Below are 56,055 nucleotides of genomic sequence, written 5' to 3' on the forward strand. Positions count from 1 at the left end.
TCGTCTATCTCGGATGGGGCGGCGGCACTGGTGCTTGCCTCGGAACGGGCCGCGCAGGCCCGGGGACTGGCGATCCGCGCCCGCATTCTGGGCCACGCCAGCCACGCCCAGGCCCCCGGCGACTTCCCTACCGCGCCGGTCCCTGCCGTGGAAAAGCTGATGGCCCGCCTGGGTTGGACCCCTGCGGATGTCGACCTGTGGGAGGTGAACGAGGCCTTCGCCGTCGTCCCCATGGCCTTCATGGTGCGGCTGGGCATCGCGCATGAGGTGGTGAATGTGAACGGCGGCGCCTGCGCGCTTGGGCACCCGATCGGCGCCTCGGGCGCGCGCATCATCGTCACGCTGCTTCACGCACTGGAGGCGCGGGGCTTGAAACGTGGCATCGCCGCGATCTGCATCGGCGGCGGCGAGGGCACGGCCATCGCCATCGAACGGGCCTGATCTTCGGATTTGTCCAAATATCCTCGGGGGGTGCGGGGGGCAGACAGCCCCCCGTTCCCGCCCCAAGCCAAAGGCGCCCCATGCGTGCAGATTACCCCAGCCTCGCCCGTCAGATCGCGGCCCTGACCCAGGGTGAAACCGACGAAATCGCCCTGATGGCCACCGTCGTGGCCGAGCTGCATCACGCCGACGACCGCTTTGACTGGACCGGCTTCTACCGCGTTACCGCACCCGGCGTGCTGAAGATTGGTCCCTATCAGGGTGGCCATGGCTGCCTGGTGATTCCCTTCACCCGCGGGGTCTGCGGCGCGGCGGCGCGCACGGGCGCGGTGCAGATCATCCCGGATGTCGAGGCTTTCCCCGGCCATATCGCCTGTTCTTCCTCGACCCGGTCGGAACTTGTCCTGCCGGTATTCGGCAGGGGCGGGCGGCTGATCGGCGTTCTGGATATCGACAGCGACCTGCCCGCGGCCTTTGATGAAACCGATGCCGCGGCCCTTGCCGCGATCCTGCACGATGTGTTCGCCCCGATCTGAGGCATGTTTCCAAAACGGCCACTTGCGGCTAAATCCGGGGGGAACGGGGCACATCAGGGGCGGCGATCATGTGGGATGTGTTGATGGCCTTTCCGGCCGAAAGCCTGATCGCCTTCACGATTGGCGGGCTGATCCTGAACGTGGCGCCGGGGCAGGACGTGTTCTTCGCCACGGCCTGCGGGGTTCAGGGCGGCCCCCGGGCGGGCGCGATGGCAGGCTTGGGCGTCGGCCTGGGGGTGGTCTGGCATGTCACGCTGGCGGCGCTGGGGCTGTCGGCGCTGATCGCCGCCCATCCCGGCGCGCTGATCGCGATCAAATGGGCCGGGGCGGGCTATCTGGTCTGGCTGGCATGGAAATCCTGGCGCGCGGGCAATGGCGGCGCGGGTGCGCGCGGCATCCATGACCCGCTGCGCGCGATTGCGCGGGGGTTCCTGTCAAACGCGCTGAACCCGAAACCGGTGCTGTTCATCCTGGCCTTTCTGCCACAGTTCACCCGGCCCGACTATGGGCCCATCTGGCAGCAGGTTCTGATACTTGGCGGCATCTTCGCCGTCACCGGAACGCTGGTCACGATGGGCTATGGCCTGGTGGCCGGCTGGCTGGGCCGGTCGCTGTCTGCGCGCATGGGGATCATGAACAAGATCGCCGCGGTCATGTTCGGCGGGCTTGCGCTGCGGCTTGTGATCGCTTGACGCGGTCGCACGGGCAGGGCAAGCCCCGCCCATGACCGAGTTTCGCTATTCCCCCCCGGCTGATCCGCCGCGCATCCTGCATGCCGATCACGAAATTCTTGTGGTGGACAAGCCTGCGGGGCTGTTGTCCGTGCCTGGCCGGGGCGAGGACCGGGCGGATTGCCTGATCGCGCGCCTGCGTGTCCTGTTCCCCGAGGTGTTGCTGGTGCATCGGCTGGATCTGGACACGTCGGGCGTGATGGTTTTTGCCCTGACGCCGCATGCGCAACGCGTTCTTGGCCGCCAGTTCGAGGAACGGCAGACGAAAAAGGTCTATCTCGCGCGGTTATGGGGGCATCTGGAACCCAGGGCGGGCCGGGTCGATCTGCCGCTGATCGTGGATTGGCCGAACCGCCCGCGCCAGCATGTGAATCACGAAATCGGCCGCCCCGCGCAGACCGACTGGCGTGTCATCCGCCACGATCTGGATGGCACCACACGGGTGCGGCTGATGCCACTGACCGGGCGCAGTCATCAGCTGCGCGTGCACATGATGGAACTGGGCCATCCGATCCTGGGCGATCCGCTTTATGCCAGCGGTCCCGCGCGGAACTTTCCGCGCCTGATGCTGCATGCCGAATCGCTGCGTTTGCGCCACCCCGACAGCGGCAAGCACATGACCTTCACCGCCCCCTGTCCGTTCTGAGGGGTCAGCGCAGGCGGTCGGTCTTGGCCAGATGATCGGCCTGTGTTTCCATGGCCTGCAGCCAGCGCCGCACCAGCCGTTCGTCATGGGGCGCGGAATGGACCCCGGCGGGGATTTCGCGCGCCAGGATCGCCTCGACCGCCAGGGCCACCGGCCCCGATACCAGCCGCGCCATCGCCGACCCGCGCGCATCGCCGCGCGCATCCAGTGTCCAGGTCTTGTGCCAGACGGGCCGGCCATCCCGGCTGACCGCCATATCGACGATCAGCACGACGCGGTCTGGCTCATCCGGGTCATAGGCGTTTTCACGGCCCAGCCGGTCGGCCAGGCGGGTCAGCCGGGCCTCGGCCTCGGGGTCTTCGCGGTCCAGCGCGTCAAAGACCGGGCGCCAGGCCTCGGCCCAGCCCAGCAGGCGCAGCGTGCTGCGGGCGAAATCCTCGATCCGCCAGGCTGGGTCAAAGCGGTAATCCGCGATGAAGGGGATCGAATCGCGATTGGGATAGGCCTCGAAGGTTTCGGGCCGGGGCAGGGGGGCGTCATAGCGGCGGATCGCATCCCAGGGCCGGGCGACCGACAGCGTGGTGAAATGGCGGATCGAGCGTGACGGCGCCCGCAGCGCCTTCAGCACGCCCAGGGGGGACCAGCTGAACTTGTAGCGAAAGGCATTGGGGCGGGCGGGAAAGCCGCCGCAGCATGACTGAAACGAAATCGTGTTGCCAGGCGCGACCATTCCGCTGGCGCGGTAGTCGGCCACAAGATCATGTGCCATCAGGTGATCGATCCCGGGATCAAGGCCAACCTCGCCCACCAGCGCCACGCCCGCGCGGCGCGCCGTGCCATCCATGCCGCGAAGGTCCGCCGTCAGGTAGGATGAGGCGACGAAATGCGCGCCCCGACGCAGCGCGATCCGGGCGATCGCGCCATGCATGTCGGCGGGCAGCATCGACACGATCACATCGCCTGGCGCTGCGGCCTGTTCCAGTGCGCTTTGCGAAAACCGGCACAGCGGCGCCTGACGCCCGGCCAGAAGGTCGCGGGCCACGGCCTCATCAATGTGCCAGACCGTTACCGGATGGCCCGCATCCAGCAGGCGGCGCAGCCCCGGCCCCGAGGACAGCCCCGTCCCGCACCAATGGATCGTCATGCCGCATCCCGTTGGCCGGCAAGTGCGCGTTCGGTCAGGTGATACCCGCGCGACCGGGCACGGCGTTGCCAGCGGTCAGCGGCGGTGACGGCTTCGCGCAGGTTGGAAAACCAGTTCACGACCTGGCGTCCGTTGCGCCCGGCGGGGCCCCATTCGCGCAAGACGGTGTATTCACCGAACAGATTGTCGGCGACCTCGACCCGATAGAAACACTCTGGCGGGTTCAATGCGCAGGGGCGCACACCGGGGCGGGCGCGGTGCAGGATCAGGGTCAGCATGGCAGTGCCTTCCGGTCTGGTTTCCCCGACAGAATCAGATCCCGGCCCGCGGCGCCAGCGGAAAATGCGGCCTGGCCGTGGCAGGGCCGGTCAGCCCCAGGTAACTTCGCCCAGAAAGATGTAGCCCGCGCCATAGATCGTCTTGATCAGTCGGGGGTTCTTCGGATCCTCGCCCAGCTTGGTGCGCAACCGCGAAATGCGCACATCCATCGCCCGGTCAAAGCTGTCGCCAGCGGTGCCGCCCAGCGATTCCTGCATCTGCGCCCGGGTGATGAGCCGGTTCGGGCTTTCCAGAAACAGCCGCAGCACCTCGCCTTCGGCATGGGAAAAGGGCACTTCGCGGCCCGTGCCTTCGATCAGGACATAGCGGTCGAAATGCACGCTCCAGCCGGCGAAGCGGGCGGTTTGCGGGGCGGGTGCCGCATCGCCCCGGCCCTTGCGCAGCCGCGCGCGGATGCGGGCGACGACCTCGGCAGGATCGAAGGGTTTGATGATATAGTCATCCGCGCCCAGTTCCAGACCCGTGACGCGGTCCTGCACCTGCGCCCGCCCCGAAATGATGATGATCGCCGCCCCTGATTCCAGCGCCAGCCTGTGCACAAGCGCCAGTCCGTCGCGATCGGGCAGGCCCAGATCGACCAGGCAGACATCGGGCGAGGACCGCTTCAGCCCCGCCTCGAATTCCGTTGCGCGGGCGTAGCAGGTGGTGCGAAACCCTGCTTCTTCCAGCGCGTCGGCCAGCATCCGGCGGATTTCGGGTTCATCATCCAGGATCGCGACATGGGGGACGGCGGTGGTCATGGGCGGGCTCCGGCTGCGGCAAGAAAGGTGGCAAGTTCGGACTCGGTGAAGGGTTTTTGCAGCACCGGGCAGGGCGCGCGGGCGCGTAACCCGTCACCGGGCGGCAAAGAGGTCATCAGCCCCATCGCAGGCACCCGCCCGGCCAGGGCCCTGGCCAGATCGACCCCGCTGGTTGTCCCCGTCAGGTTGATGTCGGACAGCACCATGCCGATACCGGGCAGGGCGGCCAGGCTTTCGGCCTCGGCGGCGCTGCTGGTTTCGATCACATTGTGGCCAAGGGCGCGCAACATCTCGCGCACCTCGGTGCGGATGTCATCATTATCCTCAACCAGAAGCACCAGCATCGGGCTGGCGGCCTGGCGCGCGGCGCGCAGCGGCAGGCGCAGGGTGACACGCGCCCCGGTCCGGGTGTTTTCCAGCCGCACCGTGCCCCCCGCCAGCTTGGCCTGATCATAGACCATCGACAGGCCCAGCCCCGATCCTTCGCCCCCCTTGGTGGTGAAGAACGGATCCAACCCGCGTTGCAGGGCCTCGGGGGAAAAGCCGGTGCCGGTGTCGCTGACCGAGATTTCGGCCCATGTGTCGCGCACCGCCCGTGCCTGCAGCGCGATGCGGCCGCCCTGCGGGGCCATCGCGTCGCGCGCATTCAGGATCAGGTTCAGAAGGCTGTCCTGCAGCGGGCCGGGGTCCAGCAGGATCGGCCCGTCCAGCCCGGCGACGGATATGTCCAGTGTCACCGCCGCGCCCAGGGTCGGGCGGGCCATTGCCGCCAGATCGTACAGAAAGGGGCGCAGATCGACGGGCTGGGGGCGCAATTCGCGCGGCCCCGAAATCGCGGCGATCCGGTCCAGCAGCGTGCCGCCGCGCCGCGCCGCAGCCAGGGTCGCGCGCACCAGATCACCCGCCTCGGGCGGCAGGCCGGCCATCCGTTCCAGCCGGCCCTGAAGGCCCAGGATGATTGTCAGAAGATTGGCAAAATCATGCGCCAGCCCCGATGACAGCTGCGCTGCCAGTTCCCGTTTAGCGGTCTGCGCCAGTGCGGCCCGGGCCTGGGTTTCGCGGGTCACATCGGTGGACAGCACATAGACCCCGTTTACCGTGCCATCGGCCCCCCGGTCGGGCGTCAGCGCGATCCGGATGCGCCGGCCCGACGGGTCATGGGTGATTTCCAGAACCCGGGGCTCGCCGTCCAGCGCACGGCGAAAGGCGGGTTCGATCTTGTCGAATGTGTCCTTGCCCAGCGCCTCATAGATATGGCGCCCGACGATATCGGTCTTGGCGCCCGGCATGACCGAAGGCAGCCGCCGGTTCGAGAAGGTATAGGTCAGGTCACGGTTCATATGGGCGATATGGGCGGGCATCATCTCGGTCACCTGCCGGGTGCGCGCCTCGATCGCCGTCAGTTCCCGCTTGGCTTCTTCCAGTGCGGCATTGGTGGCGCCCAGTGCCCGGTTCGCCGCCGCCAGTCGTTCGGCATGGTCCAGGACCTGGCCCGAAAGTTCCTCGGACCGGGCGCGCAAAAGCGTCTCCTGGCGTTTGATCTCGGTAATGTCGGTATAGACGGTAACCCACCCCCCCTGCGGCAACGGCGAGCCTTCCACCGAGATGGTCCGCCCGTTCGTGCGCGTGCGCTCCATGTAATGGGGCACAAAGGCGCGGGCCTGATCGACGCGCAACTGCACCGCCGCCTCGGGGTCGTCCTGCGGGCCGTATTCGCCGCGGCGCACCAGAAAGCGGATCGTATCCTCGAACGAGGTGCCCGGCCGGATCAGCGCATCAGGCAGGTTGAACATGATCTGATACTGCCGGTTGCACACCGCCAGCCGCAGGTCGCTGTCAAAGATCGACAGGGCCTGCTGGATCAGGTTCAGCCCCGCCTGGGTCAGCCTTTCGCGTGTATCCTCGGTCATCGGTCCCCCTCTATGAATCATCGCTAACACCGCCGGGGCGGGGGGCGAAAGGGGGAAGGTGGGGCAGAAAGAATTCGTAACATTCCCGAAAAAGTCAGGAAAAGTTTGACCGCCAACCTTTCCTTGTGACGCAATGGGCGCAGTGGAGGCACCCACGGCTGACAGACGCCGGAAAACGGCGCGGGGAGGAAAATTTGGCTGACGCACAAGCGGCAGGGGAAACTGCACAGTCGATTCCGGCGCTGCTGGCGCGCAACGTGGCGCGCTACGGTGCCTTGCCGGCCTATCGGGAAAAGGAATTCGGGATCTGGCAAAGCTGGTCCTGGGCTGAGACCGCAGAAGAAATCCGCGCGATGGCGCTGGGCTTTCTGAGCCTGGGCGTCGCGCCGGGTGATCATGTCGCCATCATCGGGCGCAACCGCCCGGCGCATTACTGGGCGATGGTGGCCGCGCAGATGTGCGGCGCGGTTCCGGTGCCGCTCTATCAGGACGCGGTCGCCGAAGAGATGGCCTATGTGCTGGAACATTGCGGCGCGCGCTTTGTCGTCTGTGGCGATCAGGAACAGGTCGACAAGGTCGTCGAAATCGGCGACCGGGTGCAGAACCTGCAGCATGTGATCTACACCGACAAGCGCGGGATGCGCAAATACGACCATGCGCGCATGAATGCGCTGGCCGATGTCCAGGCCGAGGGTCGCGCGGGTCATTACCGCTATGAGGAAGAACTGAACCAGCGCATCGCCGGGCTGACCTATGATTCCACCTGCGTGATGCTGTATACTTCGGGCACCACGGGCAAGCCCAAGGGTGTGGTGCTGTCGAACCGCAACATCATCGAAACCGCCCGGAATTCCGCCGAATTCGACCGCCTGCGCCATACCGATGAGGTGCTGGCCTATCTGCCGATGGCCTGGGTGGGGGATTTCATCTTCTCGATCGGGCAGGCCTACTGGGCCGGGTTCACCGTGAATTGCCCCGAAAGCCCGGCCACCATGATGACCGACCTGCGCGAAATCGGGCCCACCTATTTCTTTGCCCCGCCGCGCGTTTTCGAAGGACAGCTGACCAATGTGATGATCCGCATGGAAGATGCCGGGCGGTTCAAGAAATGGCTGTTCGATCATTACATGAAGGTCGCCCGCAAGGTCGGCCCCGCGATTCTGGATGGCAAGCCGGTCAGCGCCGCGGGCCGGCTTGCCTATGGCCTGGGCAACCTGTTCGTCTTTGGCCCGCTGAAAAACACGCTTGGGTTCAGCCGTATCCGCGTGGGCTATACCGCGGGCGAGGCGATCGGGCCGGAAATCTTCGATTTCTACCGCAGCCTTGGCATCAACCTGAAGCAGCTTTACGGCCAGACCGAGGCAAGCGTGTTCATCACCCAGCAGCCTGACGGGCAGGTGCGGTCCGATACGGTCGGCGTGCCCAGTCCGGGGGTCGAGCTGAAGATCGCCGAGAATGGCGAAGTCTTCTACCGCGGTCCCGGCACTTTCGTGGAATATTACAAGAACCCGGAAAGCACCGCCTCGACCAAGGATGCCGAAGGCTGGGTGGCCACGGGCGATGCGGGCTTCTTTGAACCCGGATCGGGGCATCTGCGCATCATCGACCGCGCCAAGGATGTGGGCAAGATGGCCGATGGCCGCCTGTTCGCGCCGAAATATGTGGAAAACAAGCTGAAATTCTATCCCAACATCCTGGAGGCCGTGGTCTTTGGCAATGGCCGCGACCGCTGCACCGCCTTCATCAACATTGACCTGAACGCGGTGGGCAACTGGGCGGAACGCAACAACATCGCCTATGCGTCCTATCAGGAACTGGCCGGCCATCCGAAGGTCTATGACATGATCGCCGCCCACGTCGCCGAGGTGAACGCCAGCGTCGCGCAGGATCCGATGCTGTCGGGCTGCCAGATCCACCGCTTCCTGATCCTGCACAAGGAACTGGATGCCGACGATGGTGAAATGACCCGCACCCGCAAGGTGCGCCGCAATGTCATCGAAAGCAAATATGCCGATCTGATCGCGGCGCTTTATGACGGGCGCGACAGCATCTACACCGAAACCGAGGTGACCTATGAAGACGGTCGCAAGGGCCTGATCCGGGCGACGCTGCGTATCGCCGATGCGATCGTCGCCCCCGAACACAGGATGGCCGCCGAATGAACGCCACCAGCGAAGGTTACATCACCCCCGATGGCCGCAAGATCGGCGGCGTCTTGATGGAAATGAAGAACATCACCCTGCGCTTTGGCGGCGTGGTGGCGATCAAGGACATTTCTTTTGACATCCGCGAGGGCGAGATCCGCGCGATCATCGGCCCCAACGGCGCGGGCAAATCCTCGATGCTGAACGTGATTTCGGGGTTCTACATCCCGACCGAGGGTGAGGTCTGGTTCAAGGGGCGCAAGCGCGGCCCGATGAAACCCTATGAGGTCGCCCGACTGGGCATCGCCCGCACCTTTCAGAACATCGCGCTGTTCGATGGCATGAGCGTGTTGGACAACATCCTGACCGGGCGGCTGACGCTGATGAAATCGGGGCTGTTAAGCCAGGCGTTCTGGTATGGCGCCGCCGCGAAGGAAGAGGATGAACACCGCGAGAAGGTCGAAAAGATCATCGACTTCCTGGAAATCCAGAACATCCGCAAGACGCCGGTGGGGCGCCTGCCCTATGGCCTGAAGAAGCGGGTGGAACTGGCCCGCGCGCTTGCGGCCGAACCGCGCATCCTTTTGCTGGACGAACCGATGGCCGGTATGAACGTCGAGGAAAAAGAGGACATGTGCCGCTTTATCCTGGATGTGAACGACGAATTCGGCACCACCATCGCGCTGATCGAACATGACATGGGCGTGGTGATGGACCTGTCCGACCGCGTGGTGGTGATGGATTACGGCCGCAAGATCGGTGACGGCACCCCGGATGAGGTGCGCAACAATCAGGATGTGATCGACGCCTATCTGGGCGTGGCGCACGGTTGAGGGGAAAAGGATGCCGGATCAACTGCTTTACGCCATGGAAGTCACGCTCAACGGTCTGATGGCCGGGGTGATGTATTCGTTGGTGGCCCTGGGTTTTGTGCTGATCTTCAAGGCCAGCGGCATCTTCAACTATGCGCAAGGGGTGCTGGCGCTGTTCGCGGCGCTGACGCTGGTGGGGCTGCAGAACGGGCAGATCCCCTTCGCGCATCTGATCAACGCGGCGCTGGGCACCAACCTGCACCATTTCGGCTGGAAACTGCCCGCGCTGTTGGCCATCGCACTGACCGCGCTGGTAATGGTGGGGCTGGCGATCCTGATCGAGAAACTGGTGCTGAAGCATCTGGTGAACCAGGCGCCGATCATCCTGTTCATGGCGACCATTGGCCTGGCCTATTTCCTGGAAGGCCTGGGCGACGTGATGTGGGGCGCGGATATCAAGAAGCTGGATGTCGGCCTGCCGCAGGGCATTTCGGAAACCGTCGAAAGCGTGACCGACGCCTGGTTCGGCTATGGCTTCTTCATCGACCGGCTGGATATCGTGGCGACCTTTGTGGCGATCCTGCTGGTGACCGCGCTGACGCTGTTTTCGCAGTATTCCAAGCAGGGCCGTGCACTGCGCGCGGTGGCCGACGACCATCAGGCCGCGCTGTCGGTGGGCATTTCGCTGCGCTTCATCTGGGTTCTGGTCTGGTCGATCGCGGGCTTTGTCGCGCTGGTGGCGGGCATCATGTGGGGCGCGAAATCGGGGGTTCAGTTCTCGTTGTCGCTGATCGCGCTCAAGGCGCTGCCGGTGCTGATGCTGGGCGGGTTCACATCTATCCCGGGCGCAATCGTCGGCGGCCTGATCATCGGGGTCGGCGAAAAGTTGTTCGAATTCTTCGCAGGTCCGATGATCGGCGGGGCGACGGAAAACTGGTTCGCCTATGTGCTGGCGCTTTTGTTCCTGGTGTTCAGGCCGCAGGGCCTGTTCGGCGAAAAAATCATTGAACGGGTGTAGGGCATGCGTCAATCTGCCACAGATCTGATCGCGAACGGGTTGGGAGGCCCGGGTCAGGGAAAAGGGACGCATGCGCGGCCCGCCATGGCCGCGCTGGAATCAGGGAGAGATTCTGGCCATGAAAACCTGTGCCATGATGTTCACGGTCGGCTGGGCCGCCGCGCTGGCCTTTGGCTGGCTGGCGCTGGCCGCGCCGCAGGGCGAACCCGTCAGCCTGCAGATGACCAACATTCTACTGGCCGCCACCGGCGCGGCAGCCGGGCTTTGGGCCTGGCTGCGGATCCGGCGCGGCTGCTAAGGGGGACGATCAGCCTTCCCCCGACCATCAACGGGGGGAGGGACTGATGTTCTACCGCGAAGCAGGTGATTTCAAGACGTCCTACCGCGAGGACAGTCAGACATTCCCCATCAAGTTCGACCGCTACCGCTATTACGCGGTTCTGGCGGTGGCTTTCGGGATCATCCCGTTCGTCATCAATGACTATTGGGCCAATGCGGTCTTCGTACCCTTCCTGATCTATTCGATCGCGGCGATCGGGCTGAACATCCTGACGGGCTATGCCGGCCAGGTCAGCCTGGGCACCGGCGGTTTCATGGCGGTGGGCGCCTATGCCTGCTACAAGCTGATGACCGCCTTCCCCGACATCAGCATCTTCATCCATGTGATCCTGGCGGGTGGCATCACCGCGGGCGTGGGCGTTCTGTTCGGCCTGCCCAGCCTGCGGATCAAGGGCTTCTACCTTGCGGTGGCGACGCTGGCGGCGCAGTTCTTTCTGGTCTGGCTGTTCAACAAGGTGCCGTGGTTCTACAACTATTCGGCCTCGGGGCAGATCACCGCGCCCGACCGCACGGTGCTGGGCTATTTCGTCACCGGCGCCCAGACCACGGCCACGGCGAAATACCTGTTCTGCCTGGTGATGCTGACGCTTGTGGCGGTGGTGGCGCGCAACCTGACGCGGGGCACCGTGGGGCGCAAGTGGATGGCGATCCGCGACATGGACATCGCGGCGGAAATCATCGGGGTGAACCCGCTGACCACCAAGCTGACCGCCTTCATGGTCAGTTCCTTCTTCATCGGCATCGCGGGCGCGCTGTTCTTTGCGGTCTATCTGGGCGCGGCCGAGGTGGGCGAGGCTTTCGGGATCCAGAAATCCTTTCTGATCCTGTTCATGGTCATCATCGGCGGGCTGGGATCCATCTTCGGCAGCTTTGCGGGCGCGGCCTTCCTGGTGCTGTTGCCGGTGCTTCTGAAAAACCTGCTGGTCGGTCAGCTGGGATGGCCCACGGACCTGGCCGCGCATATCGAGCTGATGATCGTGGGCGGGCTGATCGTCGTCTTCCTGATCGCCGAACCGCATGGGCTGGCGCAGCTGTGGCGCCTGGCCAAGGAAAAACTGCGCCTTTGGCCCTTCCCGCATTGATGTGGCGCGGGCATGACAATCGCAAGAACCGGAAAACCGGCAAGAAACCTGAATACGCTCTGGGAGGAGATCAACGTATGAAGAAGACATTCACCGCAATCGTGGCCGCGGCAATGACCGCCGCCGCCCCGGCGATGGCCGATCTGGTCATCCCCAACCTCAGCTATCGCACGGGTCCCTTCGCGGCGGGCGGTATCCCCTATGCCGATGGGTTCAACGATTACTTTACCCTGCTGAACGAACGTGACGGCGGCATCGGCGGGGAAAAGGTTCAGGTGCCGGAATGCGAAACCGCCTATAACACCGAAAAAGGCGTGGAATGCTATGAGGCGACCAAGGGCAATGGCGCGCTGGTCTACAACCCGCTGTCCACCGGCATCACCTATCAGCTGATCCCCAAGGTCTCGGCCGATGGTATTTCGCTGTATACGCCCGGCTATGGCCGGACCTCGGCGGCGAACGGCAAGGTGTTCGAATGGGTCTTCAACTATCCCGCGAACTACTGGGATGGCGCCAGCGTTGCGATCAAGCATCTGCTGGACCTGAACGGCGGCAGCCTTGAGGGGAAAAAGATCGCGCTGCTGTATCACAACTCGGCCTATGGCAAGGAACCAATCCGCACGCTGCAGGAGCTCTCGAAGAAGCATGGCTATGCCCTGACCGAGATCCCCGTTGACAGCCCCGGCCAGGAACAGAAATCGCAGTGGCTGCAGATCCGCCGCGACAAGCCCGATTACGTCCTGTTCTGGGGCTGGGGCGTGATGAACCAGGTTGCCGTTCAGGAAGCCGCCAACATCCGTTTCCCGATGGAAAATTTCATCGGCATCTGGTGGTCGGGGTCGGAAAACGACGTTCTTCCCGCGGGTGATGGCGCGAACGGCTACAAGTCGCTGGCGATGCATGGCACCGGGATGGACTATCCGGTCTATGAGGATCTGAAGAAATATGTGATCGACGCCGGCAAGGCCGCGGGCGCGGGCGATCAGGTCGGATCGGTGCTGTATTCGCGCGGCATGTATGCCGCGATGGTCATCGCCGAGGCCGCGCGCAAGGCGCAGGAACTGGCTGGCACCAGCGCCATCAATGCCGCCCAGATGCGCGACGGCTTTGAGGCGCTGGAGATCACCGAAGAGCGGATGGTCGAACTGGGGCTGCCGAACTTTGGCCAGCCTTTTGCGGCCAGCTGCGAAGATCACGGTGGCCCGGGCGCGGCGCTGATCCAGCAATGGGATGCCAGCGCCAGGAAGTGGAACCTGATCACCGGTTTCATCGCACCCGATGATGAGGTTCTGACCCCGCTGGTCCTGGAAGATTCGCAGGCCTATGCGAAGGAAGCCGGGATTTCCGAGCGCTGCAACTGACGCCATGGCCCCCGGCCTTGCCGGGCCGGGGGCATCCACCGAATTCAGGGGGTCCACCCATGCTTGACGCCACCCAGACAGATCAGACCCTGCTGGAGGTCAACAATATCGAGGTGATCTACAACCATGTGATCCTCGTGCTGAAAGGGGTCAGCCTTTCGGTCCCCAAGGGCGGGGTGACCGCGCTTCTGGGGGGCAACGGGGCAGGCAAGACCACCACGCTCAAGGCGATCTCGAACCTGCTGAAATCCGAACGCGGCGAGGTGACCAAGGGCACGATCCAGTATCGCGGGGAACGCGTGCAGGACATGTCGCCCGCCGATCTGGTGCGCAAGGGCGTCATCCAGGTGATGGAGGGGCGGCATTGCTTTGAACACCTGACGGTTGAGGAAAACCTGCTGACCGGCGCCTATACCCGCACGGATGGCCGCGCCGAAATCGCCCGCGATCTGGAAATGGTCTACAATTATTTCCCGCGTCTGAAGGAACGGCGCAAAAGCCAGGCGGGCTATACCTCGGGCGGGGAACAGCAGATGGTGGCGATGGGCCGCGCCCTGATGAGCCGGCCCGAAACGATCCTTCTGGATGAACCGTCCATGGGCCTTGCGCCGCAGCTGGTCGAACAGATCTTTGAAATCGTGAAGGCGGTGAACGAAGGCGAAGGCGTGACCTTCCTGCTGGCCGAGCAAAACACCAACGTGGCGCTGCGCTATGCCCATTACGGTTATATCCTGGAAAGCGGTCGCGTGGTGATGGATGGCCCCGCGCAGGCCTTGCGGGAAAACCCGGACGTCAAGGAATTCTACCTGGGCATGTCGGATGAAGGGCGCCGATCCTTCCGCGATGTGCGCAGCTATCGTCGCCGCAAACGCTGGCTGGCGTAAGGACAGGCACCGGAAACCGGATGAACATCGCCCTGCCCCCGCAGGGTGGCAGGGAGCGGGCACCCCCCGTATATTGCGATGAACCAGTATTTTGACGCATTGGAAACCCGATCCGCCGATGAACGCGCGGCGGCACTGGCGCGCGATCTGCCCGCCGCGATCGCCCGCGCGATGACTGCGCCGGGGATGGCCGCGCATCTGAAGGGCGCCGAAACGGCCGCGGTGACAGACCGTGCCGCGCTGGCCCGCCTGCCGGTGCTGCGCAAATCCGAACTGGGTGCGGCACAAAGGGCCAACGCCCCCTTTGGGGCCATGACCACCCGCCCCGCGCATGGCTTTGCCCACATCTTTCAGTCGCCAGGCCCGATCTATGAACCTGGCGGGCTGGACCATGACTGGTGGCGCATGGGACGGTTCCTGCACGCCTGCGGTGTGGGCCCGGGCGACATTGTGCAGAACTGCTTTGGCTATCACCTGACGCCCGCCGGCATGATCTTTGAATCGGGCGCGCGGGCGGTGGGTGCCGCCGTCTTGCCCGCCGGCACCGGCCAGACCGAGCTTCAGGTGCGCGCGGCGGTCGATGTGGGTACCACCGTCTACAGCGGTACCCCCGATTATCTGAAGATCATCCTCGACAAGGCCGAGGACATGGGCGAGCGGCTGCGCATTACCCGCGCGGCGGTGGGGGGCGGGGCGCTGTTCCCCAGCCTGCGCCAGGAATATGCCGACCGGGGTATCGCCACGCTGCAATGCTATGCCACTGCCGATCTGGGCAATATCGCCTATGAATCCCCCGCGATGGAGGGGATGATCGTCGACGAAGGCGTCATCGTGGAAATCGTGCGCCCCGGCACCGGCGATCCCGTCCCCGAAGGCGAGGTCGGCGAGGTCGTCGTGACCACGCTGAACCCCGATTACCCGCTGGTGCGCTTTGCCACCGGGGATCTGTCGGCGGTTCTGGCCGGGCCCTCGCCCTGCGGGCGGACCAATCTGCGTATCAAGGGCTGGATGGGCCGGGCCGATCAGACCACCAAGATCAAGGGTATGTTCGTACGCCCCGAACAGGTGGCAAGTTTTGTCGCCGCCCACCCCGAGGTGACGCGCGCCCGTGTCGTGGCCACCCGCACGGGTGAGATGGATGTGATGACCGTGCGGATCGAAACCCCGGCGGATCAGGCGGATCGCTATCAGGCGGGCGTCGTCTCGGCGTTGAAGATGAAGGGCGTGATCGAACTTGTCCCCGTCGGCAGCCTGCCCAATGACGGCAAGGTGATCGAGGACCTTCGCAAATACGATTAGGGGGAACCAGGCGGCCAGGTCTGACGTTTCGTCATCGGATGACGGAGGAGACCATGCGGAAAGTCCTGATGACAAGCGCGGCGCTGGCCGCCCTGGCCCTGCCTGCCGGTGCCGCCGATCTGGCGATGGTGCTGGCGAATGGCGACTATGAAACCCTGTCCGATCTGCGCGGCGGCACCGCGCCGGCCAGAGCGCGCGCGGCGCTGGAACGCGCGGGCTTTACCGTTCTGGCCGAAGATGACGCCGATGCAGGCGAAATCCGCGCGCGTCTGGCCCGGTTTGTAACCGACGCGCCGAAGGCGGATCGGATCGTCGTGGCGCTGGCGGGCCATTTCCGGCATTCGGACCGGGAAACCTGGTTCCTGCCCGTTGATGCCGAGACCGGCGATTTCAACGAATCTGTTACCCGTGGCTTGCCGCTTTCGGCGGTGCTGACGGTTCTTGCGGGCCATCCGGGGCAGGCGGTGCTGCTGCTGGGGGCCGAGGCGGTGCGCGATGCGCCGCGTGCGGCGGGCAGCTATCTGTTCGAAGGGGTCGGTTCGCTGGACATCCCGCAGGGGGTGACGGTTCTGTTGGGGACCCCGGTCGCCGTGGGCGAATATCTTGGCGGCGATCTGCTGCGCCCGGGCACCGCGATTGACACGGCTGCCGCCCGGGCCGATCTGCGCGCGGCGGGCTTTCTGCCCAAGGGTCATGTGCTGATCGCGGCGGCCCCCGCCCCCGGTGCCACATCCGTCCCGCCGCAGGCCCGCCCGGCGGATGCGGACCGCGCCTATTGGGATCTGGCGCAGCGTGAAAACACCGTTGCCGCCTATCAGCTGTATCTTGAGCGGTTCCCGCGTGGCGAACAGGCCCGCACCGCGCGCGAGCGAATCGCCGCGATCGAGGCCGAACCTGCCCGCGCCGCGAAGGCCGCGGAAGACGGGCTTGATCTGACCCGCGACCAGCGCCGGGAAGTGCAACAGAACCTGACCATCCTTGGCTATGATCCGAAAGGTGTGGACGGCATCTTCGGCCCCGCTTCCCGCGCGGCCATCGGTCGCTGGCAGGCGGCCGAAGGGTTTGACCCGTCGGGGTTCCTGTCGCGCGAACAGCTGATGCGTCTGGCCGCGCAGGGCGCGCGCCGCGCCGCCGAACTGGAAGCCGAGGCCGCCGAACGCCGGGCCGAACAAGAGCGTCAGGACCGGATGTATTGGGACGAAACAGGCGCCGCCGGGGATGAGGCGGGTCTGCGTGCCTATCTGAAGAAATATCCCGATGGTCTGTTCGCCGAACTGGCAACCGAACGCCTGGGCGTGTTCGAGGCCCAGCGACGGGATGCGGCCGCGGTCGAAGATCGCGCCGCCTGGGACCGCGCCGCGCGCGCGGATACGGTGGCAGCCTACCGCGACTATCTGGCCGGCCGGTCAGACCCGGCCTTCCGCGAAGAGGCCGAGGCCCGAATCGCCGTGCTGCAGGACGAAGCCGATGGCGCCGCAGATCTGGAACGCGCCCGCGCGACCGAAGATGCGCTGAACCTGCCGGGGCTGATGCGTACGCTGGTCGAAACCCGGTTGGCGCAGCTGGATCTGAAGCCGGGCCGGGCGGATGGTGTCTTTGATGACGATACGCGCCGTGCGATCCGGCGCTATCAGCAGGCGCGCAACCTGCCGGTCACAGGCTATCTGGATCAGGCAACGGTTGCGCAGCTTCTGGCCGGAAGCATTGGCCTGCGATGAGCGGCACAGGGCCAAGGGGGCAGGGGGGCTCTGCCCCCCTCGCGCGTGCCGCGCTCACCCCCCGGGATATTTTCGCAAAGCCGAAAGACAATGGAAAAGGCCGCGGCGGAAACCCGACACGGCCATTTTCCTGGTGCCTGCTGTGCGCTATCAGCCCTGACGGGCCTTGTAGCGACGCTGCGTCTTGTTGATCACATAGACGCGGCCCTTGCGGCGCACGATCTGGCAATCGCGGTGACGCTGCTTGAGCGAGCGGAGCGAGTTACGGACCTTCATCGGTCTTCTCCTATTCGCGGCGCGCGTGCGCCTTGAAACCTGAATGCCTCCGAAACGGAAGCGGTGAAAATGGTGGGCGGTACTGGGATCGAACCAGTGACCACTACGATGTCAACGTAGTGCTCTACCGCTGAGCTAACCGCCCACACCCGTCTGGCCCGCCGTATCCAAAAGAAAGGACGCGGGCGGGACCGCGTCGGTCTGGGGGTCTATAAAAGGAGTCGCGGGACCTTTCAAGGGGGTTTTGGCGGGAAATCAATCCAGTGTAGATTGGACCCGAGCCGAGGAGATACCATGGCCCAGAATGCAGCGCCGCCATTCCGTCTGTACTCGCCCGAACGGATTACGTCGGCGGTGGTTTTTGCGTCGCCGCACAGCGGGCGCGATTATCCCGCAGACCTGCTGCGGCGCACGGTGCTGGATGAACGCAGGCTTCGGTCCTCGGAAGATGCCTTTGTCGACCGGCTGCTTGAAGCCGCCCCGTTTCATGGTGCGGCCGTGCTTGCCGCGCAGGCGCCGCGGGCCTGGGTTGACCTGAACCGGGCCGCCGATGAACTGGACCCTGCCCTGATTGACGGGCTGCGTCCGGCCGCGCGCAGCCCGCGTGTCATGGCGGGGCTGGGGGTGATTCCACGCGTGGTGGCGGGGGGGCGGCAGATCTATTCCGGCAAGATCACCCTGGCCGAGGCGCAGGCGCGGCTGGATACGGTCTGGACCCCCTATCACCGGCATCTGTCAGAGCTTCTGGATGGGGTCGCCGCGCGGTTCGGTCAGGCGATTCTGATCGACGTGCATTCCATGCCCGGCGAAGCACTGGACGGGTTTGGTGCCGCGCGCCCGCATATTGTGCTGGGCGATCGATTCGGCGCGGCAGCGGCGGCGTGGGTCATGGATGGGGTCGAAGCCGCGTTTCGGGCCGAGGGTTTTCGGGTACGGCGCAATTCGCCCTTCGCCGGGGCTTATATGACGCAGGCTTATGGGCGCCCCGCGCGCAACCGCCATGTGATCCAGGTCGAAATCGACCGCGCGCTATATATGGACGAGGTGCAGATCCGGCCCGCGCCCACATTCCCTGCCTTTGCAAGGGGCTTTGAACGTGTCATCGGGCGAATTGCGCGCCTTGCCGGCGGGCAGAGCCGGATGGCTGCGGAATGACTGCTTAGTCACCCGCATCCCAGCCCCGCCCCTTGGCGATGGCATCGTGCCCGAATCGCGCCCGGATCCGGTCGATAGCGCGCTCGGCCCCGGCGCGGGCGCGGGCGCAGGGGTCCAGCAAGTCACCCACCGGGTCGCTGTCGGGCGTTGGGCAAAGCTCGGAATAGCCGATCCCGATCAGCCGGCAGGGACCGGGATCGAGGGCCGCCAGAAGGGCTGTGCCCGTGGTGAACAAGGTGTCGGCCAGTTGCGCGGGCTCTGTCAGCGCGCGCTGCCGGGTCCGGGCGGAAAAATCCTTGCGCCGCAGCTTCAGCGTGACCACGCGACCCGCAAGGCCCTTGGCTTTCATCCGGGCGGACACCTTTTCACACAGATGCCACAGCTGATCGCGCAGGGCCTCGGGGTCGGCAATGTCGCTGGCGAAGGTGGTTTCCGCCGACACCGATTTCATCGGCGCATCGGGTGAAACGCGACGATCATCCTGCCCATGCGCCAGGCGCCAGATCCGGTCGCCCTGGGCCCCGAACCGGCGCGCCATCGCGGTGCGGTCCTGACGACGGATGTCGGCAAGGCTGCGGATCCCGGCCTGCGCCAGTGCCGCCTGCGTCGCGGCCCCCACCCCCCACAGCAGGCTGGTCGGCTTGTCGCGCAGGAAATCCTCGGTATCGCCACGACCGATCACGGCAAAGCCGCGCGGTTTGTCCAGATCCGAGGCGATCTTGGCAAGGAACTTGTTGTGCGACAGCCCGATCGAAATGCTGACCCCGATCCCGGCTTCGATCCGCCGCGCCAGCCGCGCCAGGCTTAGCGCAGGGGGGGCGTGATGCAACCGCGCGGTGCCCGTCAGGTCCAGAAACGCCTCATCCAGCGACAGGGGTTCGATCAGCGGGCTCAGCGCCGCCATCATTGCGCGAATTTGGCGCGATACATCGGCATAATGCGTCATCCGGGGGTGGATCACCACCGCATCGGGGCAAATCTGACGGGCCTTGAACATCGGCATCGCCGAGCGAACCCCGGATATGCGCGCGACATAGCAGCAGGTGGACACCACCCCCCGCGCGCCGCCCCCCACGATCACCGGCCGTGCCGCCAGCGACGGATCATCGCGCTTTTCTACCGAGGCATAGAAGGCATCGCAATCCAGATGCGCGATCGAGAGATCGAACAATTCGGGATGCGCAACAATGCGCGGCCCCCGGCACTGCGGACAGCGCGGCGATGGGATTTCGTAAACAGCAAGGCAGTCGCGGCACAGGGCGGGCATGGCGGTCACCGGGTTCGTGGCGCAGATTACTCCCCCGCACGCCGCGTGGCGAGGGGCAAGTGCCTTTTGTCACGCCCCTTCGGCTTTGCGGAAATATCCCGGGGGAAGGCCGCAGGCCGTGGGGGCAGCGCCCCCATCTTCGGCCGCGAAGCCGGGGGCCGGGAAGGGTCACCCCCCCGGCCCGTGTTATCAATGCAGCGCCGCCCCGAAGGGTGCGTCTTGCGGGGCAACGGTCAGATGGTCACCGACAATCAGCCCCCCGGGCCCGGCTGTCACCGTCACGCTGTCGCCATCGCGTACCTTGCCGGCCAGAATCATTTCGGCCAGCGGGTCCTGCAGATGCCGCTGGATCACGCGCTTCAGGGGGCGGGCCCCGAAGACCGGATCATAACCCTGATCCGCCAGCCATTTGCGCGCCGCATCGTCCAGATCCAGCGTGATCTTGCGCGCTGCCAGCCGTTTTTCCAGTCGCCGCAGCTGGATGGTCACGATGCCGTCCATGTTGTCGCGCGTCAGCCGGTCGAAGATGATCGTCTCATCCAGCCGGTTCAGGAACTCGGGGCGGAAATGCGCCCGCACCGCTTCCATCACCTGCGCCCGCGCGGCACCGCTGTCACTGCCCTCGGGTAACTGGCTCAGCGCCTGCGACCCAAGGTTTGAGGTCAGCACGATCAGCGTCTGCTTGAAATCGACCGTGCGGCCCTGGCCATCGGTCAGCACCCCGTCATCAAGCACCTGCAACAGCACGTTGAACACGTCGGGATGGGCCTTTTCCACCTCATCGAACAGCACGACCTGATAGGGTCGGCGCCGCACGGCTTCGGTCAGCACACCGCCCTCATCATAGCCGACATAGCCCGGCGGCGCACCGATCAGCCGGGCCACCGCGTGTTTTTCCATGAATTCCGACATGTCGATGCGGACCATCGCGGTGTCGTCGTCGAACAGATATTCGGCGACCGCCTTGGTCAGTTCGGTTTTGCCCACGCCGGTGGGGCCCAGGAACAGGAACGACCCCAGCGGGCGGTTTTCATCGTTCAGGCCCGCGCGCGCGCGGCGCACGGCGTTCGACACAGCGACCACCGCCTGACGCTGGCCGATGACCCGCTTGCCAAGCTCTTCCTCCATCTTCAGCAGCTTCTCGCGCTCACCTTCCAGCATCTTCGAGGTGGGGATGCCGGTCCAGCGTTCCACCACCTCGGCGATTTGTTCGGGGCGCACGGCCTCTTCGACCATCAGCGCGTCTTCCTGTGCCTCGGCCGCGGCCAGCTGCTTTTCCAGCCCCGGAATGACGCCATAGGACAACTCACCCGCGCGGGCCAGATTGCCTTCGCGCTTGGCCTGGTCCAGTTCGGCGCGGGCGCGGTCCAGCTGTTCCTTCAGGCCGCGCGCGGATTCGAGCTTGTCGCGCTCGGCCTGCCATTTCGCCGTCATCTCGGCGCTGCGCTGCTGCAGGTCGGACAGCTCTCTTTCCAGTTTTTCCAGCCGGTCCTTCGAGGCGGCATCGTCTTCTTTCTTCAGCGCCTCGGCTTCGATCTGCAACTGCAGGATCTGGCGGTCCAGCTGGTCCAGTTCTTCGGGCTTGCTGTCCACCTCCATCCGCAGGCGGCTGGCAGCCTCATCCACAAGGTCGATCGCCTTGTCGGGCAGGAAGCGGTCGGTGATGTAGCGATGCGACAGCGTTGCCGCCGCCACCAGCGCGCTGTCGGAAATGCGCACGCCGTGGTGAAGCTCATACTTCTCCTTGATGCCACGCAGGATCGAGATGGTATCCTCGACCGTCGGTTCCTCGACCATCACCGGCTGGAACCGGCGGGCCAGGGCCGCGTCCTTTTCGACGTATTTTCGGTATTCATCCAGCGTAGTCGCGCCGACGCAGTGCAACTCGCCGCGCGCCAGCGCCGGTTTGATCAGGTTGGCGGCATCCATCGCGCCATCGGTCTTGCCTGCGCCGACAAGGGTGTGCATTTCGTCGATGAACAGGATGACCTCGCCCGCGGCGGCCTCGATTTCCTTCAGGATCGCCTTCAGCCGTTCCTCGAACTCGCCGCGGTATTTCGCACCCGCGATCAGCGCGCCCATGTCCAGCGCCAGAAGGCGCTTGTTGCGCAAGGATTCGGGCACGTCACCATCGATGATGCGCAGCGCAAGGCCTTCGGCGATTGCGGTCTTGCCCACGCCGGGTTCGCCGATCAGAACCGGGTTGTTCTTGGTGCGGCGGCTCAGCACCTGCATGGTGCGGCGGATTTCCTCATCCCGACCGATGATCGGGTCGATCTTGCCGTTCTCGGCGGCCTCGGTCAGGTCGCGGGCGTATTTCTTCAGCGCGTCATAGCCTTCCTCGGCGCTGGCGCTGTCGGCGGTGCGGCCCTTGCGGATGTCATTGATTGCTGTGTTGAGCTTTTGTGCGGTCACCGCGCCCGCATCCAGCGCGTCCTTGGCGCGGGTGTTGACCACCGCCAGCGCCATCAGGATGCGTTCGACCGGCACGAAGCTGTCGCCCGCCTTCCTGGCGATCTTTTCCGCCTCGTCCAGCACGCGGACCAGCGATTGTTCAACGTAAACCTGCCCGTCCCCGCCGGACACTTTCGGCAGTTTCGACACCGCCAGATCAACCGCTTCGGTCACGCGGGCGGGTTCGCCCCCGGCGCGGCGGATCAGGTTGGCCGACAGCCCCTGATCGTCATCCATCAGCGCCTTCAGAAGATGTTCGGGGACCACGCGCTGATGTCCCTCACGCATTGCGATGGTCTGGGCGGCCTGCAGGAACCCACGCGACCGTTCCGTGAACTTTTCCATGTTCATCGGGTTCTCCTTCCATGAAGCCCCCGGCGCAGGCCGCCCGTCATGGCGCGGCCCCTTCCGGGTCTTGATCCAGAGTTGGGCGCGCCATTCGCGTGGTTCAAGGGGCAGGTCGTGCCGCCGGCGGGGAAAAATTCGTGTGTTTGCGCGTGGCTTTGGAAACCCTGTCGCAACCTTTGGCGTCCTGTCCCTGGTCATCCCGAGCGGGGATTTGCACATGATTCTGTGCCATACGGCCATGGCCGCACCGTACAGGTCGGGCCGCATGCCCAGCTGCCCCGCGTGCTGACGCGGCGGGGCGCCTGGCGCGGGATTGGCGGGCTGCAACCGGCACAGGCTTGACCTGCGGGGCGCTTGCGCGCAAGACGGCGCCGTCCCTTGCAACGCCGGAGGCTTCCGATGACCCTGCCCGCCGATGACCGCCTGATCGTCGCCCTTGATGTGCCGAACGCCCTTGCGGGGCTGGAACTGGCCAAGACGCTGGGGGATGCCGTTTCCTTCTACAAGATCGGCCTGGGCATGTTGACCGGGGGCGGCCTTGCGCTGGCCAACGAGCTGAAGGCCGAACATGGCAAGCGCATCTTTCTGGACATGAAGCTGTTCGACATCGGCGCCACGGTTGAGGCGGCGGTGCGCGGGCTGGCGCAGTATGACCTTGATTTCCTGACCGTGCATGGCGACCCTTATGTGGTGGCGGCTGCCAAACAGGGCGCTGCGGGCAAGGATCTGAAGATCCTGGCCGTGACCATCCTGACATCGCTGGATCGGGCCGATCTGGATGGCGCGCTGATCAAGCCCGGCGCTGTTGCCGATCTGGTGGTGGAACGCGCGGGCCGCGCCTTTGCGGCCGGGGCGGATGGGGTGATCGCCTCGCCACAAGAGGCCGCCTTGATCCGGGTGCTGCCGGAAGCCGCGGGCAAGCTGATCGTTACCCCCGGGGTGCGCCCGGCCGGGGCCGCGCTGGGCGATCAGAAGCGCGTTGAAACGCCCGCCGCCGCGATCGCGGCGGGGTCGGATCATATCGTCGTCGGCCGGCCGGTGTGGCAGGCCGACGATCCGAAGGCGGCGGCGCTGGCGATCGTGCGGGACCTGGCCGGGGCCTGACCCTGCCTTGATCGCGTCAGTCGGCCGGCGTGGCCGATTCGGCGGGGGCTTCGGGTGCGGCCGGTGCCGCGGGCTCTGCTGGTTCCGGGCTTGGGGACACGACAACGCCGGTGTCGGGCGCCTCATTGGTGATGGTCACCGAGGCAGGCGCCTCGGGCGCGGTTGCCTCGGGCGCGGTTGCCTCGGGCGTGCCGGTGGGGGCGGGGCTGTCCATCACCAGCCAGATCACGACGATCAGCGCCACGATGATGGCGCCCAGAACGAAATAGATGCCGCCGGACGAAGACCCTTGCGGACGCGGGGGTTGGGTGTTCATGGCCGTCTCCTGTGATGTGAACTTTCGCGCTTAACGCCGGGCGCGCGTGAAAGTTCCATCCGGGGGCGGGGGCCTCAGTCTTCGTTGATGTCGGTGTGCCACAGCTTGTTTTGGCCCCGGCGTACGCCCGCCGCGCGGCGCAGCCCAAGCCATGCGCCAAGCGCGGTCAGCGCCAGGACAAAGATCATCGCCGGCAGCGAGGCGCCCAGCCAGCCCAGCCAGACCAGCGCGCCGACCAGCACGGCACCGATGGCAAAGCCCAGAAGGAAGAACCCGGGCACCAGCATTTCCAGCGCCCCCAGGACCACCCCGCCCGCGACCCAGACCCAAGCCTGTTGCCAGATCATTGCGCCTTGCCTTTCAAAAGTCCGAAGGCATTGCCAAAGGCCTCCAGCGCGGCGGCGGGCAGGATCACGGTCTGCTTGCCCTGCCCCTGCGCCACCGCGGCAATGGCCTCGACCTGCTTCAGAGCCACCTGATATTGTGCCGCTTCAAGCCCGGCCTCCTTGATCGTTTCGGCGATGACGCCGGTGGCATAGGCCTCGGCCTCGGCCAGGACGCGCTTGGCCTTGGCCTCTTGTTCGGCGGCGTAAAGCGCGCCATCGGCCTGAAGCTCGACCGCGCGCTTGCGACCCTCGGCCTCGGTGACCAGCGCGCGGCGCGCGCGTTCAGCGTTCAGCTGTTGCAGCATGGCGGCACGGGTCGCCTCATCCAGGTTCACATCCAGGATCTCGGCGCGGGTCACCTCGATGCCCCAGTCATCGACGACATTGGCCAGATTGTCGCGGATCGTGCCGATCAGCCCCGCGCGGTTGGATTGCACCGTGTCCAGTTCCATCCGGCCGATTTCGGACCGGACGATCCCGGCCACCGTGGTGGCGATGGCGGCGTCGATGTCGCGGATGCGGTAGACGGTCTTTTCCGGCTCGATGATCCGGTAGAAGACCGAGGTATCGACCTGTACCAGGACGTTGTCGGCGGTGATGGCATCCTGCCGGTTGGTGGGCAGCTGGCGTTCCAGCACCGAAATGCGGTGCGCGACCCGGTCCAGAAAGGGAACGATGAAGTTGATGCCCGGCCCCAGCACCGCCCGCAGCCGGCCAAAGCGTTCGACCACATGCTTTTCCGATTGCGGCACGATGCGGACGCCCAGAAAGACCGCAAGGACCAGAAAGGCCGCCAGCGCCAGGAAAACGGCGTTTCCACCCAGAAGATCGTTGGAATTCATCACTGCCCCCATGAACTGCTGACGCAAGTATGCGTGCATTCGGGGGGCGGGAAAAGGGTCAAGGTGTGGGTGCGGGCAGCAGTTTCACGCCCGTCAGCAGCGCGGCAGCCAGCACCGCCCAGCCCCCCGGCCGGGTCAGCAGCCACAGCCCCAGCGCGCCACCCCATAGCGCAAGGCGCAGCCCGGCCATGCCCGCGAAGGCAAGAAAGGTTCCGACCATTCTAGCGCGGCCCGTAGCGACGCCAGAGCCAGATCAGCGCCATTGCCCCAAGCACCGCCCCGACGAAACCGGCCATCCAGCCGGTGATCGTCAGCAGCACCCGCAGGGTCAGCCCGCCGATCAGCGCGCCGATGATGCCGATCGCGATCGTGGTGGGGATATCGGTTTCCATCCGCATCGCGCGGGTGGCGATGAAGCCGGCTGCGGCCCCGATGATGATGAGAACGACGATCTGCATGGGTGCCTCCTGCCGGTCAATATGGGACTTTGGCTTGCCGTTGCAAAGGGTCGGGATGCCGGGGGTTTCACACCCCCGGACCCCCGTGGAGTATTTTCGCCAAGAAGAAGATCAGGTCAGGATGTCGGGCAGGGCAAGGCCGCGCAGCAGTTCCTTGGCCGGCATCGGGCGCTTGCCTTCGCGCTGCGCTTCAAGCACCGTGACGGCGCCGGTGCCGCAGGCGATGGTAAAGCCGTCCAGAACCTGGCCGGGTTGCCCGCTGCCAGTGGCGGGACTGGCGCGCAGCAGCTTGATCCGTTCGCCCGCGATTTCGGTGAAGGCGCCGGGGAAGGGCGACAGACCGTTGATCTGGCGCAGGATCTGGTTGGCGGGGCGTGACCAGTCGATGCGTGCTTCGGCCTTGTCGATCTTGGTGGCGTAGGTCACGCCGGTTTCGGCCTGCGGTTCGGCGTGCAGGTCGGGCAGGCGGGCCAGCGCGTCCAGGATCATCCGCGCGCCCATAGTGCTGAGGCGGTCGTGCAGCGCGCCGGTCGTTTCGGTCGGCCCGATCGGGGTGGTTTCGCGCAGCAGCACCGGGCCGGTGTCCAGGCCTGCGTCCATCTGCATGATGCAGATGCCGGTTTCCGCATCCCCCGCCATGATCGCACGGTGGATCGGCGCGGCCCCGCGCCAGCGCGGCAGAAGCGAGGCGTGGATGTTCAGGCAGCCGTGCCGGGGGGCGTCCAGAACCGCCTGCGGCAGGATCAGGCCATAGGCCACCACCACGGCGATATCGGCGCCAAGGGTGGCGAAGTCTTGTTGTTCGGCGGCGCCTTTCAGGCTGCGCGGGTGGCGCACCGGGATGCCAAGCGCCTCGGCCCGGGCCTGGACGGGGGATGGGCGTGCCTTCTTGCCGCGGCCCGCGGGGCGAGGGGGCTGGCAATAGGCGGCGATCACCTGATGGTCGCGGGCCAGCGCGTCCAGCACCGGGACCGAGAAGTCCGGCGTGCCCATGAAAACCACCCTCATCGTGTGCCCTTTTTCGATTTCTGCACCAGCATCTTGCGTCGCAGGGGCGAGAGGTGATCCAGATAGGTCTTGCCGTTCAGGTGATCGATCTGATGCTGGACCGATGTCGCCCAGAGGCCGACGAAATCGCGTTCCTCAATCTCTCCGGTGTCATTGAGGAAGCGCACGGTGACGGCGCGGGGGCGTTCGATCAGCGCCGAGACGCCCGGCAGGTTCGGGCTTGCCTCTTCATGCTTGCGCAACTGGATCGAGGCGTGGAGCACCTCGGGGTTGGCCATCCGGATCGCCTGGCCGCGCTTGTCCGAGGCATCGACCACCGCAAGGCGCAGCATGATGCCGATCTGGGGGGCGGCCAGGCCCACGCCGGGCATTGCCTCCATCGTGTCGATCATGTCGTCCCAGACCATGCGGACGGTTTCGGTCACCGCCGCGACGGGGGCCGCGGGGGTGTGCAGACGGCGGTCTTCGTAGGGCAGAAAGGGGCGCACGGCCATGGGCGTTCCTTTGCGGATCAGGCCTGCGCGGTGCGGGCGCGTTCGCGTTTGAGCTTTTCCATCTTGCGGGTGATCATCTGGCGCTTCAGCGGGCCCAGGTAATCGATGAAAAGCCTGCCGTTCAGGTGGTCCAGCTCGTGCTGGGCGCAGGTGGCCCAGAGACCGTCAAACTGTTCCTCATGCATCTGCCCGTCAAGGCCCATCCAGCGCATCCGCACCTCGGCCGGGCGGGTGACCTCGGCATATTGTTCGGGGATCGACAGGCAGCCCTCTTCATAGGTGTTCAGATCTTCCGAGGTCCAGGTGACCTCGGGGTTGATCAGCACCATCGGGGCGGGGGCGGCGTCCTTTTCCTTGACGCAATCCATCACGAACATCCGCCGCAGCACACCCACCTGCGGCGCCGCCAGGCCCACGCCGGGCGCATCATACATGGTGGCCAGCATGTCATCGGCCAGCCGCCGGATGTCGGCATCGACGGTGGCAACGGGCTCGCAAAGTTTCTTGAGCCGGGGGTCGGGATGGATCAGGATCGGGCGAATGGTCATGGCGATGATTTAGGCGATGGGGGGCGTTGACGCAATGGTGTGAGGATTGGCGGATAATTGTTCCGGCTTACAATTAATAATCGGGACAAAATTCTACTTTATTGATATTTACAGGAATAATATGCTGAATTAATCCATAACTTCAGAACGAAATTGATGCCCAGAAATCTCAGGATGCCGCGCCATGCCCCAGACCCCCGACTTTGATGAAGCGATCGACCGCCGCGGGACCCATTCGGTGAAATGGGACGGCATGGCCCAGGCCTATGGCGTCAGCCCGCAGGATGGCATCGCCATGTGGGTGGCGGATATGGATTTTCGCCCCCCCGCCTGTGTGCAGCGCGCGGTTGAGGCGCTGGCCGGGCATGGGGTCTATGGCTATTGGGGCGATGACGTGCCCTATCTGGATGCGATCCGCTGGTGGATGCAGGCCCGGCACGGCTGGGCGGTTGAGCGGGACTGGATTTTTACCACGCATGGGCTGGTGAACGGCACCGCGCTGTGCGTCGATGCCTTTACCCGGCCGGGCGATGGTGTGGTGTTGATGACGCCGGTGTATCACGCCTTTGCGCGTGTCATCAATGCCGCGGGTCGACGGGTGGTGGAATGCCCGCTGAAGCTGGCCGATGGCCGGTATGAAATGGACTTTGCCGCCTGGGATGCGCAGATGACCGGGGCCGAGCGGATGCTGATCCTGTGTTCCCCGCATAACCCCGGCGGCCGGGTCTGGTCCGCGGCCGAGCTGCGCGCCACGGCCGATTTCTGCAAGCGGCACGGGCTGATCCTGGTGTCGGATGAAATCCATCATGATCTGGTGATGCCGGGTCACGCCCATCAGGTGATGGCGCGCGCCTGCCCGGATGTGGCGGACCGGCTGGTGATGATGACCGCGACCACCAAGACCTTCAACATTGCGGGCGCGCATGCCGGCAATGTCATCATTCCCGATCCGGCCTTGCGCGCGCGCTTTGCCGGGCGCATGGCGGCCATGGGCATTTCGCCCAACAGTTTCGGCTTGGCGATGGCGACGGCGGCCTATTCGTCCGAAGGGGCCGCGTGGCTGGATGCGCTGATAGGCTATCTTGACGGGAACCGGCGCCTGTTCGATGCGGGGATCGACGCAATTCCCGGCCTGCGGTCCATGAAGCTGGAGGCGACCTATCTTGCCTGGGTCGATTTTGCGGGCACCGGAATGGCGCCGGGGGAATTTACCGCGCGGGTCGAAAAAGGCGCGCGGATTGCGGCGAACCACGGCGCCACCTTTGGTCTGGGGGGTGAAAGCTTTCTGCGGTTCAACCTTGCCACGCCCCGCGCCCGCGTGGCCGAGGCTGTGGCCCGGTTGCAGGCGGCCTTTGCCGATCTGCAATAGCGGCTTCGCGCGGGCCGGGGGCTAAAGCCGGGGCAGCAGGGCCCGGGGGGCGTGATCATCACGCGCGAAATCCAGCGCCGCCCCGTCGCGGACTGCGGTTTCGCGCTTGGTCGTGCAGATCAGTTCATCCCCTTCAACCGCCGAGGCGATGATCAGGCAGGTCGACAGGTGGCGCGCGCCATCATACAGGTCCACCAGTCCACGCAGCTGCGACACCCGCGCCGCATCCAGCGCGAAACCGCCGCGCCAGCGCCGCAGAACCGGCAGAACCTGATCACCCGCCTGCACACGCAGCCGCGACCGGCGCTGCGCCTCTGCCTGACGGGCATCGTTCAGTGCGGTCAGAACCTCTCGTGGCAGGATTTCCATCATCGCCTCCCTGCGGCTGTGGGCATGCCTTGGCCAAGCATGCGCAGGGGGATGTAAAAATCAAGTGAAGCTTGCCCGGATCAGGCGCGCCGGGCCACCGCGACGCCCAGAACCTCCAGCACCCTGGCCTCGATCTGCGGCGCGTTCATGCCGGCTGCGGCATACATGTCCTCGGCCGTGGCGTGGTCGATGAAAGTGTCGGGCAGTACCATCGACCGGAACTTGAAGCCCCGGTCAAAGACGCCTTCGTCTGCCAGAAGCTGCGCGACATGGCTGCCGAACCCGCCGACCGCGCCTTCCTCAACGCAGATCAGTGCCTCATGGTGACGCACCAGTTGCAGGATCAGGTCGCGGTCCAGCGGCTTGGCAAAGCGCGCATCGGCCACGGTGGGCGCAAGGCCACGCGCGGCCAGTGCCTCGCGCGCCTTCAGAACCTCGGCCAGGCGGGTGCCAAAGGACAGGATCGCGACGCGCCCGCCCTCGGCCACGATGCGGCCCCGGCCAATTTCCAGCGGTGTGCCGCGTTCGGGCATTTCCACGCCCATGCCATCGCCGCGCGGATAGCGGAAGGCCGAGGGGCGATCATCCAGCGCGGCGGCGGTGGCGACCATGTGGATCAACTCGGCCTCATCCGCGGCGGCCATCACGACGATGCCGGGCAGGTTGGTCAGGAAGGCGATGTCATAGGCCCCGGCATGGGTCGCGCCATCGGCGCCCACCAGCCCGGCCCGGTCGATCGCAAAGCGCACCGGCAGGCGCTGGATCGCCACGTCATGCACGACCTGATCGTAGCCGCGCTGCAGGAAGGTGGAATACAGCGCGCAGAACGGCTTCAGCCCGCCCGCCGCCAGCCCCGCCGAAAACGTCACCGCATGCTGTTCGGCGATGCCCACATCGAAACATCGGCGGGGGAAGCGTTCGGCAAACAGGTTCAGTCCGGTGCCATCGGGCATCGCGGCGGTGACGGCGACGATCTTGTCGTCACCTTCCGCCTCGCGCACCAGGCTTTCGGCAAAGACCCTGGTGTAGGAGGGCGCGTTTGACGGTGTCTTGACCTGCGCCCCGGTCACCACGTCGAACTTCGCGGTGGCGTGGCCGCGGTCGGGGCGCATTTCGGCGGGGGCATAGCCCTTGCCCTTTTTCGTTACCGCATGAATTAGCATCGGCCCGGTCGCCCGCGCTTTCAAGGTGCGCAACAGCGGCAAAAGCTGGTCCAGGTCGTGCCCGTCCACCGGGCCGACATAGGTGAACCCCAGTTCCTCGAACAAGGTGCCGCCGATCGCCATGCCTTTCAGCATTTCCTTGGCGCGGCGCGCGCCTTCCTGCAACGGTTCCGGCAACAGGCTGACCGCGCCCTTGGCGGCGGCGCGAAGGTCCTGGAACGGGTTGCCGGAATAGAGCCGGGTAAGGTAGCTGGACAGTGCGCCCACCGGCGGGGCGATCGACATTTCATTGTCGTTCAGCACCACGAACAGCCGTTTGCCCAGATGGCCCGCGTTGTTCAGTGCCTCAAAGGCCATGCCCGCGCTCATGGCGCCATCGCCGATCACTGCGATCGCATCGCCCGGATCGCCACCCAGTTCCCGCGCCATCGCGAACCCCAGCGCGGCGGAAATCGAGGTCGAGCTGTGCCCCGCGCCGAACGGATCATAGGGGCTCTCGCTGCGCTTGGTAAAGCCTGACAGCCCGTCCTTCATCCGCAGGGTGCGGATGCGGTCGCGCCGCCCGGTCAGGATTTTATGCGGATAACACTGGTGGCCGACATCCCAGATGATCTTGTCGCGCGGGGTGTCGAACACCGCATGCAGCGCCACGGTCAGTTCCACCACGCCCAGCCCCGCGCCCAGATGGCCGCCCGTGACCGACACGGCCGAGATCGTCTCGGCCCGCAGCTCATCGGCCAGCCGCTTCAGATCACGGTCGCTGAGCGCCTTCAGGTCGGACGGCAGCGTCACGCGGTCCAGAACGGGGGTGTTTGGCTTGTCGCTCATCAGCCCTCCAAGGGCGTTTACATCTGCCGGGCAATAACGAACTGCGCCGCATCCCGCAAGTTCCGCGCCGTCGCACCATAGGGGGCCAGCGCGGCCTCGGCCTCGGCCACAAGGGCGCGGGCGCGGGTGCGCGCGCCTTCCAGCCCCAGAAGCGAGACGAAGGTGGCCTTGCCCGCGCCTGCGTCCTTGCCCAGCCGCTTGCCCGCCGTTGCTTCGGACCCTTCGACATCCAGGATGTCGTCGGCAATCTGGAAGGCAAGTCCAAGGGCGGCGGCATAGGCGGCCAGCGGTCGGGGGTCGGCGCCCGCCAGTATTGCCCCGGCCTGCGCCGCAAAGCCGATCAGCGCGCCGGTCTTGCCCGCCTGCAAGGCGGTGATCTGGTCCAGCGTCAGCGGCCGGGTGGCGGTTTCGGCGGCAATATCCAGCGCCTGGCCATAAACCATCCCCTCGGCGCCCGAGGCCCGTGCCAGCGCCGCCACCAACGCCACGCGCCGGTCCGCCGGGCCCAGAACCGGGTCGCAGCACAGTTCGAACGCCAGGGTCTGCAGCGCATCGCCGGCCAGAACCGCCGTCGCCTGATCCCACTTCACATGTACCGTGGGCTGGCCACGGCGCAGATCGTCATCATCCATGCAGGGCAGGTCGTCGTGGACAAGGCTATAGGCATGCAGCGCCTCGACCGCCGCCGCCGCCGGCATCGCCTGTGCGTCGGACAGCCCGTGCAAGGCCGCGCTTTCCAGCACCAGAAACGCCCGCAGCCGCTTGCCGCCCTGCACGGCATAGCGCATCGCCTGCGTCAGCGGGATGTCGGGGCGTTGCGCCAGCGCGCCATCCAGCGCGGCCTGCACATCGCGTTGCACCTGCGTCAGACGGTCGGCGAACATCTACAGCCCTTCGACCGGGGTGCTGCCCGTGGGCTGGCCATTTTCGCCCAGCGTGATCTTTTCCACCCGTTCCTCGGCATCGCGCAGCAGGCTGGCACAATGCGCCTTCAGCGCCGCACCGCGTTCATAAAGCGCGATCGAACGATCCAGCGGCACTTCGCCGCGTTCCAGCTGGCCAACCACGGCCTCAAGCTCATTCATCGCTTCTTCGAAGGTCATCGCTGCTATGTCGGTCATGCGCCCCGCTCCATCTGGGTGAACCCTGGCGCGGTGATACCCCGCCCCCGGCCGCAAGACCATATCCCCGATTGCCCGCTTGGGCCACCAGGTCGTGCCCGGCCCGGCCGGGTGCCGCGCAGTGCGCTATTTCTGAAATGTTTCCAGATACATCGCAAGCGACAGAACGCGCCCGCGGGTTTCGATTACATCACCATAGGTTCGATCGGCCTCGGGGTGCTGGTTCATGAAGCTCTGGCCGAAAACCGGCATTTCGCCGCCATGGGCGCGCAGGCCGGTGCGTCCGTCGATGATATGGATCACCTTCAGTATCGGGAAGGCGCCGTCATTGGCCGCGGCAAGGCCCGTCAGATCGGGGGGCTTCACGGCCAGCAATTCGGCCATCGGGCCATCCCCCAGCCCGGCTTCGCCATGGCAGCTTGCGCAATACTGGGCGTAAAGCCCCGCGCCGATGTCGGGGCCCTGGGCCAGGCTGGCCGTTGCCGACAGGCCAATGGTGAAGCTGATCGCAATGCGTGCCGCGCGGAACATGGAACTCTCCCTTCCGTGTTGGAAGGGCCAGTCTTGCAGGGTCCCGGGGCCTGTCATTGACGGTGATCAACGCGCCGTCGGGGCTATGCGAAAAATGGGAAAGGCCGCCCTTGCGAGCGGCCCCCGAGATCTACGGAGATGGTCCGGTTAGGGTCTGGTCGATCCACCGGCCCAGCCAGGGTTCTGAACCCCGGGGGTTGCCCTCAGGCCACGGCCCCCCTGACTGTCCCGACACCTCTCTCCAATATCACTCTAGACACTGGACCACCTCCTTTCATTGCGTTGCCGTTATCGACAGGCTGCCACATATTTTGTGTTTGTCAAAACTTTTCACGCAACCTTTGGCGATAGTTTCGTGACAATCGCCCGAAAAGGCAGCAGCGCCAGGATCGAAAGCCCAAGCTTTACCATCCAGTCGGCCAGCGCCAGCGACATCCACAGCGGTGCGGCAGGGCCAAGGCCCAGAACGGGCAGGATCTCATTCGCCCAAGCGACGTCATTGGCAGGTTCAAGCCAGGTCAGACCCGCGGCGAAGGCCACTGAAAAGAACACGATCGTATCCAGCGAAGACCCGACCAGCGTTGACACCAGCGGCGCGCGCCACCAGCGGCCCGTGCGCAGGCGGTCAAAGATCGCCACATCGGTCAGCTGCGCCAGAAGGAAGGCCAGCCCCGACCCGATCGCGATGCGCAGCGTTACCAGCGGGCCGAATTCGCCCGTGATCTGCGTGCCGATCAGCGAACAGACGACGCCGGTGACAAACCCCGCCAGCACCACGCGCCGGGCAGCGGCGGGGCCATAGACGCGGTTCATCACATCGGTGACAAGAAAGGCCAGCGGATAGGTGAAGGCACCCCAGGTCAGCCATTGGCCGAACAGGAATTGCACCAGAATGTTCGAGGCCACGACGACAGCGGCCATGGCAAGGATGCCGGGAAGAAAGCGGGACATGGATGATCCGTTTTTACAAGGTGGCGGAGACTTGGTCCGCGACCGTCGCGGACGTGCCGCAGATAGGACGACGGCCCGCGAAAGTCAATCTTTCAGCCGGTATTCGACGAATTCGGTGCGCTGGAACAGGCGGAAATTATCGTCCGAGATCATCGTCAGCCGCAGCGCCCCGTTGCCATCGCGCCAGACGGACAGGCTTTCCAGATTATCATGCCGGCCCGCGCGCGTCTGAACCAGAACCTCGCCGCCTATAAAGCCCTGGGGCGTCAGGTCAAAGACCCGGACCCGTGTCAGAAAGCCCAGAAGGCCCCAGAAATCGCGTTCAAGCAGGTAGAACCGGCCATCGGGGCCGAAATCCGCGCCGACCGGCAGCCAGCTGGCATCACGCGGAATTGCGAACGGCTGATCCCAGACGCCATCACGATAGCGAAACACCGGGAACGGGCGGCTGACCCCGCCGGATCGTTCGGGCATTGTGTACAGCGTGCCATCGGATGCGATGGCCAGCGCCTCAAGCGAGGAATTGTGCTGCAGCGTCTTGAACGCTTCGGGGCGGGGCAGCCGCTCGGCCGGGCCGGCCGGGTCGGTGTAGCGCGCCACCCGGTGCAGCCCCTCAAAGGAAATATACAGCGCCCCATCCGCCGCCCGGGCCAGCCCCTCGGGGTCGGCGGTTTCGCCGCGCAGCCCCTTGCCGCGGCTGTCAAGCAACGGGATCGGCCCGGCGCTGACATCGGCCCCGGCGATCCGCCCCGCGTCATCGCGCCGGATCCGCCCGGCCCAGACCGTTGCGCGGTCGGATACGGTCACGAAACCCTGTCCGTCCGCATCCACCGCCAGCCCCGAAAACCCGCCGAACGCCGGGTCATCCAGATCCCAGCGATAGCTGCCCAGGTAATCGGCCCGCCGTGCCGGTTCGGCGCCCAGATGCAGCGCCGCCAGCCCCAGCACCGCCACGATCAGCGCGAGGCGAGAACGTTGCGGCATTGGTCGGGCAAGTCGGCCAGTGTGTAGGTCTTGGCGGTCTTTGGCGGCGGGCCTTTGGGCTTTTCGCGCCGGGGCGGGTTGCGCAGTTCTTCCAGATAGGTCGTCACCCACCAGTTCAGCGTTTCATCACAGCCGTCGCTACCTTTGGACAGTTCGGCCACCGTCGGGCGCTGGGTTTCGCAAAATCCGTCGCCTGCCGGGCATTTCAGCCGCACATGGAAATGCGTGTTGTGCCCCTGGATCGGGCGGATCTTCTGCAACCAGGCACGGTCGCCCCGGGGGGTGGAATTGCACATGTTGATCTTGACCGCTGCCGCGACAAAGATCCGGTCCACACGCGGGTCAAGCGCCGCCGCGCGCAAGAGCGCCTTGTGGCTTTCGGACCAGTTGCCGTTGACGCGGGTCTGATCCTCGGTCCTGACCGAGATGGATGAGATCTTTTCGCGTTCGGCACGGCTCAGGTTCAGGCGCCTGGGCGGCAGCATCCAGATATCGGCATCCAGCCCGATCTGGTGGCTGGCATGGCCCCCGGTCATCGGCCCGCCGCGCGGCTGGCTGATGTCACCGATATACAGCCCCTTCCAGCCGACGCGCGTGGCCTGCACCGACAGATCGCGCAGGAAGCCGATCATCATCGGATGGCCCCAGTTGCGGTTGCGCGACAGTCGCATCGCCTGCCAGGTGGGCCCGGATTCGGGCAGCGCGACAAGGCCCGCCGCACAGCCCCGCGCATAGGTGCCGATCGCCGCCGACTGCTGGCGCGAAGGCACGGCATGGCCGCCAAACAGGTGCCGCGCCAACGGTTCGGCCTGCGCGGGCAGGGCGATCAGCGTGGCAAGGGCCATGGCGGCGGCTTTAGGCGAAAACATCGTTGGGCTGGTCCTTCTGCGCGCGGCCGTTCGGATCGACCCAGTGTAGCAACGCCAGCCCCAGAAGGAAAAGCACGATAAGCGGCGTTATGCCGATGGCCTGGTTGCCGCTCATCTGCGTTGCCCAGCCGATGGTCAGCGGTGCCACGAAGGAGGTGGCCTTGCCGGTCAGCGCATAAAGACCAAAGCTTTCGGTGATCTTGTCGGGGTCGGACTGGCGCACCATCATCGTGCGGCTGGCGGATTGCAGCGCGCCCCCGCCCGCGCCGATCAGCCCGCCGATCACGAAAAAGGCGATGTCGGGCAGGCGGCTTTCGGGGCCGACGGCAAGGCCAAAGACAGCGTCGCGCGACACGAAGACCACCGCGATCACCACCAGCGCCAGAAGGATGACGTTGAAGATGATCACCCGCTTGGGGCCAAAGCGGTCATCGGCCTTGCCCCCGACCCAGGCAAAGGTGGCCCCGGTGATCGTGCCCAGAATGCCGAAAATGCCCACCTGAACAATGGACCAGCCCAGCACCCCGGCGGCATACAGCCCGCCAAAGACATAGATCCCGTTCAGCGCATCGCGGTAGCACATCGACGACATCAGATAGGCCAGAAGGCTGCGGTTCCGGGGCAACTGCGCCAGCGTTGCGCGCAGTTCCGGCCAGGCGCCGCGCACCGCGGCCCGCACGGGCAGGGCATCGGGACGGCGGATTTCGCGCACCCACAGGAAGAACGGCACCATGAACACCGCATACCAGATCGCCACCAGCGGGCCCACCGATCGCGTGCCCTCGCGCATCCCGGGGTCAAGGCCCAGGATCGGGGCGATGCCGATCAGCGTGACCCCGCTGGCGTTTTCCGCCAGCAGCGTCAGCATCACGATCAGCGCCACCATGCCACCCAGATAGCCAAAGGCCCAGCCGGATCCCGATACCCGGCCCATCCGGTCGCGTCCCGCAAGGTCGGGCAGCATGGCATTGGTGAAGATGGTGGCGAATTCCATGCCGATCAGGCCGATGGCAAAGCACAGCATCACGAAGATCAGGCTGAAATCGCCCGGCGCGGCATGCCACAGCCCCCCGGCGCCCAGCACATACATCACCGAAAAGACCCAGATGAACCCGATGCGCCCGCCCGCCTTGTCGGCGATGGCGCCCAGAAAGGGCGCCAGAACCGCGATCACCAGCCCCGTCAGCCCGATGCCATAGCCCCAGACCGTCTGCGCCGCGGTGCCCGACCCCAGCAGCTCTTTCATGTAGGGGGCGAAGATGAAGGTCAGCAGCAGCGTGTTGTAGGGCTGGCTGGCCCAGTCAAAGAAATACCAGCCCCAGATCCGTTTGCGCGCGTCGACCATGCTGCCCCCTTGCGGCCGCTTTCGGCCCTTTGGCGGATCAAGCCCGAATTCGCGGGGGCGTGCAAGCGCGGGTTGAACGCCGCGTCAAACCTGGGGCGGCCAGGGGCGCTGGCCATCCGCCGCGATCCAGGCCTGCACCCAATCGGGCAACGCCGGGCTTTCGGTCGGCCGGCCCAGACGGTCCATCACCTGCGCGGGCGGCACGATCCCCGCATCCGAGGTGAAGGCGGCCCGGATCAGGATCTGGCTGCAACATTCCCCCTGCCGCCACATGCTTTGATCCATGTAAAAGAACCGCGCATCCCAGCCGATGCAGCGCGAATGCATCGTGATGCGATGAAAGACCCTGACGCGGCGGCGATAGCGGGTGGAATTGCCCGCTACCGCGATGCCCCAGCCGGTGTCCTTCAACACCTGCCGCAGGCCGGTGCGCGACAACAGCGGGATGCGGCCCAGATCGAACAGCGTCAGCGTGCGACCGTTGTTCAGCTCCATCCAGGGGTCCAGATCCCAGGGCCAGCAGATGTGATGCGACACATGCGTGCCCAGGACCGGCAACGCCGGCGCGTTGCGAAACTTTAGCCGTTCCTTGGCCAGACGGATAAACGGATACATCGGCACCTCCTGTCACGATCCGCCTGCCGCGCGGGGGCGGCAAGGTCAACCGCAAACGTTACGGCAGATCCGGTGCGGCTTGCGGTTGCAAGCGGGCCCGGTCTGACATACTTCCTTGCCAACCGCAGCCCGGAGGTTTCGTATGATCACGCTGTTTCAGGCGCTGAACCTGATCCTGAATGTCGTCTGGTTCATCATGATCGCCCATATCATCCTGAGCTGGCTGATCAATTTCCAGGTGCTGAACATCCGCCAGCCGCTGGTGGCGCAGATCTGGTATGGCCTCAACAACCTGCTGGAACCCGTCTATGCGCCGATCCGCCGGGTCCTGCCCAATACCGCTGGCCTTGATCTGGCGCCGCTGGTGGCCTTCATCATCCTGATCATCGCCCAACGGGCGCTGATAAACAATGCAGGCTTCTTTTACGGTTACTGAGCCATGAACGCGCCTTCGCCCGAGGCGCTTCTGGCGCAGATTTTCGGATTCCAGTCCTTTCGCCCGGGGCAGGAAGAAATTGTCCGTGCCGTGATCGCCGGGCGCAATACGCTTGCGATCATGCCGACCGGCGGGGGCAAGTCGCTGTGCTATCAGCTGCCCGCGCTGTGCCGCGATGGGGTCACGGTGGTGATTTCGCCGCTGATCGCATTGATGCGCGATCAGGTCCGCGCCCTGCGTGCCGCGGGGGTTGAGGCGGGGGCACTGACATCGGGCAATACCGACGCGGAAACCGAAGAGGTCTTTGCCGCGATCGACGAGGGGCGGCTGAAGCTGTTGTACATGGCGCCGGAACGGCTGGCCTCGGGCGGGGCGGTGGCCTTGTTGCGCCGCGCGGGCGTGTCGCTGATTGCCGTGGACGAGGCACATTGCGTCAGCCAGTGGGGCCATGATTTCCGCCCCGATTATCTGCGGATCGGGGAATTGCGCCGCACGCTGGGCGTGCCGCTGGCCGCCTTCACCGCCACTGCGGATGAAGAAACCCGCGCCGAAATCATCACCCGGCTGTTCGGGGGCACGGCGCCCGAAACTTTTTTGCGTGGCTTTGACCGGCCCAATATTCACCTGGCATTTGAACCCAAGGACCAGCCCCGCCGCCAGATCCTGGATTTTGCTGCCGCCCGGCGTGGACAGTCTGGCATCGTCTATTGCGCGACGCGTGCGAAAACCGAAACCATTGCGGCCGCACTGCGCGAGGCGGGTCACACCGCCTGCCACTATCACGGCGGGATGGATGCCGATGACCGGCGTGAGGTCGAGGCGCGGTTTCAGCGGGAAGACGGGCTGATCGTCGTGGCCACCATCGCCTTTGGCATGGGGATCGACAAACCCGACATCCGTTGGGTGGCCCATGCCGATCTGCCAAAGTCGATTGAGGGCTATTATCAGGAAATCGGCCGCGCGGGCCGTGATGGCGCGCCTGCCGAAACGCTGACCCTGTATGGCTCCGACGATATTCGTCTGCGCCGCGCCCAGATTGATGAGGGGCTGGCGCCCCCCGACCGCAAGGCCGCCGATCACGCCCGGCTGAATGCGCTGCTGGGCCTGGCTGAGGCGACCGGCTGCCGCCGCCAGCGTCTTTTGGCCTATTTCGGGGAAGAGTCCGGGCCCTGCGGCACCTGCGATCTGTGCGATACGCCGCCCGATCTGTTCGATGCGACCGAGGCGGTGCGCAAGGCGCTGTCGGCGGCGCTGCGCACGGACGAAAGCTTTGGCGCCGGGCACCTGATCGAGATCCTGCTTGGTAATGCCACCGACAGGATCACCGCGCGCGGGCATGACCAGCTGCCGACCTTTGGCGTGGGGCGCGACCTGTCGCGCGCGCAGTGGCAGGCTGTGTTCCGGCAGATGATGGGCCATGACCTGATCCGCCCCGACGCCGAACGTCACGGCGCGCTGGTGATGACCGAAGCCGCCCGCCCCGTTCTGCGCGGTGAGGCACAGATCACGCTGCGGCGCGACCTGATCCGCAAGGCCACCGCCCGCCCGGTGGTGCGCACGCTTGTGTCCGAAGAGGATGCGCCGCTTTTGTCCGCGCTCAAGGCGAGGCGTCGCGCCCTGGCCGAGGCGGCGGGCGTGCCGGCTTATGTCGTCTTTCCCGACCGGACCCTGATCGAAATGGCCGAGGCGCGGCCCATGACGCTGGATGCGATGGCGCGGATCAACGGGGTCGGTGCCAGGAAGCTGGAAAGCTATGGCGCCGCCTTCCTTGAGGTGATTGCCGGCGCGGCAGCGCCGATGCACCCCGCCCGCCGCCGTCTGGCCGGGCGCGAGGCTGGTAGCCTGTTCGACCGTCTGGCCGAGGTTCAGCTGGGTCTGGTCCGCGGCGCCGATGGCCACGATCGCTATCTCAGCTGTCCGCCGGCGACATTGCGCCGGATCGCCGAAACCCGCCCCCGCACCCGGGCCGATCTGCTGCGTGCGGGGCTGGCGGAACAGAAGCTGGACCGCTTTGGCGATGCGTTCCTGCAGGCGATCGCCGCATTCGACCGCTGACCGGCGCTAGGTGTTTGACCCCGCTTTGCCGTCACCGCCGATCGGGGGGCGTGCGCCGGCTGGCTGATGGGCGCGGATCATGTCGGCGATCGCCGACTTTTTCAGCGGCTTGGTCAGATAGTGATCGCCCCCCGCGGCAAAGATCGAGTCGCTGTCGCCGTCCATCGCATGGGCGGTCAGGGCACAGATCGGGGTGTGCCCCCCCGTTCCCCCTTCGGCGGCCCGGATCGCGCGTGTCGCTTCGCGGCCGTCCATTTCGGGCATGGAAATATCCATGAACACAAGATCGGGGCGGAACGCGGTCCACAGTTCGACCGCCTCGCGCCCGTTGTTGGCAAAGCGCAGCTCGATGTCGAAATCCTGCACCATCTTGCGAAACACCAGCTGGTTGGTGCGATTGTCCTCGGCCGCAAGAATGCGCATCTGGCGCAGTGCCGCCGGGGGCGGGTCGGGTGGATGTGGGTCCGGGGCGGCGGCGGCATCGGGGTGTGACAGCGCCTGAAGCGTGCGGAACAGGTCTGATCGCAGCACGGGTTTTTCAAGGCACCCCGCCAGTTCCGCGCGTATCCGGTCTTCGCCCATTGCCTCGGGGTCCGAGGTCAGCAGCAGGATCGGCGCCGCCACCCCGCGTTCGCGCAGCTTTTCGACCAGCGCCATGCCATCCATTTCGGGCATCTGATGGTCGGTCAGCACCACATCGAAACGCGCGCCATCTTCCAGCACCCGAAGCGCCTCGGCGCTGGATCGGCACAGCGTCACGTCCAGACCATAGGTTTCCAGCTGCCGTTCCAGGATGATACGGTTGATCAGCAGATCGTCGATCACCAAGGCCGCCTGAAGCGTGATCGGCGGCCCGGTCCTTTCCGTCGGTTCGGCCGGCTCGGCCACGGGCACCACGACCTTGAACCCGAAGCAGGATCCCTTTCCGGGTTCGCTGTCTACCCAGACCGCGCCGCCCATCAGTTCGACCAGCTGGCGGGTGATGGCCAGGCCAAGGCCGGTGCCTTCGAACTTGCGGTTGGAATCGCTTTCGACCTGATTGAATTCACCGAACACATGATCAAGGTATTCGGGCGCGATGCCGATGCCGGTATCTTCAACGGTGACATGCAGTTCGTATTCGCTGTTGGTCCGTTCGAAACCGACCACGCGTGCCAGCACATGGCCGGCGGTGGTGAACTTGACCGCATTGCCCAAAAGATTGGTCATGATCTGACGCATGCGGCCCGGGTCCGCCATGAACCGTGTCGGCAGGAACAGGTCGTAATCGACCAGCAGCTTCACCCCCTTGTCCTTGGCCGTGGGCTGCAGCAGCACCATCACCTCATGTATGCAGCGTTCCAGATCAAAGACTTCGGGGTAAAGCCGCAGGCGTTCGGCTTCGATCTTGGAATAGTCGAGCACATCGTTGATGATGGTCAACAACGCCTCGCCCGATGATTTGATCGTTTCGGCATAAAGCCGTTGATCCTCGGTCAGGTCGGTTTCGGCCAGCAATTCGGCCATGCCCACGACCCCGTTCATGGGGGTTCGGATCTCATGGCTCATGTTGGCGAGGAAGGCGGATTTGGCGCGGCTGGCGGCTTCGGCCCGGCGGCGGGCCTGTTCCATTTCGGCTTCGCGCTGGATCGTGCTGGTGATGTCCCGGGCCAGGCAGACCAGATCGCCATCCTCGGCCCAGCGGTCGATCAGCTTGATGTGGCGGCCGTCCGGGGTGCGCAGGATGAAGGGGGCGATATGGCTGCCGCGGATGCGGGCGACCATGTCGTGATGCCAGTCCAGCGGGTCGCGGCCGTCCATTTCGACCATGCCGTGCCGCGCCACCTGTTGCAGCACCGAATCATACGTCATCCCCGGGGTCAGTACGATTTGGCCACGAAAGAACGACAGATAGGCGCGGTTGGCCACCACCAGATGCAGGTCGGGGTCAAAGACGGCAAAGCCGTCGCGGATGGTTTCCAGCGCATCCCAAAGCCGCCGCTGCGCGATCTGCGCCACCGAATGGGCGCGCTGCAGATCGTCACGCACCTTGGTGTTTTCCCCCTTCAGCGATTCGGCCTCGGTCAGGGCACGCTGCAGGCCGTGGCGTTGCTGCACGATCTGGTCCGACAGCGCGCGCGCATGTTGCGCAAGCTTCTGGTTTGCGGCGAAAAGTTCGCGTTTCTTCTGTTCCAGCAGCCGTTCCGCCGCAAGGCGCGCGCGGCGTTCCTGCGCCAGCTTGTCCACGATACTGCTTTGCATTCCGCCGAACCCGTCCCAAAGTTTCGATCCGGGCAGATTGGCAAATGGCCGTGAAATAAGGTTTAACCCCTGCGGGCATTGTCAGAAAAGCCACACCGTGACACCATCCCCGCATAGAAGCGGAGGAATTTTCATGCGTGCCATTCTGTTTGCGGTTTTTGCCGCTGTTGCCATCCCTGCATATGCCCAGGATGCCGCGCTGGTGCCCGAACGTCGCATGGTCCTGTCCGAAGGGGTTGATCTGGTGGGCCGCGATCTGGCGCAGATCTTCGACACCACGCTGGATGCCTGCGAGGCCGCCTGCCTGACCGATCCGCGCTGCGAGGCGATAACCTACAATGCCCGCTCGCGCGCCTGCTTTCCGAAAACCGCCGTTACCGGGTCATTACCCTATCAGGGCGCCTATTCGGGCCATGTCCGCATCGCTGCGGCGGGCGCGCAGGCCAGGGCCGCGACGCGGGCGGCGGATCTTGGGTTCCTGCCCGTCGGGATGTTGCGCGCAGCCCATGATCAGGCCCGCGCCCTGGGCCGCACCCATGTGACCGGCGACTGGTCCGAGGCCGATCTGCTGGATGCGCTGGACACCGCGCGGGCGGCGGGCGATGGCGCGCAGGCGCTGCGGCTTTTGGGCGCGGTCCTGAACCTGACCGATGCTGCCGACCAATGGATCGACTATGCCCGCCTGACGCTGGGGTCCCCCGTGCCTGACCGGACCGAGGCCGCCCGCCGCGCCGCGCTGGCGGCCGTGAATGGCTATCTGCGCGCGCCATCCGCCCCGGTGCAGGCCGAGGCGCTGATGGTGCTGGCCCAGGCCGAGGCGCGCGCGGACGTGACGCGCGCGATCATCCCCGCGCTGCGCCTGGCAACCCGGCTGTCGCCGCGACAGGACATTGCCGCCGCGCTGGACGATGCGATCGGCAAATACGGCTTTCGCATCGTCGAACATCAGGTAGAGTCCAACCTTGCCAACCCCCGCCTTTGCGCGGTCTTTTCCGAGGACCTGGCCCGCGGGGCCGATCACGCCAGCTTCGTGCAACTGCCCGAACCGGCCCTGTCGGTCGAGGCCGAGGCCAATCAGCTGTGCGTGGCGGGGTTCCGGCACGGCACGCGGCTGGAACTGACCTTCCGCGAAGGGCTGCCCGCCGCCTCGGGCGAAAGCCTGGCGCGGGATGTGACCATCACCGCCTATGTCCGTGACCGCGCACCCGCAGTGCGCTTTCCGGGTCGCGCCTATGTGCTGCCGCGCGCGGCCGATGCCGGGCTGCCGGTGGAAACCGTGAACACCGACCGGCTGGACCTGCGGCTGATGCGGGTGTCCGACCGCAACCTGGTTGCGGCGCTGCGCGACGATTACTTCGCCCGGTCGCTGGATGTCTGGTCGACCGATCATTTCGCCGAAACCCTGGCCGAAGAGGTCTGGACCGGCAGTGCCGAGGTGGGGATGCAGGTCAACCGCGACATCACCACCCGCCTGCCCGTGCAAGAGGTGACCGGCCCGCTGGGGCCCGGCATCTATGCGCTTCAAGCTTTGGTCCCCGGGGCGGATGTTTACGAAAACCCGCCTGCAACGCAGTGGTTCGTGATCTCGGATCTGGGGCTTGCGACCTGGTCCGGGGTCGATGGGCTGACGGTGGTGGTGCGCGGCCTGTCCGATGCGGGCGCACGCGCGGGTGTCGCTGTGGAACTGGTGTCCAAGGCCAATGCGGTGATCGCCACCGCGCAGACCGATGCCGAGGGCGTCGCCCGCTTTGCCCCGGCGCTGACCGCGGGGCGGGGGTCTTCGGCCCCGGCGCTGGTGCGGGTGGCGCAGGGCGAGGACATGGCCTTCCTGTCACTGACCGATGCGGAATTCGACCTGTCCGACCGCGGGGTCGAGGGGCGCCCGCCCGCGCCGCCGATCGACCTGTTCCTGACCACCGACCGCGGCGCCTATCGCGCGGGCGAAACGGTGCACGCCACGATCCTGGCGCGTGACGGCGCGGCCCGGGGGCTGCCGGCGCTGCCGCTGACGGCGGTGCTGATGCGTCCCGATGGCGTGGAATATGCCCGCGCCCTGACCGATGCGGTGGGGGCCGGTGGCCATGTCAGCTCTTTCCCCATCGGTGCCGCCGCCCCGCGCGGCACCTGGCGGCTTGATGTCTTTGCCGATGTAAAGGCGCCGCCGCTGGCCTCTGCCCGGCTGCTGGTTGAGGATTTCCTGCCTGAACGGATCGATTTCGACCTGACTCTGCCCGATGGCCCCCTGGCTGCGGATGCGCTGCCCGAACTGGGGTTGGCCGCGCGCTATCTGTTTGGCGCGCCCGGCGCGGATCTGCAGGTTGAGGGCGAGATGCGCCTGACCGCCGCCGCCGCCCTGCCGGGCTGGGAAGGTTTCCGCTTTGGCCGTCATGACGACCCCTTTCCCCCGCGGTTCGAGCCGCTGGATCTGGGCCAGACCGATGCCACCGGGCAGGCAGCCCTTGGCCTGCCGCAGCCTGACCTTGGCGCCGATGCTGTCCCCCCGCTGGAAGCCGCCGTCACGGTTCGGGTCCGTGAAGGCTCGGGCCGGCCGGTGGAGCGGACCATTGCGCGCGCGCTGCTGCCCGCCGATCCGGTGATCGGCATCCGGCCGCTGTTTCAAGGCGATGCGGTGCCCCAGGGCACCGAGGCGGGGTTTCAGCTTGTGGCGCTCGGGTCTGACGCCCGGCCCGTTCCGATGCAGCTGCGCTGGGTGCTGAACCGGGTTGAAACACGCTATCAATGGTATGCGCTTTACGGGTCCTGGAACTGGGAGGCCGTCACCGCGCGCACCCGCATTTCCGAAGGTAGGGTGACATTGGATGGCTCTGCCCCCGCGCAGATCGCGGCGCCTGTGGACTGGGGCCGGTATGAACTGGTTGTGGAACGGCTGGGCGGGCCCTACGCGGTGGCCTCGGTCGGGTTCGACGCGGGCTGGTATGCCGCGGCGGACGCCATCGCCAGCCCCGACCGGCTGGATCTGTCGCTGGACCAGCCGCGCTACCGGGCGGGCGATACGGCGCGGCTGCGCATCGTGGCCCCGGCGGATGGCGTGGCGCTGGTCTCGGTGCTGTCGAACCGGGTGGTCGCGCTCAAGGCCGTGCCGGTGACGGCGGGCGACACCACGGTCGACCTGCCCGTGACCGAGGAGTGGGGCGCGGGGGCTTATGTCACGGCATCGGTCCTGCGCCCGCTGGCGGGCGATCCGCAGGACCGTGTGCCGGTCCGCGCGCTGGGTCTGGCCCATGCCGCGGTGGATCCGGGGTCACGCCAACTGCGGGCGCGGTTCGAGGTGCCCGAGGCGGCCGATCCGCGCACGACCCTGCCCGTGGCGATCAAGGTTGATGGTGTCGCCCCGGGGGATACCGCCCATGTCACCATTGCGGCGGTCGATCTGGGCATCCTGAACCTGACCGCCTTCAAGGCCCCCGATCCGTCGGGGCATTACTTTGGCCAGCGGCGGCTGGGCGTGGGGCTGCGCGATATCTATGGCCGGCTGATCGACGGGCGCACCGGGGCCGAGGGGATCATCCGGTCCGGCGGCGATGCGGGGCGCGGGCTGCAGATGCAGGCCCCCCCGCCCACCGAGGAACTGGTGGCGCATTTCTCGGGCCCGCTGACGGTGGGGCCCGATGGCTATGCCCGGGCCGCGGTCCCGCTGCCCGCCTTCAACGGCACGGTGCGGCTGATGGCGGTGGCCTGGTCGGATGGCGGCGTGGGCCAGGCCCAGGCCGATGTGCTGGTGCGCGATCCGGTGGTGGTGACGGCGTCACTGCCGCGTTTCCTGGCGCCGGGCGACCGCGCGCGCCTGCTGCTGGAGGTCGTTCACGCCACCGGCCCGGCAGGAAGGATGGGGCTGGATATAACCTCTGGCGGGCTGGACCTGGACGAGGTGCCCGCAGGGTTTGATCTGGAACCGCTGGGCAAGGCGGACCTGTCGATCCCGCTGACCGCCGGGCAGGCCGAGGGGCTGGAACAGATCCGCGTGGCCCTGACCACGCCTGCGGGGCGGGTGCTGGAAAAGACCCTGACCATCCCGATCCAGCGCAACGATCCGGCCGTGGCGCGGCAATCGCGCTTTGATCTGGCGGCGGGCGATACCTTTACGCTGGATGCCAATGCCTTTGCCGGCTTCGTGCCGGGCAGCGCGCGGGCCACGCTGGCCGTCGGCCCCCTGGCACGGTTCGACACCGCCGCGCTGCTGGCGGCGCTGGACGCCTATCCCTATGGCTGCACCGAACAGGTGACATCCAGGGCCTTGCCGCTTTTGTATCTGTCCGAGGCCGCCCAGGCGATGGGTCTTGCGACGCCTGACGACCTGCGCGCCCGGATCGACACGGCGATTGCCAACGTGCTGACCAATCAGGACGCCAGCGGATCGTTCGGCCTGTGGTCTGCGGGGTCGGGCGATCTGTGGCTGGATGCCTATGCCACCGATTTCCTGAGCCGGGCGCGGGCGCGGGGCCATACGGTGCCCGATGCGGCGTTCCGCACGGCGCTGGACAATCTGCGCAGCCGGGTGAACTACGCCCCCGATTTCGATGCCGACAGCAATGATGGCGGCACCGGGCTGGCCTATGCGCTGATGGTGCTGGCGCGCGAAGGGGCCGCGGCGGTGGGCGACCTGCGTTATTACGCCGATGTGAAGGGCGGCGATTTCGCCACCCCCCTGGCTGCGGCGCAACTGGGGGCGGCACTGGCGCAATATGGCGATCCGACGCGGGCAGATACCATGTTTGCCCGTGCCGCACGGATGCTGCAGGCGGCCCCGCCCGAGGGGCAGCTGTGGCGCGCCGATTACGGCAGCGCCTTGCGCGACCGCGCGGCGGTTCTGGCGCTGGCGGCCGAGGCCGGGACCAACGCGGTGCCGCTGGACGACGTCGGTGCCTCGGTCGCCGACAGCCTGCGCCAGCAGCGCCTGTCCACGCAGGAAGCCGCCTGGGTGCTGATGTCCACCCAGGCGCTGATCGACCGGCCCGGGGCCGAGGGATTTACCGTCAACGGCGCGCCCGTTACCGGCCCCTTGTTGCGCGTGCTGGACGATACGGATGCGCCGTTGGAAATCACCAATGGCTCGGACCGGGCGCAGGTGCTGACGCTGACCACGACCGGCGTGCCCGAGACGCCCGAACCCGCAGGCGGCAAGGGCTATAGCCTGACGCGCAGCTATTATACGCCTGAAGGCGCGCCGGTGGACCCGGGCACCGTGGCGCAAGGGACCCGGCTGGTCACCGTGCTGGAAATCACACCCCACGGCGGTGGCGCGGCGCGGCTGATCGTGGCGGATCCCCTGCCGGCGGGGTTCGAAATCGACAACCCCAACCTGATCCGGGGGGGCGATCTGGCGGGGCTTGACTGGCTGTCCCTGGCTGACGAAACGCGGATGACCGAGTTCCGCCAGGATCGTTTCCTGGCCGCGCTGGACTGGGATCAGGATATGCCCGTGCGGCTGGCCTATATGGTGCGGGCCGTCACACCGGGCGCGTTTCACCACCCCGCTGCCAGCGTCGAGGATATGTATCGCCCCGACTATCGCGCCCAGACCGCGACGGGCCGGGTGACGGTAAACTAGGATGCGCCGGACGGGGCTGATCTGGCTGGTCGCGGGGCTATTGGCGTTTGCGGCGGCCCGCGACGGGCTGGATGGCTGGATCGCGCGAACCGACCTGCCGCCCCTGTCGGTGGCGGTCGGAACCGAGGTGCTGGCCAGCGACGGCTTGATCCTGCGGGCCTTCGCGGTGGCGGACGGGCGCTGGCGGCTGGCACCCGGCCCGGTGGACCAAGGGTTCCTGGCCGCGCTGATCGCCTATGAGGATCGCCGCTTTTACGACCACGGCGGCATCGACCCCCTGGCGGTGGCGCGGGCGGCGTGGCAGGCGATATTGGCGGGGCGGGTGGTGTCGGGGGCCTCTACGCTGACGATGCAGGTGGCCCGCCTTCTGGAAGAGGGGCCGACCGGCACCCTGTCGGGCAAGATCCGTCAGGCCCGCGTGGCGCTGGCGCTGGAACGGCGGTTGTCCAAGGCGGAAATCCTGGGCCTTTACCTGCGCCTTGCACCCTATGGCGGTAATCTGGAAGGGGTGCGGGCCGCGACGCTGGCCTGGTTCGGCAAGGAACCCCGCCGCCTGACCGCGGCCGAGGCCGCGCTGCTGATTGCCCTGCCCCAAGCGCCCGAGGCGCGCCGCCCCGATCGCTTTCCCAAGGCGGCCGCAGCCGCCCGTGCCCGCGTTCTGGACCGGCTGGCCGCGGCGGGGGTGCTGGCCCCCGACCGGGCAAAGGCCGCCCTTGCCGAACCCGTGCCGCAGCAACGGCGCGACTTTCCCGCGCGGGCCCCGCATCTGGCGGCGCGGCTGGCCCGTGCCGCACCCCCGGGCGCACAGATCGCCACCACCATCGACCCCGGCCTGCAACGCGCGGCGGAACGCCTGGCCGCGCGCGCGGTGGCCGGGCAGGGCGGGCAGGTTTCCGCGGCGATCGTCTTTGCCGACCATGCCACGGGCGCGGTTCTGGCCCATGTCGGTGGCGCCAGCTGGGGGGCCGAGGCAAACGCGGGTTTTGTCGACATGGCGCAGGCGCCGCGATCGCCCGGATCAACGCTGAAGCCCTTTGTCTATGCGCTGGCCTTCGATGATGGCCTGGCCCATCCCGAAACACTGATCGAGGATCGTCCGCTGGCCTTCGGCACCTGGGCGCCACAGAATTTCGACCGCCGTTTTCGCGGCACCGTCAGCATCCGTGCCGCGTTGACAGAGTCTTTGAACATCCCCGTGGTCAGCCTGACCGAGGCGCTGGGCCCGGCGCGGCTTCTGGCTACGCTGCGGGCGGCGGGGATGCGGGTTGATCTGCCTTCGGGTGCCCCGGGGCTGGCGGTGGCGCTGGGTGGGCTGGGTGTCAGCCTTGAGGATCTGGTGCAGGGCTATGCGGCGCTGGCGCGGCTGGGGCGCCCGGTGCATCTGTCGGCCCTGCCGGGGCAATCCGGTGCACCCGACGGGCGGCTGTTCGGCCCCGTTGCCGCATGGCAGGTCGCCGATATCCTGGCGCAGGTGCCGCCGCCTGCCGGGGCCGCGCCGGGGCGGATCGCCTTCAAGACCGGCACCAGCTATGGCCACCGCGACGCGCTGGCGCTGGGGTTTGATGGGCGTCATGTTGCGGGCATCTGGTTGGGCCGGCCCGATGGCACGCCGGTGCCGGGGGCCTTTGGCGGCGATCTGGCCGCGCCGATCCTGTTCGAACTGTTCGACCGCGCCAAGCAGGCCCGCGACCCGCTGCCCCCGCCGCCGCCCGCCACGCTGCTGGTGCCCAATGCGCGCCTGCCGCAGCCGCTGCAGCGGTTCCGTCCGCGCGGTGTGCTTTTGCCCGATGTGCCGGGCGATGCGCCGGAACTGGCCTTCCCCCCCGATGGCGCCGAGGTCGAGGCACAGGGCGGTCTGGTCGCCAAGCTGCGCGGCGGCACCCCGCCCTTCACCTGGCTGGCCAATGGCGCGCCGATCGCCCTGGCCGAACGCGGGCGTGAGGTTCTGTTGCCGCTGTCTGGCCCCGGTTTCGTGACGCTGACGGTGATCGACGGGGGCGGGCGGTCTGCCGCGGCCTCGGTACGGCTGCGCTAGACGCCGGGTCAGATCCGTTCGATCGCCAGGGCGATGCCTTGCCCGCCGCCGATGCACATGGTGATCAGCGCGCGCCGTCCGCCGGTGCGTTCCAGCGCGTGCAGCGCCTTGACGGTGATGATCGCGCCGGTCGCCCCGACCGGATGGCCAAGCGCGATGGCGCCGCCATCGGGGTTGACCCTGGCCGGATCAAGGCCCAGCGCCGCGTTGACGGCAAGCGCCTGGGCGGCGAATGCCTCATTCGATTCAATGATGTCGAAATCGCCGGGCTCCAGGCCGATGCGCGCGCAAAGCGCCTCGACCGCCGGGATCGGGCCGATGCCCATCACCTCGGGGCGCACGCCTGCCACGGCATGGCCCAGGATGCGCGCGCGCGGGCGCAGGCCCGCCGCCTCGGCCGCCTCGGCCCGTGCCAGCACCAGCGCGGCCGCACCGTCATTGATCCCCGAGGCATTGCCCGCTGTGACGGTGCCGTCCTTGCGAAACGCCGGGCGCAGCGCGGCCAGCGCGTCGGCGCGGGTGTCCTTGGGGTGTTCGTCGGTGTCGAAAATCACATGCCCCTTGCGACCGGGAACCTCAACCGGGACGATTTCGGCCTTGAAATGCCCGGCCGCGATCGCGGCGGCGGCCCGGCGCTGGCTTTCAAGGGCGAAGGCATCCTGCATTTCGCGGGTGATGGCATGTTCGGCCGCGACGTTTTCGGCGGTGATGCCCATATGTCCGGTGCCAAAGGGGCAGCTGAGCGTCTGGGTCAGCATGTCGACGGCCCTGACATCGCCCATCTTCTGGCCGAAGCGCGCCTGCGGCAGGCTGTAGGGGGCGCGGCTCATGCATTCGGCGCCGCCGGCCAGGGCGAAATCGGCATCCCCCAGCATCAGTGCCTGCGCCGCCGACACGATGGCCTGCACGCCTGATCCGCACAGCCGGTTGACGTTCATTGCAGGGGTGCCGACCGGGATGCCCGCGTTGATCGCCGCGACCCGCGACAGATACATGTCGCGCGGTTCGGTGACGATGACATTGCCAAAGACCACCTGGCCGATCATTTCGGGCGCGATGGCTGCGCGGTGCAGTGCCGCCCTGGCGGCGACGGTGGCAATGTCGATTGGCGCCAGACCGGACAGGCTTCCGCCAAAGGTTCCGATGGCCGTCCGCGCGCCGGACAGGATGACGATCCCGGTCATGGCTTATCCCCTTGTGTTGGTGCGCGAAGGCTAACGCCCGCCAATGCGCGGCGCCAGCCGCAACCGGGACCGTGACGTAGCGTCATTACCTGCCGTTGTCAGCCGTGGGCCAGCAGTGGATCGCGCCCGGTGGCGGTCAGCAGCCAGGCATCGCGCCCCTCGATCACCACGGCGGATACCGGGCCGCCATAGCCTGCACTGGAATCCAGGTTCAGGCGGTTGCCGTAATGGGTGGCGCGATCGATTGCGGTATGGCCATGCACGACAAGGAAACCATGATCGCGCGGGTCATTCAGGAAATCGCCGCGAATCCACAACTGGTCATCCTCGGTCTGATACTGCAGCGCGATGCCGGGGCGGATGCCGGCGTGCACGAACAGCGCCGGTCCCCGCTGAACATGAACGGGCAAGCGTGCCAGCCAGTTGACGTGATCGCGTGGCACGGCGGCCAGTGCCTCGGCGTGGATCTGTTCGACGGGGCGGTTGGCGGGTTCGCGCAGGCCATAGGATTCAAGGGTCTGCGGTCCGCCCAAACGGGGATGCAGCCAGCTGAATTCGGTCCGCAGCATGGGGTCACGCGCCCAGGGATCGGCCAGAAAACCCAGGAACATGCGGTCGTGGTTGCCTTTCAGCACGATCCAGTTTTCGCCCCGTGCCTGCCCGGCGATCAGATGGCGGACCACGCCCGCGCTGTCGGGACCGCGATCCACCAGATCGCCGACATGGATCACCGGGGCATCCGTGTCACCGCAGGCCGCGCGATCGGCCGCGATCAGCGCATGGGCCTGGCGCAACAGATCCAGCTGGCCGTGAATATCCCCGATCGCATAGCTGCGCATCGCACCCCCCCAATGACAAAGGCCCCCGCCACCGCGGGGGCCAATGCCCATTACATCAAAGCCAGACGGGATTCGAGGTCAGGCGACTTCAAATTCCAGCGGTTTGACCTGCTGGAACAGCCCCGAGGCCTTCAGCTCATCGACCACGGCGGCGGGAAGCGGCTCATCCAGGTACAGGATTGCGATGGCGTCGCCGCCCGCCGCGGCGCGGCCCAGGGTGAAGTTGGCGATGTTCACGTTGTGCTTGCCCAGCGAACCACCCAGCGTGCCGATGATGCCGGGCACGTCCTTGTTGGTGGTGTAGAGCATGTGCGCCCCCACCTCGGCATCGATGTTGATGCCCTTGATCTGGATGAAGCGCGGCTTGCCATCGCTGAACACGGTGCCCGCGACCGACCGTTCGCGGGTTTCGGTCACGACGGTCAGCTTGATGTAGCCGTCGAACACGCCCGATTTCGCCTGGGTGGTGGTGGCGATGTTCACGCCACGCTCTTTGGCGATGACCGGGGCAGAGACCATGTTCACATCCGGGTTCGCGGCCTTCATGATGCCCGCGATCGCGGCGCAGTTCAGCGCCTGCAGCTTCATTTCCGTCACGACGCCATCGTAAAGGATGTTGATCGCCTGGATCGGCTCATCCGTCATCTGGCCGACGAAATCGCCCAGATGGCCGGCGAGCTTCACCCAGGGCCCCATGACGGCGGCTTCCTCGGCGGTGACGGACGGCATGTTCAGCGCGTTTTGCACCGCGCCGGTCAGCAGGTAGTCCGACATCTGTTCGGCCACTTGCAGCGCCACGTTTTCCTGCGCTTCGGTGGTCGAGGCGCCCAGATGCGGCGTTGCCACCACATTCGGCAGGCCGAACAGCGGGCTGTCGGTTGCCGGTTCCACCGCGAACACGTCCAGCGCGGCGCCCGCGACATGGCCCGATTTCAACAGCTCGGCCAGCGCCTCTTCGTCGATCAGGCCGCCGCGGGCGGCGTTGACGATGCGGACACCCTTCTTGGTTTTGGCCAGGTTTTCACGCGACAGGATGTTTTTGGTCTTTTCGGTCAGCGGCACATGCAGCGTGATGAAATCGGCCTTGGCCAGCAGTTCATCCAGTTCGACCTTGGTGACGCCCATCGCCTTGGCGCGTTCTTCCGACAGGAAGGGGTCATAGGCCATGACCTTCATCCGCAGACCCAGCGCGCGGTCGGCCACGATAGAGCCGATATTGCCCGCGCCGATCAGGCCCAGCGTCTTGTTGAACACCTCGACGCCCATGAAGCGGTTCTTTTCCCACTTGCCGGATTTGGTCGAGACGGAAGCCTCGGGCAGTTCGCGCGCCACGGCGAACATCAGCGCGATGGCGTGTTCGGCGGTGGTGACGCTGTTGCCGAAGGGGGTGTTCATCACGATCACGCCCTTTTTTGAGGCGGCCGGAATGTCCACATTGTCCACGCCGATCCCGGCGCGGCCGATCACCTTCAGGTTTTTCGCCGCTTCCAGCACCTTTTCGGTGACCTTGGTGGCGGACCGGATTGCCAGACCGTCATACTGGCCGATCACTTCCAGCAGCTTGTCCTTGTCCTTGCCCAGATCGGGCATGTAATCCACCTCGACCCCGCGGTCGCGGAAGATCTGTACGGCGGTTTCAGAAAGTTTGTCGGATACGAGAACCTTGGGCGCCATCACGGGCTCCTGTCAAATGGGGTTTGGGGAAGGCGGGCGGCGGGGCCGCCCGACCGGGGCCAGATCAGGCCTGTGCGGCGATCTCGGCCTCAAAGGCCCATTCCAGCCAGGGCATCAGCGCCGCGACATCCGCCGTTTCGACGGTCGATCCGCACCAGATCCGCAGACCCGCGGGCGCATCGCGATAGGCGCCGATGTCCAGCGCGACACCCTCTTTTTCCAGGCGCTTGGCGACGGCCTTGGCAAAGGCGGCGGCGTCCTTGATCCGGTCGTCCGTGAACTTGAGGCAGACCGAGGTGGTCGAGGCCGTGGCCGGATCGACCGCGAGGTTCGCGATCCAGGGCCTGGCGGCGCAGAAATCCCACACGACCCTGGCGTTTGCCTCGGCCCGGGCGATCAGCCCCTTCAGCCCGCCAACCGTCTGCGCCCATTTCAGTGCGACCAGATAGTCCTCAACCGCCATCATCGAGGGGGTGTTGATGGTTTCGCCGACAAAGATGCCTTCGATCAGCTTGCCGCCCTTGGTCATGCGGAAGATTTTTGGCATCGGCCAGGCGGGGGTATGGCTTTCCAGGCGTTCCACCGCACGGGGCGACAGGATCAGGATGCCATGCGCGCCTTCGCCGCCCAGCACCTTCTGCCATGAGAAGGTGACCACATCCAGCTTGTCCCACGGCAGGTCCATCGCAAACGCGGCCGAGGTCGCGTCGCAGATCGTCAGGCCGGCGCGGTTCGCGGGGATCGCGTCCCCGTTCGGCAGGCGCACGCCCGAGGTGGTGCCGTTCCAGGTAAAGACCACGTCCTTGTCAAAATCGACAGTGGCGAAATCCACGATCTCGCCATAGGGGGCCTTTTTCACGGTCGCGTCCAGCTTGAGCTGCTTGACCACATCGGTGACCCAGCCTTCGCCGAAGGATTCCCACGCCAGCATTTCCACGCCGCGTGCACCCAGCAGCGACCACATCGCCATTTCCACGGCGCCGGTGTCCGAACCGGGGACGATGCCGATGCGGTAATCCGCGGGCACGCCCAGAATTTCACGGGTGAGGTCGATGGCCTCTTTCAGCTTGTTCTTGCCGACAGCGGCACGGTGCGACCGGCCCAGCGGGGCACCAGCAAGCATGTCAAGAGAGAAGCCGGGGATCTTCGCGCAGGGGCCCGAAGAGAAACGCGGATTGGCCGGCCGCGCGGCCGGGATCGTGTGATCGGTCATGGTATCCTTCCAGATAAACGCCCCTCGTTGGGGAGAGGTGTCCCGCCGCTGGAAATACGCCTGCGCATGCTCTGGCACAAGATGGAAAATTGCGATAATGCGCCGCATCTGACGCCAAAGACGACATCGCCCCAGACCGGAAGGCCACCATGTTCATCGCCACCCTTCTTGCCGCCCCCGAAAAAGCCAATCTCGACCGGGTGACCGTCGAATCGCTGCGCGATGCCTGGGCGGGCGGGGCGGCGGAATGGCTTAACCCCGGGGTTGCGGCGGAATTCGCCTTGCCCGAGGTGCCCGCGAACCGCTGGGAGGTTTGGGAAGGCCTGCAGGGGATGGGCGTCGATCTGGTGATTCAGCCGGCCGAGGGGCGGCAAAAGCGGATGTTGCTGGCCGATATGGACAGCACGATGATCCAGCAGGAATGTATTGATGAGCTTGCCGATGTCGCGGGTGTGGGAGACCGGGTCAAGGAAATCACCGCCCGCGCGATGAACGGCGAACTGGATTTCGAAGGCGCGCTGATCGAACGGGTGGGCCTTTTGAAAGGTTTGCCGCAATCGGTGATCGGGCAGGTGATTTCGGAACGCATCACCTTCATGCCCGGCGGGCGCGTGCTGCTGGCGACGATGAAGGCCAAGGGCGCCTATACGGTTCTGGTTTCGGGCGGGTTCACGGCCTTCACCGGCCATGTCGCGGGCACGCTGGGCTTTGACGAGGCGCGGGCCAATACGCTGTTGGTTGCCGATGGCCACCTGACCGGCGAGGTCGCCCGCCCGATCCTGGGGCGCGAGGCCAAGATGCAGGCCCTGACCGAGGTGTCCGCGCGCCTTGGCATCGGCCACGATCAGGTGATGGCGGTGGGCG

51 protein-coding genes and 1 tRNA gene (2 of these 52 cut by a window edge) are annotated in these 56,055 nt (G+C 66.2%); 21 read left to right on the forward strand and 31 right to left on the reverse strand.

Translation table 11 applies throughout. The features are described 5' to 3' along the window. From ACK8OU_RS04630 to ACK8OU_RS04645, 4 genes are all read left to right on the forward strand, one after another. Window positions 1–441, forward strand: partial view of an acetyl-CoA C-acyltransferase gene (locus tag ACK8OU_RS04630; RefSeq protein WP_410302214.1) — the final stretch only. The gene continues 738 nt to the left of window position 1, outside the view; 441 of the gene's 1,179 nt are visible here — the last part of the coding sequence; the start codon falls outside the window, past its left edge; it ends in the stop codon at window positions 439–441. Window positions 442–521: 80 nt separating this feature from the next. Then, entirely contained in the window at window positions 522–977 is a 456-nt protein-coding gene (locus tag ACK8OU_RS04635; RefSeq protein ID WP_410302215.1) for a GAF domain-containing protein, read from the forward strand. 68 nt (window positions 978–1,045) lie between these two features. Next, a complete protein-coding gene (locus ACK8OU_RS04640) occupies window positions 1,046–1,669 on the forward strand; it encodes a LysE family translocator (protein WP_410302216.1) in 624 nt (207 codons plus the stop codon). Window positions 1,670–1,700: 31 nt separating this feature from the next. Next, the gene (locus tag ACK8OU_RS04645) at window positions 1,701–2,354 is read left to right on the forward strand and encodes a pseudouridine synthase (protein WP_410302217.1); all 654 of its coding nucleotides are present in this window, start codon (window positions 1,701–1,703) and stop codon (window positions 2,352–2,354) included. A gap of 4 nt (window positions 2,355–2,358) precedes the next feature. Here ACK8OU_RS04645 and ACK8OU_RS04650 read toward each other — a convergent pair whose 3' ends face one another. The 4 genes from ACK8OU_RS04650 to ACK8OU_RS04665 form a co-directional block, all read right to left on the reverse strand. Continuing rightward, entirely contained in the window at window positions 2,359–3,498 is a 1,140-nt protein-coding gene (locus ACK8OU_RS04650) for a saccharopine dehydrogenase C-terminal domain-containing protein (RefSeq protein ID WP_410302218.1), read from the reverse strand. Next, window positions 3,495–3,776 carry a WGR domain-containing protein gene (locus ACK8OU_RS04655; RefSeq protein WP_410302219.1) on the reverse strand — a complete coding sequence of 94 codons (282 nt, stop codon included), beginning with the start codon at window positions 3,774–3,776 and terminating at the stop codon, window positions 3,495–3,497. The genes ACK8OU_RS04650 and ACK8OU_RS04655 overlap by 4 nt, the downstream gene beginning before the upstream one ends. 90 nt (window positions 3,777–3,866) lie before the next feature. Further along, the gene (locus tag ACK8OU_RS04660) at window positions 3,867–4,577 is read right to left on the reverse strand and encodes a response regulator transcription factor (protein ID WP_410302220.1); all 711 of its coding nucleotides are present in this window, start codon (window positions 4,575–4,577) and stop codon (window positions 3,867–3,869) included. Beyond that, window positions 4,574–6,487 (reverse strand): PAS-domain containing protein, encoded by a 1,914-nt coding sequence (locus ACK8OU_RS04665; protein WP_410302221.1) that lies wholly within the window; start codon window positions 6,485–6,487, stop codon window positions 4,574–4,576. Before ACK8OU_RS04665 ends, ACK8OU_RS04660 begins: the two co-directional genes overlap by 4 nt. Window positions 6,488–6,681: 194 nt before the next feature. Here ACK8OU_RS04665 and ACK8OU_RS04670 point away from each other — a divergent pair, with 194 nt between their 5' ends. From ACK8OU_RS04670 to ACK8OU_RS04710, 9 genes are all read left to right on the forward strand, one after another. Continuing rightward, complete coding sequence (locus ACK8OU_RS04670) at window positions 6,682–8,649, forward strand: long-chain fatty acid--CoA ligase (RefSeq protein ID WP_410302222.1); 1,968 nt, start codon at window positions 6,682–6,684, stop codon at window positions 8,647–8,649. Next, the gene (locus ACK8OU_RS04675; protein ID WP_410302223.1) at window positions 8,646–9,464 is read left to right on the forward strand and encodes an ABC transporter ATP-binding protein; all 819 of its coding nucleotides are present in this window, start codon (window positions 8,646–8,648) and stop codon (window positions 9,462–9,464) included. Before ACK8OU_RS04670 ends, ACK8OU_RS04675 begins: the two co-directional genes overlap by 4 nt. 10 nt (window positions 9,465–9,474) lie before the next feature. Continuing rightward, entirely contained in the window at window positions 9,475–10,461 is a 987-nt protein-coding gene (locus ACK8OU_RS04680; protein ID WP_410302224.1) for a branched-chain amino acid ABC transporter permease, read from the forward strand. A 118-nt stretch (window positions 10,462–10,579) separates the two neighbouring features. Then, entirely contained in the window at window positions 10,580–10,759 is a 180-nt protein-coding gene (locus ACK8OU_RS04685) for a hypothetical protein (protein WP_410302225.1), read from the forward strand. Between the two features lie 46 nt (window positions 10,760–10,805). Next, window positions 10,806–11,882, forward strand: a complete 1,077-nt coding sequence (locus ACK8OU_RS04690; RefSeq protein ID WP_410302226.1) for a branched-chain amino acid ABC transporter permease — start codon at window positions 10,806–10,808, stop codon at window positions 11,880–11,882. A 77-nt stretch (window positions 11,883–11,959) separates the two neighbouring features. Beyond that, window positions 11,960–13,243: an ABC transporter substrate-binding protein gene (locus ACK8OU_RS04695; protein WP_410302227.1), complete on the forward strand. Its 1,284-nt coding sequence runs from the start codon at window positions 11,960–11,962 to the stop codon at window positions 13,241–13,243. A 59-nt stretch (window positions 13,244–13,302) separates the two neighbouring features. After that, window positions 13,303–14,127, forward strand: a complete 825-nt coding sequence (locus ACK8OU_RS04700; protein ID WP_410302228.1) for an ABC transporter ATP-binding protein — start codon at window positions 13,303–13,305, stop codon at window positions 14,125–14,127. Window positions 14,128–14,205: 78 nt separating this feature from the next. Beyond that, a complete protein-coding gene (locus ACK8OU_RS04705; protein WP_410302229.1) occupies window positions 14,206–15,426 on the forward strand; it encodes a phenylacetate--CoA ligase family protein in 1,221 nt (406 codons plus the stop codon). Window positions 15,427–15,479: 53 nt separating this feature from the next. Continuing rightward, a complete protein-coding gene (locus tag ACK8OU_RS04710) occupies window positions 15,480–17,144 on the forward strand; it encodes a peptidoglycan-binding domain-containing protein (protein WP_410302230.1) in 1,665 nt (554 codons plus the stop codon). A gap of 150 nt (window positions 17,145–17,294) precedes the next feature. On the opposite strand, the gene ykgO is transcribed toward ACK8OU_RS04710, so the two are convergent. Then, complete coding sequence (gene ykgO / locus ACK8OU_RS04715) at window positions 17,295–17,420, reverse strand: type B 50S ribosomal protein L36 (protein WP_035712875.1); 126 nt, start codon at window positions 17,418–17,420, stop codon at window positions 17,295–17,297. A 70-nt stretch (window positions 17,421–17,490) separates the two neighbouring features. After that, window positions 17,491–17,565 (reverse strand) — tRNA-Val (locus ACK8OU_RS04720). Between the two features lie 149 nt (window positions 17,566–17,714). Between ACK8OU_RS04720 and ACK8OU_RS04725 the strand changes: the two genes are divergently transcribed. Next, on the forward strand, window positions 17,715–18,575 hold the full coding sequence (locus ACK8OU_RS04725; RefSeq protein WP_410302231.1) for an N-formylglutamate amidohydrolase: 861 nt from the start codon (window positions 17,715–17,717) through the stop codon (window positions 18,573–18,575). Window positions 18,576–18,579: 4 nt separating this feature from the next. On the opposite strand, the gene ACK8OU_RS04730 is transcribed toward ACK8OU_RS04725, so the two are convergent. Both ACK8OU_RS04730 and clpB read right to left on the reverse strand, forming a co-directional pair. Beyond that, complete coding sequence (locus tag ACK8OU_RS04730; RefSeq protein WP_410302467.1) at window positions 18,580–19,842, reverse strand: DNA polymerase IV; 1,263 nt, start codon at window positions 19,840–19,842, stop codon at window positions 18,580–18,582. A 189-nt stretch (window positions 19,843–20,031) separates the two neighbouring features. Further along, window positions 20,032–22,647, reverse strand: a complete 2,616-nt coding sequence (gene clpB / locus ACK8OU_RS04735; RefSeq protein ID WP_410302232.1) for an ATP-dependent chaperone ClpB — start codon at window positions 22,645–22,647, stop codon at window positions 20,032–20,034. 396 nt (window positions 22,648–23,043) lie between these two features. On the opposite strand from clpB, the gene pyrF reads away from it, so the two are divergent. Continuing rightward, a complete protein-coding gene (gene pyrF / locus ACK8OU_RS04740) occupies window positions 23,044–23,748 on the forward strand; it encodes an orotidine-5'-phosphate decarboxylase (RefSeq protein WP_410302233.1) in 705 nt (234 codons plus the stop codon). 16 nt (window positions 23,749–23,764) lie between these two features. Here the strand turns inward: pyrF and ACK8OU_RS04745 are convergent, their stop codons facing one another. From ACK8OU_RS04745 to def (ACK8OU_RS04780), 8 genes are all read right to left on the reverse strand, one after another. Further along, window positions 23,765–24,064, reverse strand: coding sequence for a hypothetical protein (locus ACK8OU_RS04745; protein WP_410302234.1), 300 nt, complete (start codon window positions 24,062–24,064; stop codon window positions 23,765–23,767). A 74-nt stretch (window positions 24,065–24,138) separates the two neighbouring features. After that, entirely contained in the window at window positions 24,139–24,411 is a 273-nt protein-coding gene (locus tag ACK8OU_RS04750; protein ID WP_410302235.1) for an NfeD family protein, read from the reverse strand. Next, a complete protein-coding gene (locus ACK8OU_RS04755) occupies window positions 24,408–25,292 on the reverse strand; it encodes an SPFH domain-containing protein (RefSeq protein WP_410302236.1) in 885 nt (294 codons plus the stop codon). The genes ACK8OU_RS04750 and ACK8OU_RS04755 overlap by 4 nt, the downstream gene beginning before the upstream one ends. Before the next feature lie 58 nt (window positions 25,293–25,350). After that, complete coding sequence (locus ACK8OU_RS04760; protein WP_410302237.1) at window positions 25,351–25,512, reverse strand: hypothetical protein; 162 nt, start codon at window positions 25,510–25,512, stop codon at window positions 25,351–25,353. A gap of 1 nt (window position 25,513) precedes the next feature. Further along, a complete protein-coding gene (locus tag ACK8OU_RS04765) occupies window positions 25,514–25,750 on the reverse strand; it encodes a GlsB/YeaQ/YmgE family stress response membrane protein (protein ID WP_410302238.1) in 237 nt (78 codons plus the stop codon). Between the two features lie 111 nt (window positions 25,751–25,861). Next, the gene (gene fmt / locus ACK8OU_RS04770) at window positions 25,862–26,758 is read right to left on the reverse strand and encodes a methionyl-tRNA formyltransferase (RefSeq protein WP_410302239.1); all 897 of its coding nucleotides are present in this window, start codon (window positions 26,756–26,758) and stop codon (window positions 25,862–25,864) included. Continuing rightward, window positions 26,755–27,252, reverse strand: a complete 498-nt coding sequence (def, locus tag ACK8OU_RS04775) for a peptide deformylase (protein ID WP_410302240.1) — start codon at window positions 27,250–27,252, stop codon at window positions 26,755–26,757. The genes fmt and def (ACK8OU_RS04775) overlap by 4 nt, the downstream gene beginning before the upstream one ends. A 17-nt stretch (window positions 27,253–27,269) precedes the next feature. Further along, window positions 27,270–27,800 (reverse strand): peptide deformylase, encoded by a 531-nt coding sequence (def, locus tag ACK8OU_RS04780; RefSeq protein ID WP_410302241.1) that lies wholly within the window; start codon window positions 27,798–27,800, stop codon window positions 27,270–27,272. A gap of 184 nt (window positions 27,801–27,984) precedes the next feature. On the opposite strand from def (ACK8OU_RS04780), the gene ACK8OU_RS04785 reads away from it, so the two are divergent. Beyond that, a complete protein-coding gene (locus tag ACK8OU_RS04785; RefSeq protein WP_410302242.1) occupies window positions 27,985–29,169 on the forward strand; it encodes a MalY/PatB family protein in 1,185 nt (394 codons plus the stop codon). Between the two features lie 21 nt (window positions 29,170–29,190). Here the strand turns inward: ACK8OU_RS04785 and ACK8OU_RS04790 are convergent, their stop codons facing one another. From ACK8OU_RS04790 to ACK8OU_RS04835, 10 genes are all read right to left on the reverse strand, one after another. Further along, window positions 29,191–29,538 carry a hypothetical protein gene (locus ACK8OU_RS04790; protein ID WP_410302243.1) on the reverse strand — a complete coding sequence of 116 codons (348 nt, stop codon included), beginning with the start codon at window positions 29,536–29,538 and terminating at the stop codon, window positions 29,191–29,193. A gap of 80 nt (window positions 29,539–29,618) precedes the next feature. After that, a complete protein-coding gene (gene dxs, locus ACK8OU_RS04795) occupies window positions 29,619–31,529 on the reverse strand; it encodes a 1-deoxy-D-xylulose-5-phosphate synthase (RefSeq protein WP_410302244.1) in 1,911 nt (636 codons plus the stop codon). Window positions 31,530–31,546: 17 nt separating this feature from the next. Further along, window positions 31,547–32,413, reverse strand: a complete 867-nt coding sequence (locus ACK8OU_RS04800; RefSeq protein WP_410302245.1) for a polyprenyl synthetase family protein — start codon at window positions 32,411–32,413, stop codon at window positions 31,547–31,549. Next, window positions 32,414–32,650 carry an exodeoxyribonuclease VII small subunit gene (locus ACK8OU_RS04805; RefSeq protein WP_410302246.1) on the reverse strand — a complete coding sequence of 79 codons (237 nt, stop codon included), beginning with the start codon at window positions 32,648–32,650 and terminating at the stop codon, window positions 32,414–32,416. 126 nt (window positions 32,651–32,776) lie between these two features. After that, a complete protein-coding gene (locus ACK8OU_RS04810; protein WP_410302247.1) occupies window positions 32,777–33,181 on the reverse strand; it encodes a c-type cytochrome in 405 nt (134 codons plus the stop codon). 330 nt (window positions 33,182–33,511) lie between these two features. Beyond that, window positions 33,512–34,132 (reverse strand): queuosine precursor transporter, encoded by a 621-nt coding sequence (locus ACK8OU_RS04815; RefSeq protein WP_410302248.1) that lies wholly within the window; start codon window positions 34,130–34,132, stop codon window positions 33,512–33,514. Between the two features lie 84 nt (window positions 34,133–34,216). Continuing rightward, window positions 34,217–35,116: an esterase-like activity of phytase family protein gene (locus ACK8OU_RS04820; RefSeq protein WP_410302249.1), complete on the reverse strand. Its 900-nt coding sequence runs from the start codon at window positions 35,114–35,116 to the stop codon at window positions 34,217–34,219. Further along, window positions 35,089–35,985, reverse strand: a complete 897-nt coding sequence (gene mepA, locus ACK8OU_RS04825) for a penicillin-insensitive murein endopeptidase (protein WP_410302250.1) — start codon at window positions 35,983–35,985, stop codon at window positions 35,089–35,091. The genes ACK8OU_RS04820 and mepA overlap by 28 nt, the downstream gene beginning before the upstream one ends. Then, on the reverse strand, window positions 35,972–37,330 hold the full coding sequence (locus ACK8OU_RS04830; protein ID WP_410302251.1) for an MFS transporter: 1,359 nt from the start codon (window positions 37,328–37,330) through the stop codon (window positions 35,972–35,974). Before ACK8OU_RS04830 ends, mepA begins: the two co-directional genes overlap by 14 nt. Before the next feature lie 84 nt (window positions 37,331–37,414). Next, window positions 37,415–37,945, reverse strand: coding sequence for an acyl-CoA thioesterase (locus ACK8OU_RS04835; RefSeq protein WP_410302252.1), 531 nt, complete (start codon window positions 37,943–37,945; stop codon window positions 37,415–37,417). A gap of 142 nt (window positions 37,946–38,087) precedes the next feature. Here ACK8OU_RS04835 and ACK8OU_RS04840 point away from each other — a divergent pair, with 142 nt between their 5' ends. Together ACK8OU_RS04840 and recQ are read left to right on the forward strand one after the other, a co-directional pair. Then, window positions 38,088–38,381 carry a YggT family protein gene (locus tag ACK8OU_RS04840; protein WP_410302253.1) on the forward strand — a complete coding sequence of 98 codons (294 nt, stop codon included), beginning with the start codon at window positions 38,088–38,090 and terminating at the stop codon, window positions 38,379–38,381. 3 nt (window positions 38,382–38,384) lie between these two features. Next, entirely contained in the window at window positions 38,385–40,436 is a 2,052-nt protein-coding gene (gene recQ, locus ACK8OU_RS04845; protein ID WP_410302254.1) for a DNA helicase RecQ, read from the forward strand. Between the two features lie 6 nt (window positions 40,437–40,442). Here the strand turns inward: recQ and ACK8OU_RS04850 are convergent, their stop codons facing one another. Next, on the reverse strand, window positions 40,443–42,677 hold the full coding sequence (locus ACK8OU_RS04850; RefSeq protein WP_410302255.1) for a hybrid sensor histidine kinase/response regulator: 2,235 nt from the start codon (window positions 42,675–42,677) through the stop codon (window positions 40,443–40,445). Between the two features lie 133 nt (window positions 42,678–42,810). Here ACK8OU_RS04850 and ACK8OU_RS04855 point away from each other — a divergent pair, with 133 nt between their 5' ends. Both ACK8OU_RS04855 and pbpC read left to right on the forward strand, forming a co-directional pair. Beyond that, window positions 42,811–48,246, forward strand: a complete 5,436-nt coding sequence (locus tag ACK8OU_RS04855) for an alpha-2-macroglobulin family protein (protein ID WP_410302256.1) — start codon at window positions 42,811–42,813, stop codon at window positions 48,244–48,246. A 1-nt stretch (window position 48,247) separates the two neighbouring features. Further along, on the forward strand, window positions 48,248–50,281 hold the full coding sequence (gene pbpC / locus ACK8OU_RS04860) for a penicillin-binding protein 1C (RefSeq protein WP_410302257.1): 2,034 nt from the start codon (window positions 48,248–48,250) through the stop codon (window positions 50,279–50,281). An 8-nt stretch (window positions 50,282–50,289) separates the two neighbouring features. Here pbpC and bktB read toward each other — a convergent pair whose 3' ends face one another. The 4 genes from bktB to ACK8OU_RS04880 all read right to left on the reverse strand — a co-directional run bounded on the left by bktB (window position 50,290) and on the right by ACK8OU_RS04880 (window position 55,191). Continuing rightward, entirely contained in the window at window positions 50,290–51,465 is a 1,176-nt protein-coding gene (gene bktB / locus ACK8OU_RS04865) for a beta-ketothiolase BktB (RefSeq protein ID WP_410302258.1), read from the reverse strand. 98 nt (window positions 51,466–51,563) lie between these two features. Further along, window positions 51,564–52,304, reverse strand: a complete 741-nt coding sequence (locus tag ACK8OU_RS04870) for a metallophosphoesterase family protein (protein WP_410302259.1) — start codon at window positions 52,302–52,304, stop codon at window positions 51,564–51,566. A gap of 78 nt (window positions 52,305–52,382) precedes the next feature. Next, window positions 52,383–53,978 (reverse strand): phosphoglycerate dehydrogenase, encoded by a 1,596-nt coding sequence (gene serA, locus ACK8OU_RS04875; protein ID WP_410302260.1) that lies wholly within the window; start codon window positions 53,976–53,978, stop codon window positions 52,383–52,385. Window positions 53,979–54,042: 64 nt separating this feature from the next. Then, window positions 54,043–55,191 (reverse strand): phosphoserine transaminase, encoded by a 1,149-nt coding sequence (locus tag ACK8OU_RS04880; RefSeq protein ID WP_410302261.1) that lies wholly within the window; start codon window positions 55,189–55,191, stop codon window positions 54,043–54,045. 149 nt (window positions 55,192–55,340) lie between these two features. On the opposite strand from ACK8OU_RS04880, the gene serB reads away from it, so the two are divergent. Further along, window positions 55,341–56,055 carry the 5' portion of a phosphoserine phosphatase SerB gene (serB, locus tag ACK8OU_RS04885; RefSeq protein ID WP_410302262.1) on the forward strand. It continues 158 nt past the right edge of the window, so 715 of the gene's 873 nt are visible here — the first part of the coding sequence; it begins with the start codon at window positions 55,341–55,343; the stop codon falls past the right edge of the window.

It is taken from the genome of Pontitalea aquivivens (assembly GCF_046507575.1).
GTDB classification, from domain to species: Bacteria; Pseudomonadota; Alphaproteobacteria; order Rhodobacterales; family Rhodobacteraceae; genus Pontitalea; species Pontitalea aquivivens.

Excerpts from the sequence above, each read along its gene's own strand:
- ACK8OU_RS04785 (WP_410302242.1), top strand. The coding sequence starts at position 27,985 with ATGCCCCAGACCCCCGACTTTGATGAAGCGATCGACCGCCGCGGGACC.
- bktB (WP_410302258.1), bottom strand. The coding sequence starts at position 51,465 with ATGACCGGGATCGTCATCCTGTCCGGCGCGCGGACGGCCATCGGAACC.
- ACK8OU_RS04805 (WP_410302246.1), bottom strand. The coding sequence starts at position 32,650 with ATGACCGACATAGCAGCGATGACCTTCGAAGAAGCGATGAATGAGCTT.
- clpB (WP_410302232.1), bottom strand. The coding sequence starts at position 22,647 with ATGAACATGGAAAAGTTCACGGAACGGTCGCGTGGGTTCCTGCAGGCC.
- ykgO (WP_035712875.1), bottom strand. The coding sequence starts at position 17,420 with ATGAAGGTCCGTAACTCGCTCCGCTCGCTCAAGCAGCGTCACCGCGAT.
- ACK8OU_RS04695 (WP_410302227.1), top strand. The coding sequence starts at position 11,960 with ATGAAGAAGACATTCACCGCAATCGTGGCCGCGGCAATGACCGCCGCC.
- serA (WP_410302260.1), bottom strand. The coding sequence starts at position 53,978 with ATGGCGCCCAAGGTTCTCGTATCCGACAAACTTTCTGAAACCGCCGTA.
- mepA (WP_410302250.1), bottom strand. The coding sequence starts at position 35,985 with ATGTTTTCGCCTAAAGCCGCCGCCATGGCCCTTGCCACGCTGATCGCC.
- ACK8OU_RS04680 (WP_410302224.1), top strand. The coding sequence starts at position 9,475 with ATGCCGGATCAACTGCTTTACGCCATGGAAGTCACGCTCAACGGTCTG.
- ACK8OU_RS04660 (WP_410302220.1), bottom strand. The coding sequence starts at position 4,577 with ATGACCACCGCCGTCCCCCATGTCGCGATCCTGGATGATGAACCCGAA.
- ACK8OU_RS04755 (WP_410302236.1), bottom strand. The coding sequence starts at position 25,292 with ATGAATTCCAACGATCTTCTGGGTGGAAACGCCGTTTTCCTGGCGCTG.
- recQ (WP_410302254.1), top strand. The coding sequence starts at position 38,385 with ATGAACGCGCCTTCGCCCGAGGCGCTTCTGGCGCAGATTTTCGGATTC.
- ACK8OU_RS04870 (WP_410302259.1), bottom strand. The coding sequence starts at position 52,304 with ATGCGCAGCTATGCGATCGGGGATATTCACGGCCAGCTGGATCTGTTG.
- ACK8OU_RS04645 (WP_410302217.1), top strand. The coding sequence starts at position 1,701 with ATGACCGAGTTTCGCTATTCCCCCCCGGCTGATCCGCCGCGCATCCTG.
- ACK8OU_RS04830 (WP_410302251.1), bottom strand. The coding sequence starts at position 37,330 with ATGGTCGACGCGCGCAAACGGATCTGGGGCTGGTATTTCTTTGACTGG.
- ACK8OU_RS04810 (WP_410302247.1), bottom strand. The coding sequence starts at position 33,181 with ATGTTCCGCGCGGCACGCATTGCGATCAGCTTCACCATTGGCCTGTCG.
- ACK8OU_RS04650 (WP_410302218.1), bottom strand. The coding sequence starts at position 3,498 with ATGACGATCCATTGGTGCGGGACGGGGCTGTCCTCGGGGCCGGGGCTG.
- ACK8OU_RS04685 (WP_410302225.1), top strand. The coding sequence starts at position 10,580 with ATGAAAACCTGTGCCATGATGTTCACGGTCGGCTGGGCCGCCGCGCTG.
- ACK8OU_RS04850 (WP_410302255.1), bottom strand. The coding sequence starts at position 42,677 with ATGCAAAGCAGTATCGTGGACAAGCTGGCGCAGGAACGCCGCGCGCGC.
- ACK8OU_RS04765 (WP_410302238.1), bottom strand. The coding sequence starts at position 25,750 with ATGCAGATCGTCGTTCTCATCATCATCGGGGCCGCAGCCGGCTTCATC.
- ACK8OU_RS04665 (WP_410302221.1), bottom strand. The coding sequence starts at position 6,487 with ATGACCGAGGATACACGCGAAAGGCTGACCCAGGCGGGGCTGAACCTG.
- ACK8OU_RS04690 (WP_410302226.1), top strand. The coding sequence starts at position 10,806 with ATGTTCTACCGCGAAGCAGGTGATTTCAAGACGTCCTACCGCGAGGAC.
- ACK8OU_RS04700 (WP_410302228.1), top strand. The coding sequence starts at position 13,303 with ATGCTTGACGCCACCCAGACAGATCAGACCCTGCTGGAGGTCAACAAT.
- ACK8OU_RS04880 (WP_410302261.1), bottom strand. The coding sequence starts at position 55,191 with ATGACCGATCACACGATCCCGGCCGCGCGGCCGGCCAATCCGCGTTTC.
- ACK8OU_RS04750 (WP_410302235.1), bottom strand. The coding sequence starts at position 24,411 with ATGATCTGGCAACAGGCTTGGGTCTGGGTCGCGGGCGGGGTGGTCCTG.
- ACK8OU_RS04745 (WP_410302234.1), bottom strand. The coding sequence starts at position 24,064 with ATGAACACCCAACCCCCGCGTCCGCAAGGGTCTTCGTCCGGCGGCATC.
- ACK8OU_RS04640 (WP_410302216.1), top strand. The coding sequence starts at position 1,046 with ATGTGGGATGTGTTGATGGCCTTTCCGGCCGAAAGCCTGATCGCCTTC.
- pyrF (WP_410302233.1), top strand. The coding sequence starts at position 23,044 with ATGACCCTGCCCGCCGATGACCGCCTGATCGTCGCCCTTGATGTGCCG.
- ACK8OU_RS04790 (WP_410302243.1), bottom strand. The coding sequence starts at position 29,538 with ATGGAAATCCTGCCACGAGAGGTTCTGACCGCACTGAACGATGCCCGT.
- dxs (WP_410302244.1), bottom strand. The coding sequence starts at position 31,529 with ATGAGCGACAAGCCAAACACCCCCGTTCTGGACCGCGTGACGCTGCCG.
- ACK8OU_RS04840 (WP_410302253.1), top strand. The coding sequence starts at position 38,088 with ATGATCACGCTGTTTCAGGCGCTGAACCTGATCCTGAATGTCGTCTGG.
- ACK8OU_RS04760 (WP_410302237.1), bottom strand. The coding sequence starts at position 25,512 with ATGGTCGGAACCTTTCTTGCCTTCGCGGGCATGGCCGGGCTGCGCCTT.
- ACK8OU_RS04710 (WP_410302230.1), top strand. The coding sequence starts at position 15,480 with ATGCGGAAAGTCCTGATGACAAGCGCGGCGCTGGCCGCCCTGGCCCTG.
- ACK8OU_RS04815 (WP_410302248.1), bottom strand. The coding sequence starts at position 34,132 with ATGTCCCGCTTTCTTCCCGGCATCCTTGCCATGGCCGCTGTCGTCGTG.
- ACK8OU_RS04835 (WP_410302252.1), bottom strand. The coding sequence starts at position 37,945 with ATGTATCCGTTTATCCGTCTGGCCAAGGAACGGCTAAAGTTTCGCAAC.
- ACK8OU_RS04855 (WP_410302256.1), top strand. The coding sequence starts at position 42,811 with ATGCGTGCCATTCTGTTTGCGGTTTTTGCCGCTGTTGCCATCCCTGCA.
- def (WP_410302240.1), bottom strand. The coding sequence starts at position 27,252 with ATGGCCGTGCGCCCCTTTCTGCCCTACGAAGACCGCCGTCTGCACACC.
- ACK8OU_RS04675 (WP_410302223.1), top strand. The coding sequence starts at position 8,646 with ATGAACGCCACCAGCGAAGGTTACATCACCCCCGATGGCCGCAAGATC.
- pbpC (WP_410302257.1), top strand. The coding sequence starts at position 48,248 with ATGCGCCGGACGGGGCTGATCTGGCTGGTCGCGGGGCTATTGGCGTTT.
- ACK8OU_RS04730 (WP_410302467.1), bottom strand. The coding sequence starts at position 19,842 with ATGCCCGCCCTGTGCCGCGACTGCCTTGCTGTTTACGAAATCCCATCG.
- fmt (WP_410302239.1), bottom strand. The coding sequence starts at position 26,758 with ATGAGGGTGGTTTTCATGGGCACGCCGGACTTCTCGGTCCCGGTGCTG.
- ACK8OU_RS04635 (WP_410302215.1), top strand. The coding sequence starts at position 522 with ATGCGTGCAGATTACCCCAGCCTCGCCCGTCAGATCGCGGCCCTGACC.
- ACK8OU_RS04800 (WP_410302245.1), bottom strand. The coding sequence starts at position 32,413 with ATGTTCGCCGACCGTCTGACGCAGGTGCAACGCGATGTGCAGGCCGCG.
- def (WP_410302241.1), bottom strand. The coding sequence starts at position 27,800 with ATGACCATTCGCCCGATCCTGATCCATCCCGACCCCCGGCTCAAGAAA.
- ACK8OU_RS04725 (WP_410302231.1), top strand. The coding sequence starts at position 17,715 with ATGGCCCAGAATGCAGCGCCGCCATTCCGTCTGTACTCGCCCGAACGG.
- ACK8OU_RS04820 (WP_410302249.1), bottom strand. The coding sequence starts at position 35,116 with ATGCCGCAACGTTCTCGCCTCGCGCTGATCGTGGCGGTGCTGGGGCTG.
- ACK8OU_RS04705 (WP_410302229.1), top strand. The coding sequence starts at position 14,206 with ATGAACCAGTATTTTGACGCATTGGAAACCCGATCCGCCGATGAACGC.
- ACK8OU_RS04655 (WP_410302219.1), bottom strand. The coding sequence starts at position 3,776 with ATGCTGACCCTGATCCTGCACCGCGCCCGCCCCGGTGTGCGCCCCTGC.